The sequence below is a fragment of the Vibrio sp. OPT41 genome (genome assembly GCF_015163595.1).
GTDB classification, from domain to species: Bacteria; Pseudomonadota; Gammaproteobacteria; order Enterobacterales; family Vibrionaceae; genus Vibrio; species Vibrio alginolyticus.
The window spans coordinates 47,063-104,733 of record NZ_JADDYH010000054.1 but is presented as its reverse complement, the minus strand read 5'-3'; the positions used below and the strand labels follow the sequence as shown (position 1 = coordinate 104,733).

Here is a 57,671-nt window from a genome sequence, read left to right as displayed (position 1 = left end):
ATCATTGTGGAAGACGATCCCAAATTACAAACTATGTTGGGTGAGTATTTTGTTGAACAAGGTTTTCAGGTCAAATGTATCGACAATGGGACGGACGCACCCAATGCGATTATTGACACACAACCAGACGTGGTGCTGTTAGATTTGATGCTACCCGGGCAAGATGGTCTGAGTGTATGTCGTCAAATCCGAGAATGCTACAAAGGCAAAGTGTTGATGCTAACAGCAAGTGATGATGACTTCGATCATGTCGCCGCATTAGAAATAGGCGCAGATGACTTTGTTACTAAACCCATCAAACCTCGCGTATTACTTGCTCGTATTCGCATGCTATTAAGAAGAAAAGAGGCGGCGCCTACCGAGTCCGAAAACGGCCTACAAATTGGTGTTCTGTGTTTAAACCGATTGCGTAAATCGTGCGTAATGAACCAAGAAGAAATTGCGCTGACAGACGGCGAGTTCGATTTGTTGTGGGTTCTTGCTACGCATGCTGAAAAAACACTATCACGTGAGTGGCTGACCAAAACACTACGTGGTATTGAATACGATGGCACAGACCGCACCATTGATAATCGCATAGTGACACTGAGAAAGAAGCTAGGCGATGCTTCTTGCTCACCACAAAAAATCATTACCGTTCGCGGCAAAGGCTACCTATTTATGCCTGATGCATGGAATGAATAATGAGACGGATTTATCTGGAAAGCTTTGTTGGCCTTATCATTCTGTTTATGGCTAGCTTGTGGGGATACGAGTTCTTAGTTTATGAGATCAACACAGATTATGACTACCTATTACAAGAGCATGAGGGTCAAGCTTTTCACGATCTGATCTACCCTATCTATAAAGAACACGGATTAGAATATACTCAACAACAGTTGGAACAATTTGCCACATCAAGCCATCGTTTGTTGGTGCCTCATACGCTTGAAGAGCTTCCAACAGACATCAAAAAGGCGTTTGAAAGTGATACCTCCGTTAACGTCGCTTACGATGAAGAAAGGGATATCTGGTTCCGCCTAGATGCGAGCACGCCTATCTTTAAAATGAGCGATAATCCGAATAGCCCTGTGGTTAAAGCTGCCAACTTTGATGACAATATCGTTTGGTTGTTCTTTTTAGCTGGATTTGCTCTGTATTGCATATTGTTGATCTGGTTCTTAAGCCGTCGGATTCGAGAGCTAGAGAGAGTGACCGTTGAGTTTGCCTCAGGTAACTTCAAGGCTCGAGCTAGTACCTCAAGCGCTAAGTCTGTTGGGACGTTAAACAAAAGCTTTAACACGATGGCCGATAAAGTATCTCGCTTGATCACTAGCAATAAAATGCTAACTAACGCCGTTGCACATGAATTGCGTACCCCAATCTTCCGCTTACAATGGCAAGCAGATTTGTTATCGGATTCAACCTTAACTGAACAACAGAAAAAGTATGTTTACAGTATCGTCGAAGACATTGACGAGATGGAAGAAATGGTTGAAGAATTGCTTTACTACGCAAAGATGGAGCGTCCTGACACAGCATTACAAACTCAAGAAGAAGTCGTCCTATTCAACTTAGTCAAAGAATTACGACAGAGATGGCAAAAAGAGACTACGCTCGCTATCTCGCTTCAAGAAGTAAACTCAGAAAACGTTCTCGCGTTTGCTGACCCAAAATTGTTAAAGCGAGCCTTAGATAACTTGCTGCGCAATGCAATGCGGTACGCGGATAAGCAGATTTTAGTAGAGATAAAACACGATCAGCACCGCTGCTTCATCAATGTTCATGATGATGGCATAGGTATTGAAGAAAAGCATTGGCCTCATCTATTCGAACCATTTTACAGCGCGGATGAATCTCGCAACAAAAAGACGAGCGGGTTTGGGCTCGGTTTGGCGATTGTCAGACAGATAATGGAGCTTCAACGTGGAGAAGTTTCGATTTGCCATAGCCCACTTGGAGGAGCTTGCTTCACACTTAGCCTCAAAAAATCAGACAGTTAACTTAACCTTCCTACCCCGTTTACAGAAGACGACACTTCAATACACTCAAGCGACAGAGCCCAACAATAAAACAGTGTACATTTAATCCATAAGATTCACACACTAAATGGATAGTACTCATGTATAAATCTTTTATCCTGATTATGGCGCTTACTTCTACGCTTACAGCTTGCGCCTACAACCAAAAACCTGTCGTCGACATGACCAATGTCGACCCTAGTACATATGAACAAGACTTTCTTTACTGCCAAGGCTATGCAGAAAATGTCGACAAATCAGAGGCAGCGAAATCTGAAGCCACTAATGGGGCAGTTACAGGCGCATTGATCGGCGCAGCTGCTGGTGCGCTAGAAGACGGATTAGGTGGAGCGGCTGTCGGTGCTGCTGCCGGCGGTGCTGTAGGAGCTGGAGCTGGTGCTTTGAGTGGAACAAATGATTCAACCAAAACTCAATCTCTCGTATTGCGTAAATGTCTCCAGAACAAAGGCTATACCGTCTACGATCTTGATTAAATAAGCACTTTTCTTAAATTATCGCGCGATGGATTCTATTCACAAATGTTTCACGCTGTAACGATTAATCTCGTTACCTCTCTGGGATATGTGTTCCATCCCAATGCTTAAATAGTAAGGTCATATTTTGAAGCCAGGTAAAACAGGTATACGCCGTGTCATGGATGCGACCGGCTATTCATTTCAAGGATTGAAAGCCGCATGGACACACGAAGCCGCTTTTAGACAAGAATTGATTCTCGCCTTGGTGCTTTCCGTCTGTGCTTTTTTCCTTCCTGTCACCACATATGAAAGAGTGCTGATGATCAGTAGCCTGTTCTTGGTATTGATCGTCGAACTCATTAATTCCGCCGTAGAAGCGGTTGTCGACCGTGTTAGCGATGACTGGCACGAGCTCAGTGGTAGAGCCAAAGATATTGGCTCAGCAGCAGTATTTGTTGCGTTAACTCTTGCCCTTTTTATTTGGGCTTCGTTCTTGCTCTAATTTTTATTCAAGACACTCATTATGAAGACACATGATTTACAACAGAGAGGTATCTCTTACGTTACCTTTACTTTCCTGTTGGCGCTGTATTTCGCTCTCGTCGTAAATATCCCTATTTATAAAGAACTGATCGGCATCTTTACACACTTAGATAATGTCAAAATTGGATTTATTATCACAATACCAATTTTCTTTCTTGCCGCGCTCAATTTCCTTTTTAATTTATTTAGTTGGCCTTGGATCGGCAAGCCGTTCTTTATAATTTTAATTATTGTTTCAAGTATGGTGAGCTACGCAAGCTATAACTATGGCACACTTTTCGATTCTGGAATGATTGCCAATATTGTTGAAACCGATTCGAGCGAGGCGAGTTCTTACCTGAGTGCTCACTCTGTAATTTGGACGCTGATTATGGGAGTTATCCCAGCGATAATTGTCTTTAAGGTCAAGCTGCAATCTCAACGTCACCAATTACTGTACTTCTCTGTTACCAAATTAGTATCGATGCTGTCGTCGCTAGCTGTCATCGCCGTCATTGCCAGCGTGTACTATCAAGACTACGCATCTGTAGGGCGCAACAATAGCCACCTAAAAAAAATCATCATACCCACCCAGTTCGTTTACAGCGCGACCGGGTATGTGAAGGAGAAATATTTCACCACGCCAGAGCCATATCGAGAAATCGGCACAGATGCAAAGCAGTCAGATAGCGCCGTACAGCAAGCACAGCGCAAACCAACACTACTGGTTTTTGTCGTAGGAGAAACCGCTCGAACGCAGAACTACCAACTCAATGGCTATACACGAGAGACAAACCCTTATACTAGTAAATTGGATGTTATCTCATTTCAAGACGTCGCATCTTGTGGCACCGCGACTGCTGTATCTGTGCCTTGTATGTTTTCACAGCTCACGCGAAACGAGTTTGAACGCGCCAAAGCGGATAACCAGGACAATGCTCTCGATATAATGCAGCGCGCCGGGGTTGACCTCATTTGGAAAGAAAATGACGGTGGGGATAAAGAAGTAGCCCACAAGATCAAGAAAATCGAAGTTGATCGAAAGCAAGTAAGCCCTATGTGTAATGGCCAAACTTGTTACGACATGGCGCTATTAGATCATTTTGATCAGGAAGTCGCGGATATGCACGGTAACCGAGTGGTCGCCATGCACCTTATAGGAAGCCACGGTCCGACCTACTTTCAGCGTTACCCAAGAGACAACGCCTTCTTTAAACCAGACTGTCCACGTGCAGATATCGAAAACTGTAGCATCGAACAAATAGTGAACACATATGACAATACAATACGCTACACCGATCTTGTATTGGCAGAAACCATCAAAAAACTTAAAGCGTTAGAGTCTGAGTATAATACCGCGCTAATTTACATATCGGATCACGGTGAGTCACTAGGCGAAAACGGATTGTTCTTACATGGTATGCCTTATGGCCTTGCACCAGATTTCCAAAAACGCGTTCCTTTGATTATGTGGCTGTCTTCGGGCTTTAAACAAGCGAAGCAGATCAATACCGACTGTTTGTATAAACAAGCACAGAATGCAGGCCAATACTCACATGATAACGTGTTCCACTCTTTATTAGGCATTATGGATGTGCAAACTCAAGCCTACGATAGCAAGTTAGATATATTCAAAGCCTGCCGAGCCGTTTCCTAAATCATTCAATATAGCCTGGCTCAAAGTGTGAATCAGGCTTTTTCTAACAAGGTATTTAAACTCATCGCCGCGCCAAGCGTTATACTGACAGTCCGCGCTCCATACATCGAGATAAGGACTAGGATGAAAATTGGTATTATTGGTCTAGGGGATATCGCTCAGAAAGCATACCTTCCTGTTATCACTCAGCTTCCAAATATCGAACTTGTATTTTGTACCCGCAACCCAAACACACTTGAGAGCCTGGCTAAGCAGTATCGAATCTCAGAGATCTGCCAAGACTACCAGCAACTTCTGCACTTTGGCGTCGATGCCGTCATGATTCATGCGGCAACAAGCGTACACCCTCTAATAGCGGCATTTTTTCTGCAGCATGGAATTCCAACCTTTGTCGACAAACCATTAGCGAATAGTGCTGATGACGTAGAAAAGCTGTACGACATTGCCGAAAAAGAGAGACAGCCACTCTATGTGGGCTTTAACCGTCGTCACATTCCACTTTACAACCAACATATGCCACAAGTGCAGCAAGGCAACATATCTGACTTAAAGTCGCTACGCTGGGAAAAGAACCGTCACCAACTACCGGGGGATGTTCGTACCTTTATATTTGATGATTTTATTCACCCATTAGACAGCGTTAACGTCACAGCCAAAGCCGATCTAAAAGATGCTTATGTAACTCATCAACTTGAAGGTAGTCAGTTGGCGCGTTTAGATATTCAGTGGCAACATGGAGATACTTTGCTCCACGCCTCGATGAATCGCCACTTCGGTATCACTACAGAGCGCGTTCAAGCTTGTTATGCAAACAAGGCAGTTGAGTTCGACTCCTTCGTTGAAGGCAAACTATGGCAAGCTAACCAAGAGCAAAAAATCAATTTGAAAGACTGGACGCCAATGCTAACGAGTAAAGGTTTCCATTCGATGTTGCTCGACTGGTTTGGCGTCGTTGAGTCTGGAAATATTGCTAATGAAGTAGTAAAACGCAACATTGCCAGCCATCGATTGGCAGAGCAAATTTGTCAATATATCGAGAAAGTTGTCTCTAGATAATGCGATTCTTGGCTATATGCTTGATTGAGTATTACGCTCTATACTAAAAAGACTTGCCTTAGGGAAGGCATTCATTCTCTGTTAAGACTACAGCGATTATTCTATCAATCAGGTGAATGAGGGCACAAAAGCACACATCGACAAAACAGACGGTTTAGATTTGTTTTACGCTGCTCTCAGGTATCTGAATCATCACATTCAAGAATAAAGGAAATAGAATGAGAACACTTGGTAACATCATTTGGTTTGTATTTGGTGGCGTATTTATGGGGTTGCTATGGTGGTTTTTTGGTATTTTGGCCTTTATTAGCATCATCGGAATACCTTGGGGGCGTGCGTGTATCGTTATGGGTAATTTTTCCTTTTTCCCATTCGGTAAAGAGGCCATCTCACGCGATGAATTGACCAATGAAATGGACATTGGCACGAGTCCGCTCGGCGTTATTGGTAACGTCCTTTGGTTTGTATTTGCAGGCCTTTGGTTAGCTATCGGTCACGTACTTTCTGCAGCAGCATGCTTTGTCACCATAATCGGCATTCCGTTTGCGCTCCAACACCTCAAGCTAGCGGTTATTTCACTCGCACCAATTGGTAAAACGGTTGTATCGTCAGAAGAAGCTGCAATGGCTCGATACAACATCAATCGTTAGCAAAAAGCTAATGCGCTTTCTATCCTCTGGGCAGTCATGCTCAGAGGGTAACGCCCGTCAAAAGTAAGCCTATAATCGCTATCGCATATTCAATAATGGCTGATTGTATATTCATACCGTCACCTTTACGTTGAAGTTTATCCTAGCTCAGCACTGCTTTACTTTTATAATTAATCAATACACCCAAGTGAGTTCAAGATGCTAGACTCATAGCGTCGTCACTGATTCAAACTCCAAGAACGACGTAACGAAAAAGCGAGCTATCCTATGCTCGAAATATGGGTTCTTTCCCCCTCGAAGTAGAGTTCAACAACAAAAAAGACGAACTATAAGCATAGCCAAAATTAATGCTTTTCGACCTAAAATATCTCACATCAATCAAAGAAAGCTTCTAAGATTTTCTCTTTTTGAGTAAATATAGACAGTTACAGTAGCGAAATTCTTCTCGGTAAAAATCCCCACTCAATCTCATGATCAGTTTTTAAAAAAAACAACAAAAATTCGTTGTTATCTAGAGTAATTATTTTATTTGTCGCAGAGCAATTCCATCAATATCATTTGCGACATCGGAGTGCTAGAGCATTGAAATTTTTAGCATTTATCACAGGTATAGAACGTAAAAAACCTTTTATTACTTATTTTTCTTTTTTACATATGTTCTAACTCAACGTCTATTCAGACAGGAATATACCGTGGATAAATATCAAGCAGCTTATGCTAAACGTCTAGAGAAACTAAATGGGGATCCATCTCCTAAAACGATAGCCCGCCTTTCGGCTTGGGATGCGTTTTTTAACAAGGAGTACGAGCTCCAAGACTTGGAATACCAGCTATCGGACGCTGCGCACCAGCACTATGAACAGTCGCATGCGAAGAGCGACATTAGCTTCAAAGAATTCAAACGAGCGTTCTATAATGAATCCATCAAAATTTACAATTTAACTGATGGCGCTTCTATCCAGAAAGTATTCACCCCATTACTTTTGCTTACAACGCTCTGGATAGTGTTTGTATGCCTATTTAACAAGTGATCATCAAACTATTCCAACAACGATCAGTATGGGACTACAGGTATGGCTCTATGTAAGGGGGCTAATTGGCTCGGTCTCCTTCACTAAATTAGCGACTCAATTACCCGCAATTCCATAGGCTAAAAGTGACAAGGGCATCCGTTGATGCCCTTTTTATTCAAAGGAACGCAACCTAGACCTTTGGCCCACTTGGGTATAAAACCATTATGCGTTAAGCTGCACGCTATTATCCGATTGATAAAGAGTGGAGCGAAGTGATGGAAAAAGTAGGCTCTCGAGCATTGATTGTCGAAGGTGGAGCCATGCGAGGCGTATTTTCATGCGGCATACTCGATCATTTTCTTGCTAGCGAGTTCTCTCCATTTGATAGCTTTTGGGGAGTGTCTGCGGGTGCTAGCAACTTGGCTGCCTACTTAGCTAAAATGCCCGGACGTAACTTAAAAATCTACCTCGATTACAGCTTAAGAAAAGAATTTATCTCTCCATCTCAACTTCTACGTGGTGGTGATATGATGAACTTAGACTGGATGTGGAATGTCACCCTCGAAGAACTTGGCATCGATAAATCTGCGCTCAAAGCTGATTCACGACCTTTCTTTTTAGGCGTGACGCGTCAAGACAATGGGCAAGCGGAGTACCACCTTCCTGATATCGACAACTTGGCAGAAACAATGAAAGCCAGCAGCGCACTGCCTGTACTTTACCGAAATGGCGTATCACTGAACGGAATTCAATACGTTGATGGTGGCGTCTCAGACGCACTTCCTGTTGCAGAAGCAATAAAGCGAGGAGCCAAAAAGATTATGGTTTTACGCAGTCAGCCCGCAAGCTATCAAAAGCCAAGAGGAAAATTCAGCGCCCTAACTAGGAGGATGTTGAAAGAAACGCCCGGATTAATTGAACCTATGTTGACACGTGAAGTTCGCTACAATCAGACCTTAGCGCTGATCAACAACCCACCACCTGGTATCGAAATCATTCAAGTGTGTCCTCCTGAAACATTCAAGTTGAAACGGCTGAGTCGATCGCCAGCACCACTGCGTCATGCTTATGAGTTAGGAATTGAAGCAGGAAAGGAAGCCATCATACGATGGAGTCAGAAGTAGAAAAAAGCCACGTGGATTAAACGTGGCTAACGCAAATTCGATGGCAGTGGATTATCGTATTTGCTTCTGGTCGAGCCCAATATTCAGGCTCAAAACTGTTTTAATTTGCTCGCTAACTGAAAAAGCGAGTAGGCTGTCAAAACTAGTAAGTTTCAAATAACCCAGAGTTGTAGTCTTGGATAGCTTGTTCTATCTCTTCCATGCTATTCATGACAAAAGGGCCATAATGCACCACGGGTTCATTAATTGGCTCACCAATAAAGATCAGTGCACCACTCTCTTTTTCGGCCTGCAATTCAACCCATTCACCTTTCGATAAAATGGCCATTTCGCCTTGATTGATCTCACGACCTTTTAATTGAATACGACCTTTATAGACATAGAGCATCATGTTATTGTCTTGCTCCGTGTTCAAATTCAAAGCTTGACCACCCATCGCTCTCCAATCGGCTACCGTGGCAGCAACACCTGTCTCTGTTAGCGGCCCCTGAATTCGTTCGTTGTTTATAGTCATATGACCCGCAATCAAACGTACAACCCCCGTATTCGGAGTATCAAACTCAGTGATCGTTTCAGGTTGAAAGTCATGATATTGAGCTGGCTGCATCTTATTTTTCGCAGGCTGGTTAATCCAAATTTGGAAACCATGCAGTTCGCCTTCCTTCATAATAGGCATTTCGCTATGGATGACGCCTCTTCCTGCCGCCATCCACTGTGCACCACCGGAACGAAGCTCGCCAACATTATCCATATGATCACGATGCTGGAAATGACCTTTCAACATATAAGTAAGCGTCTCGATACCGCGGTGCGGATGCGGAGGGAAACCGCCGATATAGTCAGCGCGGTCTTCTGATTTGAGTTCATCCATCATCAAAAATGGAGAAAAGCTAGCATGATTGAAACCCGCTACACGGCGAATTTTCACTCCATCACCATCAGCAGTAGGTTGCGCAGGAATAAGCTGACGAATTTCTCTGAATGTACTCATACTAGTTCTCCTAGTTTATCTTTGTGACCGTTTGCAAATCGCATGTTCAATCTATGGCTATCGATAAGGTTCTATTTTAGGTTGATGAGCTAAAATTATGAGCCATACTATTCGTTCTACTTATTCAACTTTTTCGAACAATACAATTTATCGAGTTAATAATGAGCACATTTAATTTATCTAAAATAAATGTAGCTATTTTCTAAACAAGGTGTATAGTGTGCCTTGGCTCTTAGAAGAGAGCTGTTAATGCAACATTTAGTTTAAGTTTCCTCTCAGTAAAATCTTGAATCCCCAATTCAGACACCTGCGTACAACTTCCTCTTGATTGAACATTCAATAGCTTAGAAAAGATCCACAAAACAAATCATAATTTTAATGTTTAATTCAAAGGTATTTTTATGTCTAAAGTAACTGGTTCAGTAAAATGGTTTAACGAAACTAAAGGCTTCGGTTTTCTATCTCAAGACAACGGCGGCCAAGATGTATTCGTACACTTTAACGCTATCGTTTCTGACGGTTTCAAAACACTGACTGAAGGTCAGAAAGTAAGCTTCAATGTAGAGCAAGGTAAAAAAGGTCCTCAAGCGACTGAAGTAACTCCTCTATAAGACTGCTTTTCTTGGTGTAGCATGCCCATGCTGCACCAAACCTCTCTCCTTCAAAAATATTCTTTCATCAATCACTCAGCCTAATTTTAGGCATTGCTTTGTGCTATCTAAAATAAACTGAATAGTACTGCTTAATTTATTATTTATAGGAAAAATCATGTCCTCAAAAAGAACTGGCCGTCAAAGGCATTGGTATCAATTACTTAACAAAGAGAAAATCACTAAAAAACAGGAGAATAAATGTTAGAAATTGAATTTAATTTAGAACAACCTCAAACCTCTTGGAACGCTAAAATACATCAATTAAATGGTGATATTTTACGAAGGCACGTATTACCGAAACTTCTTTCTCATAGCTTCATGATCGATTTTGAATATTGTGAGAAAACGCAATCTGGAACTATTCTCTGTGATTCAGGTTCAAAGTTAGGAAGTTTTACTGTTAACTGATTCAGTTTTCATGCATTAATGGATAATGCAACTAATTTGGAAGGTATCCAATGGCTAGAAAAAGTAAGAAGCAGTCAGAAAAAGACAAAAAAGAGTCTGAACAAAACGCGGCGGCGGTAAAGCAGAAAACTCGACGCCGCATAGAAGACATTATGGAACAAAGAGAATTTGATAAGTTATTCGATCTATAAATGCTCTCTAGTGCTTTCTCTGCCTTTATCGTTGTGCAAGGTACCGCCACCTACCTTTGCTCAAACGAATCTCCACTCTTTTAGACTACTCTTCTAATTACACGTGCCTCTCACACACGCAAAAACAACTGGCTCCTCTATACTCAAGTGACTTGCAAATAATCGTTTCGCTCACAGGAAACCCCGTGACTAATGACAGCTAGGTTATTTGCGTATAGCCAAAGCGATATTTTTGCGTATAATCCCTCTCGTTTGCTTCGTATAACCCCAATGATATGGTTTGGGGGTCTCTACCAGTTCCCGCAAAGTGCTGATTACGAAGAGTTGAGATCATCGTGGGTCTTACTCTTTGTGATAGCGTTCGATTTATTTCTATCTATACCTATTCTTAGAGTAACTGCATCCACAATACACATAAGGTGGAATATGAACGCATTTATTCAAGGTCTTCCAAAAGTAGAGCTGCACTTACATATCGAAGGTTCACTTGAGCCGGAACTCTTATTCAAATTAGCAAAACGAAACGGCATCGAGATCCCTTACTCTTCTCCGAGTGAACTACGCAGCGCATATCAGTTCACTGACTTACAATCATTTCTCGACCTCTATTACCAAGGAGCGGGAGTTCTGCGTACGGAGCAAGATTTTTACGATCTCACTTGGGAATACTTACTGCACTGTAAAGAAGACAACGTTGTTCATACCGAAATCTTTTTTGACCCTCAAACACACACAGAACGCGGCATAGACTTTGACACTGTTATCAATGGAATCGCTCGCGCGCTAAAAGATGGTCACGAAAAACTTGGCATTACCTCACAAATTATTGCGTGTTTTCTCCGTCACCTTTCAGAAGAGAGTGCCATAGAGACCCTACAGGCTATTCTGAAACACCGTGATAAGATCATTGGTGTTGGACTAGATTCTTCAGAACAAGGTCATCCGCCAGCTAAATTCAAGCGCGTATTTAAACAAGCAGTAGAAGAAGGCTTACTTACCGTTGCTCACGCAGGTGAAGAAGGCCCCGCACAAAATATTAGCGATGCAATTGAAATGCTTTACGTGAGCCGCGTGGATCACGGTGTTCGCTGTGTTGATGATGAAGCATTAGTTGAATCCTTAATCGAAAGCCAAATGCCACTGACAGTGTGTCCGTTATCGAATCTTAAGCTATGTGTATTCGACGATATGAAAGATCACAATATTGTGGATTTACTACGAAAAGGTGTCGCCGTAACGATTAACTCAGACGATCCTGTGTACTTTGGTGGCTACATGACGGATAACTTTCTGGCCGTCAACAACGCACATCCAATGAGTAAGAGTGAACTTGCTCAATTTACAATGAACGCGATTGATGCCAGCTTTATCGATAACGAGTTAAAGGCGAAATATCGTCACCTTGTTAGCCAATACGTAAACCAACACGAAGCGTTGCAATAAAGGCATCAGTGCCACGCCTTAGGTCAAACGCGTAGGTATTAAAACCCTACAAAAACTCTGTGGTTAACCGCATTTATAAACGCTAGACTGAGAAAGCTAAACTAGCACACAAAAAGGAATATAATCATGATTCAACAAGGCCAAGCTCTACCAGTTGCAACTCTAAGTGAGTTGACTGCCGATGGTATGGTTAACCACGACGTTACAGAACTGTTTGCGAACAAGAAAGTCGTACTCTTTGCTGTACCTGGCGCATTCACCCCTACCTGTTCAGAAGCTCATCTACCAGGCTATGTGGTATTAGCTGATGAGCTAAAGGCAAAAGGTGTTGATTTAATTGCGTGCGTTTCTGTAAACGATGCATTTGTGATGCAAGCGTGGGGCGAAGCTCAAAACGCTTCTGAGATTCTGATGTTGGGTGATGGCGACGCTAGCTTTACTAAAGCATTGGGTCTTGAAATGGATACAGGCGGCTTTGGTGGTATTCGCTCACAACGTTACGCGATGATCATTGAAAACGGCACAGTGACTAAGCTTAACGTTGAAGAGCCAAAAGAGTTTGAAGCAAGCAAAGCAGAAACGATTTTAGCGGCGCTTTAAGCTTACTCCTAAATACAAAAACGGAAGCCATCGCTTCCGTTTTTTGTTGGCTAACGCATTCTCACAACACTCGTTTGTTGCTTACGCTGCATTTCCGCAAAAGTCAGCACAAACGGGGATGACTGCTTTACACGGCTTGGTAATGAAGAAAGCGCATTGTAGGCATCCTGTTTCGTTTTAAAATCACCAACAGTTACCGTATACCAACGTGTGCCTCGGCTGTTTTTCCAGTTAACCCAAACCGGATGCTTAGGATCGATATAGCGAATATAATCTTTCACATCTTTTTCTTGCTTTAGCGCGAGTACCTGCATTGTGTAATGGTTTGGGTTTAAATAACCATATGCATCCTGAGAGGTCATGACTCCAACACATTGGCCGCTATCGACCTCCTGCTGGTAAGGCATAGCGCAGCCCATGAGCGATAAAATCAATGTCAAAGATAAAATCTTGTGCACGTGTCACTCCATTCTTGTTCTAGTTTCTTTTCTCTCGCACCCAAAAACACAAAACGCTCTTGGTCAGGTAAAAACACCCCCTTACAAGAAGGCCTGCGTTTTAACGCAACGAGTATTCCAAAAACGTAAGGCGACCACGTTGGTCGCCTTAGTAAATTGATTTAATAGAACATTAACAAGATAGAGTGATATAGACAGAAGTTCGCTACTGTTTAGAACCAGCTAGCGACCAATTGCTTAAACCAGTCTAAAATTCGCTTGAATAAACTGCCTTCCTCCACGGACTCCAATGCAACGAGCTCGGCTTCATTTACGACCTTACCTTCGACTTTGTAAAGCACTTTACCAACCACTTGTTGCTCAGAAATTGGCGCAACTAAATCACCGTTGTATTCAACTTCCGCTTGCAGCTTTTTTACATCTCCTTTTGGCAAAGTGAGATAAACATCGTTAGCTACGCCAACAGTAAGCTCGTCTTTTTCGCCCATCCAAACTCGAGCTTTCGCAAGTTCCGCACCCGCCTCAGTCGGCATTACCGTATCGTAAAAGCGGAAGCCATAACTTAACAGCTGCTTGCTTTCTGATTCACGAACATTCTCGCTCTTCGCTCCCATCACCACAGCAATCAGACGCATATCACCTTGTGTTGCAGAAGTCGCTAGACTATAACCCGCACCGCTTGTATATCCAGTTTTCATGCCATCGACATTCATACTACGATCACGAAGCAAGCCATTACGGTTGTATTGAGTGATGCCATTGTAAGTAAACGAGGTTTCGCTATACAGCGGATAGATATCAGGTAAGTCACGAATAATCGCTTGGCCCAACTTGGCAATATCATAAGGTGTCGAATATAAACCGTCACTGTCTAGGCCGTGAGGGTTGGTGAATGCCGTGTTAGACAATTCAAGCTTGGCGGCCCAACTATTCATCAAACTCACAAACCCTGATTCACTTCCCGCAACATGCTCAGCAATAGCGACACTGGCATCGTTACCAGATTGAACAATCAGACCACGGTATAAGTCAGACAAAGAAACGGAAGTATTGACTTCAATAAACATTTTTGAAGAATCTGGGAAATTTTTTGCCCAAGCATTTCGGCTGATGACAACCTCATCATTCAACGTAATATTGCCTGTATTAATTTCTTGACCAGCTACATAAGCAGTCATCAACTTCGTTAAACTCGCGGGGTTTAAACGTTTGTGGGCATCACGTTCAACCAGTACTTTCCCCGTATGGAAGTCCATCAAAACATAACCACGAGAACTGAGTTCCGGCGCATTTGGCACAACTGAAGGCGCAGCATAAGCCAACGAGGATACAGCAGCGAACCCTGTAATTAACACTGTGTGTAATATAGTACTTTTTCTCATCATGACATCTTATCTTAGTCGCATTTAAGGCTTACAAACGGTACCCGAATGAATTCAAAGCGCGGGATTACCTAGTTAAAAAACGAGTATATTGAAACGGCGCTCAGTTACAGCCACCTTGTTACGATTGGTTACTTTTACTCAATGTTTGTCGAAAATAATGAGAGGTAGGTAGAGCTTTCGTCTTGAAGAATGAAACAGGAGCGAAAATAATTCCGTAACGCTATGTTTTTTGAGAGGAGAGAAAAAGCGCGCAAGTCAATTCAGGGAGTAAGTTGGTATAGGAAAAGTAGTTGAGCTTTTATCCATATCTAAATAGGAAACAACAAAAACAATCAACAATAAGCCCAGCTAATTACTTACCAAGAAAACATACTGAAAACGCATCATAAAATCGCAATTAATTATCGATAAATTTAAAAACCTCAGATTATAATTTATGTAAATTTCATTTATTATTAAATCGGAGAAAAATACAGCTTTCCTTTTTTAAAACTAAGAGACGATTTTTTCGATGTTTTTAGGTTTATCTCATCAGAGAACTTGGTATAACAGTGAGGGATAAGGCATCCGGACTTAGCGCGAAAGGATAACCCACTGTTATTTAAGTTCACACGCTGCTTTTTAATGACTAGAGACTTTAAACTGCGGTTACCTTGGGTTTGTGTAGCTATTCTTTGACGTACCCCAACCCAATACGACTCAAACGACGACATCATACATATCCTCTTTCATGATATAAGCATTAATAATTAAACATCGCTAAAAGCTAAGCTTGTCTTAAATAAAAGTACTAGAAATTAATTTTATTTCTTCAAAACAAATCAACCCGCATATTCCACATAAATTTAGTGGTTATGTCAAATATTAATTATCATTAATTTCATTTATAATGGATATAAAATCGGTTTATAATTTTTAAATAATTTAATTATTAGAAAGCAGTATAACCAGTCCATATTTAACATGGAAATATGAGCTTTGTTTTGCATCATAACATATAAATACATTAAAGATTCATCTACGAACTAAATGCTCTTCAATAGGTGATATAAATTAGAATTTCGAGACTAAATGAGAATAAAAATAGCGCACCGTATATGGTGCGCTATAGATTTGATTAAGGTCACTGTATAAGCATAAATAAAACTAAACTCATTTGACGTAGCTAGGCCAAGATTGCTTATGGTTTAAGTTTCAATACTTTATCAATATCTTCTGCGCTGTGGCGCTCAGGTAACTGCTCCCATTCTTCACCCCATGAACGGTTCACAATTCGACCACGTTTTACCGCTTCACGCTCATCAATTACTTTTGCCCAACGCACAACGTTTTTGTAGCTTTCTACGTCTAAGAATTCAGCCGCATCGTAAGCACGACCCAACACAAGGTTGCCGTACCATGGCCATGTTGCGATATCAGCGATGCTGTACTCATCGCCACCTAGGAATTCATTGTTCGCAAGACGCTTGTCTAATACATCTAACTGACGTTTTGCTTCCATTGTAAAGCGGTTGATTGGGTACTCGAACTTCTCTGGTGCGTACGCGTAGAAGTGACCAAAACCACCGCCTAGATATGGCGCAGAACCTTGCAGCCAGAATAACCAGTTCATTACCTCAGCACGCTTAGCGCCTTCTTTTGGTAAGAAATGATCAAACTTCTCTGCTAGATAAAACAAGATGTTGCCAGATTCAAACACGTTCACTGGCTCAGAACCCGAACGGTCAACCAATGCCGGAATTTTAGAGTTTGGGTTAACAGCCACAAAGCCAGAGCCAAACTGGTCACCATCGCCAATCTTAATCAGGTACGCATCGTATTCTGCTGCCGTTACGCCTGCCGCTAAAAGCTCTTCAAACATGATCGTCACTTTCTGACCGTTTGGGGTACCCATTGAGTAAAGTTGGAATGGGTGCTCACCAATTGGAAGCTCTTGCTCATGACGTGCGCCAGAATCCGGACGGTTGATGCTCGCCCACTGACCGCCGTTTTCATTATCGTTTGTCCAAACTTTTGGTGGAATGTATTCGTTAGCCATTGTTTTCCCTTATTGTGTTTGAATGCATCTTCAAACTGACGGGTCTTACGCGCCAGCAAGCATTATTAACATCACCTCTTCGCCAACTGCGATTAGGCATACTCAAGATATTAGGTCGAATTCGCTAAATAAAAGTCCTGCAATCTCTTTTAGTTAGAACCTTTGGTTATGGGATTTTCTTTCACGCTATAAGTAAAAACGTCGCGATAATGTGAACTAGGTTCGAGATGCCAACGATGAGTAAGCTACACTCGGCGGCGCACCTCTATTTGGGGATTTAGAACAACCGCTAAACTTCAAAGTCACCAAGAATGAAGTTGTTCTGGATACCTTAGTTCAAACAACTTACGTGCGTGATAGGTAGTTAAGTTAGATAGTTAGAAAGAAAAACGCCCTTCACTAAATCAATGAAGGGCGTTTTAATGTATTCAAAACCGTTACTTAGCTGATTCAAACAAACCAGAAATACCTTTCAAAGGGAAAAGCCTTGCTTGCTCCAACCCTCTCAACGTTACCGTATTCAGGTCATCAATAAAGAAACGACTGGTCATCGTGTGTTTGCCACCATTAATGAAAATCTCGATGACAGAATTGTCGATATATATATCAATCGTCTGCTTAGCGTCCAATCTTGGTGCTTTTCGAATGCTACCAAATTCTTCCGCGTACAAATGAGACATGTGACGACGGTCCAGCATAAACTCGTGCTTTGTCGCACTAAAGACGATGTTGTCACCTTTGAGGTTACTCAGCTCAAGTTCAAAGCCATCGCCCTCAAGGTCTAATTGGATCAAACAACTTGTGCTTTCCAGTGTATGGGACTGTGCAAAGACTACCTCTTCTTTTCTTAAACTCTCCAATTCAGGGAGTGGAGTTTGAACAAGAAAACCATCTTTCAACGTTAGTTCTCTAGGAAGAGACAACATTCCTGCCCACTGGTGTGTGACCGATGGCGTGTCGATTTCTGGCAACCCTATCCATGCAATAAGAATGCGACGCCCATTCTCATCTAAATAGGTTTGTGGGGCGTAGAAATCAAACCCATAATCTGGCTGTAAAATATCTTGGTGGTTTTCTAAAGTCATCGACTCTAGGTTCAACTGATCACCCACGATATACGCGACAGAATAGATGTTTTTGAAATCATAAGGATTACTACTGCTCACGCCCTGTGGAGAAAACAGCATCACCGATTGACCATTAATCTCAAATAAATCAGGACACTCCCACATGTACCCAAGGTCAGAGAACTTGGTCTTGATAGGACCTTTATGCTGCCACGTTTTCAAATCTTTGCTTTGATAGAGCGCCATAGAACCATGCTCGGTTTTGGTTTGAGCACCCACCACCATCAAATAGTCGTCGCCTTTCTTCCAAACTTTTGGGTCACGAAAGTGCTCCGTGTAATGTTCGTTCTCAATGACTACACCGTGCTTTTCAATGCTGCCGTCTGAATCCATGGTGGCAAAACACTGTGTTGGGATTCGATTCCAGTTTTGGTCACGCTTGTTGCCAGTAAAAAACAGCAAAGCCTTGTTGTTTTCCACCAAAGCGCCGCCCGAATAGACACCATGTGAATCGTAGTCTTGGTCGGGATGAAGACCCACGCCATGATCAGTAAAATGGATGAAGTCTTTAGTAGAAAGGTGATACCAATACTTCATTCCATGGACTGGTCCCACAGGCGTCCACTGGTAAAAGATGTGGTGCTCACCATTGAAATAGCACAACCCATTTGGGTCATTTAACAGCCCAAATCTAGGGGCGATATGAAAACTAGGAAAGCCTTTATCTTGCTGACGTGAAAGTGTCATTTCTTCGATATCACACTGAGGGATTTGCTCAAGTCGACGATATCTTTGCTCTACAGTCCAACGGTTGTTTAAGCTCATAATTTTTCTCAACTGAAATTGGATCTGAAGATCATTGCCCAATAAATTGCAGCAACTCTGTCTGGGTCGGAAGCGCGGTCATTGCGCCTTTTTGCGTCGTCGCTAATGCACCACAGCCATTTGCCCATTGAATCGCAGAGCTAACAACAGGATGATTTTTCCAATCGTCATGCCGAGACAGGCATGCCAGTAGCCCTCCGACAAAAGCATCACCCGCACCTGTGGTGTCAATCGGACTAACGACTTGACCTGTGATCAGTTCACTCTGACTTTCAAAGACGCGCCAAACACCTTTCGCACCTTGTGTCACCAAGACCAAAGCAATATTCAAAGAGGCTATTTGTTGTAAACCTTGCGCCATCGACGTTGAGTCAGTTAAGAACAAAAGCTCTTCTTCAGAGAACTTAACCACATCGGCCATCGCTACAGCCTTCATCACGACAGCTTGGATTTCTGATTGATCTTGCCACACTTCATCACGCAAGTTAGGGTCAAAGCTAATGAAACCACCAGCGGCTTTTGCTCTTTTGATCGCCTCAAATGTGCTGCTTCGACTTGGCTCATTTGCCAGTGAAATTGAGCAAACGTGTAGCCAATCACCTTGCTTAAAGTTAGGGATGTCTTCAACAGACATAAACTGATCAGCGCTCGGTTTTACCATAAACGTAAAGCTGCGCTCACCTTGCTCGTCTAAATCCACCACCACTGTTGATGTTCTTTGCTCAGGATCTTTAACGAGAAACTCCGTGCTCACGCCCTCTTGATCGAGCGTTGATTGCATGAAGCGACCAAATGGGTCATCACCTACACGTCCAAAAAACGCACTCTTACCAGATAGACGAGCAATAGCTACGGCGACATTCGCTGGTGCACCACCGGGACATTTGAGTAAAGAAGTCTCAGATTCCGGTATTAGATCGACAACAGCATCACCAGTTACCCACACTTGATTCATCTTGCTTACCTTGAAATTAAAGCCCTGATAGTCCAACGTGTTGAACACCTTCACTACCAAGTAAAAATTGAAAAAGGCTAGCCAAGCCATTAGTGCTTGGCTAGCACCCCAAACATTTAGGAAAAGAAGTGGATTTTGGGGGACTCCACCCCTAAGGAGTTCAGATTAAGCCGCTGCTTTTCTACCGACTTTAGCGCGGTCACGCATACCAAGAACAATGGTGAGAACAAATGCGGTCAAGAACGCGATCACCATACCCGCGATGTAGTACCCAATCTTCTCTGGCGTAATGGAAATGATGCCTGGAAGACCAGCTGCGCCCAATGCCTGAGCTTTCACATTAAACATTGTGATGAACGCACTTGATAACGCCGCAGCGCAAACTGCCGCAATAAATGGGTAACGTAGTTTTAAGTTAACACCAAACATAGCCGGTTCTGTAATACCCAGCAAACCCGTAACACCAGATGGAATCGCAATACCTTTCATCTTCTTATCTTTGCTCATCACGCCCACCGCCAACGCTGCCGCTCCTTGAGAAACGTTAGACATCGCCGCAATAGGAAAGATAAAGGTGCCGCCCGTCATCGCAATATCCGCAAGAAGTTGAGTTTCAATCGCAATGAAGCTGTGATGCATACCAGTAATAACAAACGGAGCATAAATAAGACCAAATACCGCACCACCAACAAAGCCAGCAGTGTTGTATAGCCAGTTCAGACCATCACCCAATAGGAAACCGATATCACGCGTGAACGGACCGACGACAGTAAACGTCAGCAAACCCGCTATGAAAATCGCCAGTAATGGCGTTAAAAGGTTGTCTAAAACAGAAGGTATGACTTTACGTAAGCCTAGCTCAACCTTCGCAAGAATGAATGCCGATACCAAAACCGGTAACACCGAACCTTGGTAACCCACTTTTTGGATTTCAAAGCCAAGAATATTCCAAACCGGAATGTTGCCAGACACAGATGCGCCGCCGAATCCCCAACCATTCAGCAAGTCAGGGTGAACCATCAACATACCTAGCGCCGCCCCTAAATATGGGTTACCGCCAAACTTCTTACTGGCTGAAAATGCCAGCAGAATAGGCAGGTAAACAAACGGCGCGTTTGCAAACGTGTTGATCATGTTCGCCAAGTCTGTCAGTCCTGGGTTGGCATCAATCAAAGATTTGCCATCAATGAACAAGCCTTGAGCAGTCAATAGGTTATAGATACCCATCAACAAACCACCAGCGACGATTGCGGGAATGATTGGGACGAAAATATCAGACAGCCCTTTCACCGCGCGCTGAACAATGTTTTGTTTCTCTGCGCCAGCAGACGCAACGTCGTTGGTGGACATTTCACTCATCCCCGTCAACTTCGCCATTTCTGCATAAACTTGGTTTACGATGCCAGATCCAAAAATGATTTGGTACTGACCCGCAACTTTGAACTGCCCTTTTACTCCTTCAAGGCTATCAATCGCTTGTTCATCTATTTTTTGCTCATCTGCAACGGCAAGGCGTAAGCGTGTCGCACAATGCGCAAGTGCGGTGATGTTGCTTTTACCACCTAATAGAGTTAACAACTCTTTTGCTACTGCCGGATAATTCATTTCATACCCCATTGGATTATTATCTGAGCTTGCGAAATTTTCGGGAACGTTTGCAAAACAGATTTTTGCTCAATAAAACCAAATGATCAAAGATAAAGCAGAGAGAATGTGAGAATGATCGTCAAATTCTCTCCCTAAGAGCAGTATAGGAGGTTAGAATCGCTACTTATCAAAGAGCTTTTCATCTTCTCTTTGCAAACAATCCCAAAAACGAAAAACAGAATGGATAGGAACAATGGCGAGTCTGCATGATGTCGCCCGTCTGGCTGGCGTATCAAAATCAACAGTGTCACGGGTTATAAACGATGAATATGGCGTAAAAGAAGCGACAAAACTGAAAGTCCGCCAAGCAGTAGCGGAGTGTGGCTATGTGCCAAACCAAGTCGCTAAAGATCTAAAATCTCAAAAGACCAATCTGGTTGGTGTCATTGTTCCTCGGGTTTCCTCTCATGCCACATCCCAAGGTGTCGATGGATTAACCGATGTCCTTGAAAAAGCAGGGAAACATGTCTTACTTGCTAGCACTCACCAAGCCCACGAAAAAGAACTGGAATACATTCAGATCTTTAACCAAAAACGGGTTGAAGGGATCATTCTTTACGCCACCCACCTCGATTCCAAGCTGGTAAAAGCAATTCAAAACTCAGCCGTTCCAGTTGTGCTCGTCGGTCAAGATGGTTCCATGTTTAATATTCCAAGCATCATTCATGATGACGCACGAGTAGGGTTTGAAGCGGGAAATAGACTGGTTGCAAAAGGTTGCCAAACCATGGGTTTTATTGGCGTGCAAGGTGACGATATCGCGGTAGATAAGCAACGCTCTGAAGGATTTGTTCAAGCGCTGCAACACCATGGTTTTGAGATCGCCTTCCATGCTCGTGGTGACTTTACCATCGATTCTGGCTATTCATTGGCAAAACAACACTTAACAAAGAACCCTAAGCTAGATGGCTTGTTCTGTGCGACAGACCGTATTGCTATCGGTGCGATGAGAGCGATTCAAGAGCTCGGGTTAACACCGGGTAAAGACGTTTTAGTGCTAGGAGTTGGTGATGATGAGCTCGCATCAGTGTGTACCCCAACCTTATCAACATTTAACTATGCATTTGATAAAGCGGGTGAAAATGGTGCGAAACTGCTACTAGATAGAATTGCCAACAGAAGTTTTGAAATGAGTAAAATGGTACTAACCTTCAAAACAATTGAGCGTCAGTCCTGTTAATGAAAAAGCGCCAACTGAAATCAGTTGGCGCTTTTCTTATTACTCTTTGTCGGTTAGATCCCTTTAGAACCAAGTTTCCATTTGCAGTGCAAACAGAACTTCACCACCATCACCCATCGTTGCAGCACCCGCATCCTGGCTAATCGAGTAGCCATTCAAGTCTTCGCTCCAATCAACGTAGCTAACTGCAAAACGTAGCTCCGGACGGTCAAAGAAACCTGCAGCGGTAGACATCTTAAGCGTTGGTGCGATTGTCGCTTTGTAAAAACTGCCACTTGCTTTATCAATCGCATTGTCTAGGTCCATGTATTGGTATGAGCCTTCATAAACCATCTCAAAGTTCTGCGTAAACTCTTGCGCTAAGCGGATGTTGAACGATGCCCACGTAAATTCATCATTTTTAGCAAAGCGATCTTGGCTGTGTTCTGCTAGCAACGCAGGTGCTACACGCCAGTTGTCGCCGATGCGTGTTACACCATAGCTGAACAAGCGTACGGCTTTTGCGTCTTCTAACAAATCTCCGTTTGAACCGATGCCTTTAAGTTCCGCACCCAGTCCATCACCCATCAAAATACCGGTTTTAGAGAAGCCTTCACTCATGCCAAAGAAGGTATCGCCATGGTAAGCAAACATCGCATGTAAACCTTTGTCCGCTGCTCCTTCTACGCGATCATTGTTATCAGCTGACGTCATGCCGCTCAGCATCAATTGCCAATTACCGAAGCGGTTGTTCATTGTCGCGATATAGTTTTCAACATCCGTTGACGAGCTATCAATCTCACCAAAATCACGACCATAGATCGAGAAGTTTGCTTTCCATGATTCGCTCATTTGGACGTCATACACACCAGCACCAGTGCCAGATAAGAAAACAATATCCGAGTCAAAGAAGTGAATGTCAAAGTTATCACGATCAAATCGTTTACCAGCCCAAAACGTCGCGTCAGCAAAAGCTCTTGATTCAGAGAACATACTCAACTTGTTTAGCTCAGCATATACCTGACGAACGTTTAATTGACTCTCGCTCGCCGTCCATTCGTTATTGGTTTCCGTACTATCTGCCAACATGATTCGGAACAATGCGCTGGAACCATCATCTGCAAAACGTTTGTGAATAAGGTTTGCTTCCACATAGTGATCATCCTCTACCCCTAATCGCCCAACTGGAGCGCCAATAGCACCAGCTGCCGTCATGTAAGGACCAGTACCCACTGCACCATTCAGATCGTCATTAATCAGTAGCCCGGAACGAGCGTAGCCGTGAAACTCAAAGCTTGAGGCTTTCTCATTTGCTTCTGTGGATGCTTTTTCTGTCTGTTCAAGTCTCTGTTCTAATTCATTAATTCGCTTTTCAAGAGCGTCAACATCTGTTGCTGCGAATACAGGTGCAGTAACCAGTCCAAGCGCTACTGCCATCGTCAAAGTGTGTAGTTTCATTTCCATAGTCTCACGTAAATTTATACTTAGGCATATTGCAAACGTTCCCAAGAAAAATCGCAAACTTATGGTGACTTTAAATGTCCATCTAAAGCCTGAATTTCAGAGCGCTCGTACTCAGAGCGTCTCTACTACTTATATCAATGAGGGCGATAATATATAAACTTTTCGGGAACGTTACCGTTAAGAGGCCATTTTGTTACTTCTATCACGTTCAATTGTGTTACTTACAGAAAAATCATTAACCAGCGCACATTTGAATTAATTGTTAGCGCTAGAGGAAGTAGTTTGAAGGTGACAGGCTACAAAGAAGGGGTTTAGTGTTCATTTGAGAGAATAGTGCTCACTCGCTTCCCTATGCTACTTGATGGTAACTCATCTCTATTTGTTGATGAAAAGTAGCAGCTAAGGTTGAACGTAACTAAGAGCGAAGCGGATCTCGATACCTCATTTCAAACAACTTGAAAGGCTGTTAAGACGAGATAAACGACCTTCATTTTCTGTGAAGAGCGCTTTGTTGTTCTAATTCAAGCTAACGAAACACTTTTTTGGACAGAAGTACGTTAGAATACATACCCTAAAGTAGTCATAGATTTATTCAACCACTGCCTGAAAATGGGCCAGCCGCTCCCATTAATCAGAATGATAAAATGCCCAATAGAGATACATGAAAAAGCCAACTGTAATCACAGTTGGCTCAGTATTTCCCCTTGAACTTTTAAGCCTTATATTGACTAGAGCGTTAGTTCGGAAAGTGTTTATTTAAGAAGTCCAAAACATGAGTAACGTACTTCTCGGTATCAAAGACAGGTGCACTGTGTCCTACACCTTCTTCAATGAAAAGTTGGTTGGTAACTCCATGCTCATCAAGCTTAGCCTTAAGTATCTCACTTTGAGATAGAGGCACTCGCTTATCCAAGGTGCCGTGTAACTGTATATATGGTGGAGTATTTTCATTCACATAACTCGTCGTTGATGCTTTCTTGGCAAGCTTTGGAATATTGTTTGGAATATCTCCTAAGAAACGAGATACAGACGATTTTTTGCTGGTTTTCTTGCCACCTTTATTACTTAACTCAAGTAAATCGGTAGGGCCAAAAAAGCTTACTACGGCTGAGACCTTGTACTTTGGTGGCTCATAGAAATCTACTTGGTTGTATGCCGAGTTAGTCGCACCAATAAAGCCAGCGAGGTGCCCGCCAGCAGAGCGTCCCATTATCACAACATTGTCCGGTTTAATACCGAGCTTTTCAGCATTGTCGTACAAATAGTTCAGTGCATCATTAATGTCTTGTACTGGTTGAGGAAAGATCGCTTCTCCACTTAAACGATAATCAACTGAAGCTAGCGCATAACCTTCATTCAACACAGACTGAAGTAATAATGGGTTCTTTTCTGGGATGGCGTCTTTGCTCCCACGTTTCCATGCACCACCATGTACCCAGACTAATAACGGGTACTGAGTATTTGATTCAACCGAAGGAGTATAAAGATCGAGTTTAATCTCTCTTTCACCTACAGTTTTGAACAAGATATCCTTCTCTACATTGAACTCCCCAGCCAAACAGACAAAGGGCATAAGTAGCAGAGAGGTCATCGCAGACTTAATTTTCGTATTCATTGTTTTGTTATTCGCTTAAAAAAGTAAGTAGATTAGAAAGTCGCTTCAGCAGCTAACCAGTAGCGTCGGCCATCTTCAATGTAGCCAAACTCTTCCTCTGTGATTTGCTCATCGAACAAGTTATAAACCGCTGCCATTAACTTCACATTCTTAGTTACACGCCAGTTCACACCGAGATCCACGTAAGTAATAGAAGGTGCCAACGTTCTTGTGCTATCACTAGTGATGTTGTTTTTCTCTTTGCCTTGATAGTTCATGCGGGCCCATGAAGCAACATCATCACGCACTGCCCAATCACCATTAAGTGAGAAGATATGTTCAGGTGCTTGTACAAGAGGCAAGCCATCATCATCGTCATTAGTGTTCTTTTCACTACGAGTATACGAGTAGGTTGCACTTAGTGTAATTGACTCTGTAATACCCTTAGATACGGAACTTTCTGCACCATAGCTGTTCGCATCATCAATGTTGACGTAAGTGCGGTCGCAACTTCTGCTATCAGTACACGTCGGATCGACAAACTCACTTTCGATCTTGTCTTTGAAGTCGCTGTAAAACAAAGTAATGTTTGCAGAAAGGTCTCGCTCATTAACGTAATACAGTCCCATCTCTGTATTGATGGAGGTTTCTGCTGTTAAGTCTGGATTACCGTAAATAGAACAACGCCCTCTACAGCTCTCTTGAACCCACTCTTCGTCCATTTGTGTCAAACTAGGTGCTCGATAACCCGTAGACACACCACCTTTTAGCGTCCAACTAGGGTCAATAGACCAGACCCCGTAAGCTCTTGGGCTAAATTGCCCGTCAAAGATCTCATTGTCGTCGTAACGTAAACCAAGGGTGAGAGCGAATGTATCCGTGAGATACCACTCGTCCTCAGCAAATACTGCCCATTGCTTGTTTTTAGAGGTCAATGACAGTTTATTATCAGTCAGATCCTTTTGCTCGAAAGATGCGCCCAGTGTTAAGTAGTGAGCATTAAGAGGCAGACCCCATTGCGTATTAATTTGACTATTCTCGACTTCTTTATCTGCACCGATATTTTTTACTGTTTCATTACTGATAAATGAAGAACTTGTACCCCAAGAGTAGTTTCCGTCGTGGCTAAAACCAATAGATTGGCGTTCATATTCTCGTACTGCAACTTGAGACTCTCGCTCCACTGATTTACCTAGAGTGGTCTCTCGCTCTTGGTTATGATTGGTGAACTCCAGAGTAAAAGTGTCATCCGAGGTAGGTGTGAGGTACAAAGAAGCTCGATAGTTGTCGAGTGTCTTACCTGCATAACCACCTTCAATTTCATCTTCTTTTCTTTCCTGATACAGTCCAGTCAAAGAAGTACTCAACAGACCATCAATGACAGGGCCAGCAAGGTAAAGCTGCCCTTGATAGCTATTTCCAGATTTTGAATTTTCTTGAAGCGTCGTTTCTGCACGCAAGCTTCCGTGCCACTCTTGATAATTTTTACGCGTAATAATATTAATCACACCCCCCAAAGCATCAGACCCATAAAGGGTTGACATAGGGCCACGTACAACTTCAATACGTTCAATTGCACTCAACGGGGGAAGCCAGTCTTGTTCAGTAAACGTACTACCATTAGTTTGAGTTTCTCGACCAGACTGCTTCCTGCCATCAACAAGAATGGCCGTATATTGAGCAGGCATACCTCGAATTGAGATATCTTGGCCATCACCACCTCCTGTAACGGTTACCCCAGGTATATCACTTAAAGCATCAGTCAAATCTTTATATGAGCGATTTTCAAGTTGCTCTCGGGTGAGAACACTTATTGTTGCTGGCGCTTCTGTGACATTCTGTTCGTAACCAGAGGCTGTAACCACTACGGTTTCCATTGCTGTTGTATTGATACCAGTCTCAGGTAACTGGTCATTTGCAACAACGACCATAGGTACAGTAATACAAGCAGAAACAACTGATGTAGAAAATAGAGAGTATGTGAAAAGAGGCTTCATATTGAATAGGCTTAAAATGTAATTGCATTTAATAATTATTATCAATTAAACCTGATTATCATAATCACTGACAAGTTAATCACTATCGAGAAAAGAGAATATCACTATCCAATATACGAATAGTTAACCACGAATTACCCGATATAAGCATTTAAGCTAAAGTATCGGTTCCAACATAGAGCTGTTTAAAGATCTCTCGTACCCATTCACACATAGGATCATCGTTAAAGCGTTTGTGCCAATATAGGAAGACTTCTTGAAAGTCCAACTGTAGCTCGGCAGGTACTTCTCGAACGATCAAGCGAGGGTCTTGACAAGCTGCCTCTGCAAAAGGTGTCGGTAGATGAAATATAATCTCAGTCTCCGCAGCGATACTTGGAGCAGAACTAAAGTTATTCAGTTGCACTGGCGCTGATAAACGCTTTTTTTTGTTCGCTAACCCTAGCTCTTGGTATTTATGCTCAAACGACAATCGCTTCTCACCCTGCAAAGAGACTTGTCCAAAGTCAAATTCGGCCAAACGCTCTGGAGTTAGCTCTAAATCGGCCAGTGGATGATAGCGGCTCATAAGCAAACGGAAAGTACGCTTAGCAACAACCATTCGATAGATATTTTGCTCAGAGCTTGGCGGTTGATGAGAGGAAAGTGCGAAATGAACATCTCCAGCCACCAACGCATCAAAATGACGTTTTGGTGCTGAGTCCAAACTGACCTTAAGGTTTGGAGCCTCTTGCCGAATCTTAGCGATAACCTTAGGCATTAAGGTATTAATCTGAGGAAGAAGGCCGTAAACCTTAACGGTGCTTGATACAGTGCTCGGATCAAACGAGTCTCTATGGGCAAGTTTTTCTAAACTGGTAATCACATTATTGATGTCTTGCCTTACTGACTCTGCTTTTGGAGTCAGTTCATAGCCGTATTTCTTGCGCACCAGTAATTCGTCATTAAAGAAAACTCTCATTTTTTGCAGTGCTCGACTTACCGCAGACTGGCTCATATTTAAAGCCATAGCGGTGTTAGATACATGCTTCTCTTCGAGCAAGTGCTTTAAAACAAAGAGCAAATTCAGATCAATTTGAGATAAGTTCACGTCAATACCACCCATCAAGCTTCCAGTAGGTGGTATAGTACATAAATCTCTAGAGTTTGTGGTAAGTGTTTTCGATACTACAAGGCACTATTGAAACACAAGTCTGGTAGCAGGACAGTTTCCGTGCTAACACGAAAAGGGGCAAAAGTGTGTTTCAGTTCTTAAATGGGGAAGTGTTTTCCTCATATACCTCAACCAATACAGCTAGCCTTTCAAGTTTACAAATTAGTCTTATATTTGCTTTATCGAAAGGCATTGAGGTTACTTACCTTGGCGAGATTTTTTAAAGTACTCAATACTGTGTTGTATACGACATTCAACACTTGTACTGTTTCCCTAACGCCAGAGCTATTCATTGACATATCAACAGTTTTTTCTTTTACATCTGGCTTGCGGGCTTCGTAAACGTAATCGAGTTAAAGCTCTTTCGACACTCGATACATCTGGAGCGAGGAGAGCCAGAATGCCCTTTTCCATGTTCACGAACGGGCTCTGTTTTATTACAGAAACGATATTGAGCTTGGATAGTAACCATGAGTTAAAAACATCAGAAATCAGGTGGCTATATTAACATCTATCAACCGATTTGAGTTATGACCAATAAAAGGATAGTTAGGTTTTTATTGCGTAAATTATCGGTAAGATGAAGTCATATAACAGGCAATATTTCAGGTGTGTAGAATTATTCTATTTTAGGGATTTTGCTCTAAGTCTAAATGAATCTTTGCATTTCAATTTCAATAAAGCTTGGTTATTGATCATGTTTCTGAGTATGCGAATTATTATCAGTTATGCATATGATTGCTCATTGTCTAGTTTGACTTGTGTAACGTCACTTCAGCACGCACTACGCTGATTGTCTGTGTTTTCGTGTTGACAGTTTGGTACTAGGTAAAAATCAACAAGACTATGATTTCGAGGAACATTTTATGTTAAAGAAACTACTAAGTTGTTGTATCACCTCCGCACTCTGTTTTCATTCTTCTCTCGCTTTTTCGCAACCCAATGAGATTGCGGACAGTGCAGAGTTACAACAAGCTCCGGACATATTACCAGCCACATTAATGCTCGCACCGGACGAGATCGCCATTGCAGATCGCTACATAGTGGTATTTCAACAACCGCAAATGATGGCGAGCAACTCAACGGAATTCGAGCAATTCACGCAACAATCCGTAGACCGCATGTCTGGTTTGTATTCGGTAAAAGTGGAGTCGGTTTTTGACCACTCGATAAGTGGATTTGTCGCTAACTTGAGTCCTGAGCAACTAAAAGATCTGCGTTCTGATCCTCGTGTGGACTACATTGAGCAAGACAGAATCCTATCGCTTGACCCAATAGTCTCGGCAGACGCAAATCAAACCAATGCCATTTGGGGACTAGACCGAATCGACCAACGAAACTTGCCACTCGATAACAACTACAGTGCCAACTTTGATGGGACTGGGGTAACGGCTTATGTCATCGATACTGGTGTGAATAACGCGCATGTTGAGTTCGGTGGTCGCTCAGTTTCAGGGTATGACTTTGTCGATAACGATGCAGATGCAAGTGACTGTAATGGACACGGCACACACGTAGCGGGCACCATTGGCGGCAGCTTGTATGGTGTTGCGAAAAACGTCAACCTTGTCGGCGTGAGAGTATTGAGCTGTACCGGATCGGGTTCTACTTCTGGTGTTATTGCCGGTGTGGACTGGGTGGCTGCGAACGCTTCCGGACCTTCAGTCGCCAACATGAGTTTAGGCGGCGGTCAATCCGTCGCTCTGGATAGTGCGGTGCAAAGTGCGGTTCAGTCAGGTGTCAGCTTTATGCTAGCAGCAGGTAACTCCAACGCCGATGCGTGTAACTATTCTCCAGCACGCGTTGCTTCCGGAGTAACTGTCGGATCGACCACTAGCACGGATGCACGTTCGAGTTTTTCAAACTGGGGCAGTTGTGTGGATGTATTTGCGCCAGGTTCACAAATCAAATCTGCATGGTATGACGGTGGCTACAAAACCATTAGTGGCACTTCGATGGCGACGCCACATGTGGCGGGTGTAGCAGCATTGTATCTTCAAGAAAACAGTTCACTGTCTCCAAGCCAAGTAGAGGCCTTGATCGTTAGCCGCGCAACTAGCGGAAAAGTGACGGACACAAGAGGCAGCGTGAACAAGCTACTTTATAGCTTAACGGATGCAGATTGTGGCCAAGACTGCGGTGGCCCAGACCCAACACCGGACCCAGAAGGCAAATTAACCTCGGGCGTGCCAGTAAGTGGTTTAAGTGGTTCAACTGGTCAAGTAGCGTATTACTATGTTGATGTAGAAGCTGGGCAGCGTTTAACCGTACAAATGTATGGTGGAAATGGTGATGCGGATTTGTATCTCCGTTTTGGAGCAAAACCAGCACTGAATGCATGGGACTGCCGACCTTTCAAATACGGTAACAATGAAACATGTACGGTCAGTGCGACACAAAGTGGACGTTATCACGTCATGATTCAAGGTTACTCAAACTATAGCGGTGTCAGCATTCAAGCGAGCTACTAGTTATTCTTCTCGTTACTAAAAGAGAGCAAAGCCCGCTTTTCGGTGGGCTTTTCTTTTGGGAATACTGTGCTTTAGGGAATGCAGTGTTTAAGAGGAGACGCCCGACGCTATTCAAACGTATTGGCCTTTTGCTTCAAAAACTCAACTCGAAGCGAAATCGAAGCTTTCTATTAGTAGTACTCACATAAGTCGGGTTCCTCAAACAAAAACGCCCTTCATATAAGTAAAAGGCGTTTTTATTTTGGGTTTTGATTAACGAGCTATAATACCAACCCACCGTCAATCTTGAGCACTTGGCCTGTGATGTAGGCGCTCTTGTCTGAGGTTAGGAAAGAGACGCCATTGGCAATATCTTGAACTGAGCCCATGCGCCCTAATGGGGTTTTGCCTTTCATCATTTGAATGACTTTCTCTGGCAGGTTCTTGGTCATGTCGGTGGCGATAAAGCCTGGCGCGACACAGTTGACGCGTATCTGTGCACCCTTTCTTGAAAGTTCTTTCGCCCAGCCTTTGCTCATTGAGATGACGCCGCCTTTACTTGCGCCGTAGTTGCTCTGGCCGATATTACCATCCGTTCCCACTATAGAAGAAATGCTAACAATACTGCCTGTGCCCTGCTCTAGCATGACAGGAGCAACACGTTGGGTGAGTAAGAACACCGCTTTTAGGTTCACGTCGATCACGCTGTCCCAGTCTTGCTCTAACATGTCTGGCAACAGTGCATCTCGAGTGATGCCCGCGTTGTTAACCAGAGCATCGATTCTTCCGTGCTGCTCTACAACACTTTCTACCACTTCACTGACAGCTTCGGCATCACACAAGTTGACTTGATAACTGCTTAGCTGCGCCGACTGGCTCCATTCCACGGGCGATATGTCTAGCCCGATTACGTGGAATCCATCCTCCAGTAATTGCTCACAAATCGCTTGGCCAATACCACGAGCCGCACCAGTGACTACTGCTACTTTTTCCGGTTTCATCTTGGTCTTCCTTAAATGTTGAGATTACAAATTCGCTTGTATCCCTAGCGTTTTTTGTTTTTATGCCTAGTCGCGTTACAGCTGCGCTTCTCATACGCAGGGTCTTTTATATCTTATAAAAACTATAGAAACAGTCTGGGAGTCGAATGTGAACTAATCAAGGCAACTTGATGACTATGGCAAGATCAACGTAAGAAAGTGTGTTGGAAGGCGCAAAGTTACACGATTGGAGGACTTGGATAGAAAAGTATTGGTCTGATTAATCAAATACTACTTCATCAGACCAATATTACTTGTCTCTTAATCTCTTACAAAAGCTGGTTTTGTTATTTTCACCAGAAAAGGCTGAAGCAAGAGATTAAACAACATGCCAGCAATAAACAGGGTGATCACAATACTCGCACCACTCGGTAAGTCATAGCGAGCCGATGCGGCAATACCCGATAAGATCCCAACAATACCAATGCTGATACTAGCGACAAAGAATCGAGTTCCCTTCAATGCTGCCGCACATAAAGCTGGAATAACCAACAAAGCAAATTCTAAATAAATGCCGGTTAACTTGACCGTAATGGGCATCAGGATTGCAAAGATCAGATAAAAACCACTACCGCGCATAAACGCAGGTTTTAACCAAACCAATAGCAACATCGCAGCGGTAATGAGTGCCAGAGGCCAAACGTCTGCCCAAGTCGCCCATAACAATTGCCCATTAAGAATGCCTTGAATAAAGTCTCCGCCGTGTGGGTCTTTACTCACCAGCAGGATCGCCAGCGATGCAGACACGACAAACAAGCTGCCAATCATGGGCTCTAAATGTTGCTGGTATCGTTTCTCCATTAAGGCAATCAAACCGCAAAGCATCAAAGACATCACCCAAGGGCCAATCATTTCGCCAAAGAATGAGCCTGAGAACAGCGCGTATTGGCTCAACCAGTAGTGGCTTAGTGCTGCCCCCAATGCCGCAACTTGCGCCACCGCCAAATCTATAAAGATGATCTGACGATTAAGAACTTGTTGCCCCAGAACGATGTTGCCAACCAACGCAATTAAACCACACAAAACCGCAGGTAAAAGCCATGCATAATCCGCCATACTTAGATCCTCACAGGAACGGGCGGCACTAACACATCCAGTAAATCATCAATGACCTGATCGTACATCTCATCCAAGCTTTCACCCTCAGAAACGGTCAATGGCAGTTGAATCACAGGTTTGTCAGTATGATCTTGCAACCAGTTCGCTGGACGCTGATCCTGATGAGAGGAGTAAACAATCGCATCAAAACTGTCGGCATTTAACTTGGTGAGTGATTGCAGGTGAGATGTGGTCGGTGAAATGCCCGGTTTAGGTTCGAGATCGGCAATCTGCTTCATTCCGAGCCAATCGTACAAATAACGATACGTCGCGTGATAACCGACAACTTGCTTACCCTTTAAAGCAGCCCCTTTCTCATTCCATTCTTTAAGCTTTTTACGCCAATGAGCACGAAACTTCATACCATTCACTTGGTAACTTTGTGCGTTGTCGGGATCAATCGCTTTTAGGCGCTCCGTGACTTTACGAGATAATGGAATCATGTCATTTGCCGCAAATTGAACATGTGGGTTACCGTGAGCGTGTATATCTCCCATGCTACGGTCAACGTGAGCATGAGTATCTAACATGCGCACGAAGTCCGTCGCGTAGATCATGCTCGGCGCACCATTTTGCACCGCCGCATTGCTGCTACGAACTTGCAGCATAGGTAACCACCCCACCTCTAGCTCTGCGCCCGAACACATTGCCATGTCCGCTTGGCGCATCTTCGCAATCAAAGAAGGACGAGCTTGTACGTAATGTGGGTCTTGCTTAGCCGTTGTCGCTGAATAAATACTGGCATCTGGCGCGTGGCTTTCAAGAAAGGCTTTCCATTCTGGCTCACAAACGAAAATGTTTAGAGCCGAAGCAGGCGAAGCAATGATGGCAGCTCCTGCCGCCATCATCACCAAACTGCATTTATTTAATGTCAGCTTAGAACGCATGAGCACCGTGCGCTCCAAATGTCATCACGTATTGCAGAGTGAACACGTTGTCTGTCTCACTGTCTTGGTTATCAATGCGAGTGTATTGCGCACGGATAGTACCGAAGTGAGAAGAATCCCATGCGATCATCGCATCCATTTCTTTATCATTCAGCTCAGTAAAATGCATGTGGTCGCCATGTGCATGACCATCGTAGCTTTCTGCTTCGCCGTAACGTAGACCTGCTGACCAGCTTGGGTTGAAGCGATAAACACCCGAAACATAGTAAGCGCTTAAGTTGTCTGGTGACTCTGCATCGTTTTTATATTTGCTATCTACCACACCGTCTAACAGCATGTATTCAGCCGATAGCGTGAAGTTGCTGTATTTGTAATTACCGTCTGGTGCCCATTTCCAAACAAAATCAGCACCGTAAAGGTTCGCACCTGTCACTGCTGCGCCATGATGGTGATCGTGCTCATGCTCTTCTTCATGACCGTGGTCGTGATCTTCGAATTCTTTAACCTTGCCGTTTTCGTTACGCAGGTAACTTAAACCAAACTGCCAACTTGAAGATTCGGAGAAGTCACTACCAAGCTTCAGCGTCGTGGTGTACACGCCAACTTCAGAACCATCTTCGACAGAAGACATTTTGCTACCACTGAGCGCTTCTACACCAAGTTTTACATAAAGGTCGGTTGGCAACACGATGTTTGCACGTACACCATCATCGTAGTAGTGCGAGCCAAGGAAAGTACGATAAGCAATTGGACGCTCAACAAAGCTATCGGTGTGCATGTGTTGGTTGTTCAGGTAACCAAAGTCAGATAGGAATCGGCCAGCGCGCACGTTTACACCATATGGCAATGCCAAAGTTTCGATGAATGCCTCTTCAAGCTCTAATTCTGTCTCATCACCATGACTTTCAAGAACCGCGGTCAATGCGCCGTAAAACTTGTCGTCGATATTTGATGAGAAGTTTAATTCCGTATGGCCTAGACCAAAGCCTTCTTCGCGCTCAGAATTATGACGTTGGCCATCTTGGTAGTAGCCATCAACAACAACACCAATCTGTGGGTTCGATAGTGTGTCGGCAAAAACAGGGGATGCAAAAATGCTACCGATCACGAGAGACACCAATTTCTTATTCACTACTATTTCCTTTTTGTTATGTTATAACATTTAATTTTGCGATGTTATAATATAACAATTCTCATTACACAAGCAGAAATTTAAATTAGGCTCCGATTTCATGTTCGTACTCAATCCATGAATTGGGCTATCAACAAATGAATCAATTGATGTTTTTTATACGTATACTAATGAGAATTAGTAATTAAATAAGTAACGGAATTTCAATATGTTGAATATGGATTTTTCAAAAAGAATCGTGATAGATACTGCTCAACAGGAGTGGATCGCCAGCCCTTCCAAAGGTGTGTGGCGCAAACCTTTGGAACGAGAAGCCAAAGAATCAGGGCATACCACCAGCGTCGTTAAGTACGAGCCAAATTCGCAGTTTTCGATTCATCCTCACCCTCAAGGAGAAGAAATATTGGTGCTCGAGGGGGTATTCTCTGACGAATACGGTGACTATCCTGCCGGCACTTACCTTCGTAACCCTCCAGGAAGTCAACACGCACCATTTAGCAAAGAAGGCTGTGTGATTTTAGTTAAACTAAATCAGTTCGAATCTGAGGATCTTGAAACAGTTCGCATTAATACAAACCAAGCGAGCTGGCAGAGTGGTGTCGGTGGGTTGCAAGTCATGCCGCTGCATAATTTTGAGCACGAACATGTCGCATTGGTTAAATGGCCAAAAGGTAAGAAGTTTCAACCACACCGTCACTTTGGTGGTGAAGAAATTTTCGTATTGTCAGGAGAGTTTAGAGACGAGCTAGGTACCTATCCCGCTCTCTCTTGGATTCGAAGCCCACATATGAGTGAGCATTTTCCTTTTGTAGAGCAAGAAACGATCATTTGGGTAAAAACTGGTCACCTGCCGCTCCAAGCTCCTGCTCAGCACTCCTAGTGTTTGCACACTTGGCATCGTCCATTGGAACTAAAATCGGCCCGCAATTTACGAGCCGATGATCATTTCGTCACTAAGAACCCATTATTCGCGAGTGGAGCCAGTCTTTGAGCTCAGCCCGGTTATGTTTTAACACGTTCATTTCGTGATCATCAATCGGGCTTCCTTGAAGTTCTAGTACGCGGATTTCTTTATCTAAAGCATTGTAGTTTTTAACGGTTTCAGCAAATGATGCATCGTTTTCGGTAAGCTGAGTAATGGTATCCAAATGTTCTGGGAATTCATGAGTTAATGAGTGATTTTCACCTAACATAGAGACCTCTTGGCTATTATTTGAGTACAAAATAGTGCCTAATTTTTGAGCACCACATGTATAACCGTAGCATCTAATGAGACGTTAATTCGTCGCACCGTCCACAAAAAGAACAACAAAGTTATTTTCAATTTTTCCTAGAAAGTGTTTTCTTTTTAGTCTCAATAGTCGAATGCAAAAGATGCCACTATGATCGTTCTATATTAACCTTCAACAATGAGAGCGATCATGCGAAAGACAATTCTAGTTACTGGATCTACTGACGGTATTGGTTTAGAAACCGCGAAAATGTTAATTAACCGTGAACAACACGTAATAATCCATGGCCGGAATATAGAGAAAGTTCAACAAGTTGAGCAAAGTTTGAGGGAGATGAAAAGTGGTAAAGTTGAAAGCCTTGTTGCTGATTTATCCTCTCCCAATGCGGTAAAACAGATAGTGATGGAGATAACAGAACGGTTCAATCATTTAGACGTCATCATTAACAATGCTGGTGTGTACGCAACACCAAATCCAAGAACTAAAGAGGGTCTTGATGTACGCTTCGCAGTCAACACCATTGCTCCCTACTTACTCACTAGAGAGCTATTGCCGTTGCTCGGAGATACGGGTCGTGTGGTTAATTTGTCTTCAGCTGCACAAACAACAGTAAACACTAGCGCTTTACTCGGTAACAAACCATTGTCAGATGGCGAAGCATATGCCCAAAGCAAATTGGCATTAACGATGTGGTCACGAGCAATCGGACTAAAGCTTAAGAACACTGGCCCTATGTTGGTATCAGTAAACCCAAAATCATTCCTAGGTAGTAAGATGGTTAAAGATGCTTATGGGGTTGCTGGTGGTGATATCCGCTTAGGAGCAGATATTCTAACTCGCGCTGCGCTATCAGAAGAGTTTGCTCAAGCGCATGGTATGTACTTCGATAATGACATTGAAGCATTCGCGCCCCCACACCCTGATGCATTAGATCAAAGCAAAACACAGCAGATAATTGATACTATTGAATTAATCTTAAGCAAACTCTATTAATAACAATTAAGAATTATCTTGAGGTTCGTTTTTATTCGGACCTTAAAAACAATGTATTCGATAAGTGAAACTTGTTATCACTTTTCCGCAAACTCCCAATAAGGTGGCGTACCATAGTATTCAGCAAAGTAATCAATAAAGGCACGCACCTTAGGCGCAATTAAACGAGAGCTTGGGTACACAGCCCAAATCCCAGCATCCATCGCTAAAGGGTGATCTTCGAGTACTTCCACTAGCTGACCACTTTGTAATTCTTGATAAACACTCCAAACCGAGTTGATAGAAATACCTAACCCGTTTACCGTCGCGTCTCTCATCGCATCACCATTATCAGTTTTAAAACGACCAGAAGTTCTTACATTGACCATTCCATCTTTTGTATTGAATGACCAATTATTCATTCCAACTAAGTTAATACATTGATGATTCGTCAAGTCTTGGGGCTTGTTAGGTCTCCCAAATTGTTCAATATAATCTGGTGATGCAACGATAATACGACGATCTGGCGCAAGCTTTCTTGCGACCAATGAAGAATCTTTCAACTCAGCGACACGAATGGCGACATCGAAACCTCCCTCAACCAGATCAATAATGGAATCAGAAAATCGGCAGTCCACGGTTAACCCTGGGTAACGCGCCATAAAACCTTTTAATGCGGGCACAATATGCAAGCGACCAAAAGTTGCAGAGGCGGTTATACGTAATACTCCCGTTGGCGCACTCTGCCCTGAGCCAACAGCTCCCCTTGCTGCCTCCACTGTTGCAAGGACCTCCTCCGCGTGAGGTAAAAAAGCCTGCCCTTCTTCAGTTAAGGAAACTTTGCGTGTGGTGCGATGAACTAAACGAACTCCTAAGCTGTCCTCAAGTTTGTTGATGTGCGCACTAGCGACAGCAGGAGAAAGTCCAAGCTCCTGACCAGCCATGCTGATGTTGTGTGTCGAAGCCAAACGGACAAATAGCTTTACATGATCGATGTTCATTTAATTTTCAATTATTTGTAAAAAATCACCATATAGAGCTTAGCATTTTCTTCCTTACGGATAGTAAATAAATACTCCAGTTAGAAAAAACTGATGGGCAGATAGAAGTCCAGCTCAAACGCCTCATCATGGCTAAGGAAATGGTTTTTATGATAGTGAACATAAGCGGGAGTAGAACGCTGCTTAAAGCCTGAATTCGGCAACCACTTTTCTAACACCATACTCAATTGAGGAAGAAGCTCTCCATATACCCCTGTTAAGCGAAAAACAGCATGCAAACCACCCGGAATCGTCATTTGATTCACGACACCGCGTACTTTAAGCGGCTTATCAATCGCCATACAAGCCACATAGCGACACTTATCGAGCTCGACCCAAGCGGGGTTGGAGTGATGCAAACCGTATTGAACCGAAAAGTCCCGATTCTCAGAGCTTGCCCACGCCTTCAAAATCAGCCACGCATTGCGAATGGAACGGCTATAACCCTCATGCCGCACATAAGCCGCAAAGCGTTGTGGAACCTCCATAATTTTAGGTTCTGGCAACTCGCGTTTCGCAACCCGATGATAACCCGCAGCCACTTCCGGATCTTTTAGATACGGCTTTTCTGCGACTTGTAAATCATGCTTTCGCCACGCACCAGGAGACATAGCGAACGTTGCTTTAAACGCTCGGCTAAAAGAAGATACCGAGCTAAAGCCGCACTTGTTAGCAATGTCTAACACCGATGAGCTGGTATCAAACATCAGTTGATTGGCGGCGTATTCCATTCTTGTGCGACGGATATATTGATGGACAGACTCCCCTACCACATCTTTAAAAATACGATGGAAGTGCTGTTCAGAATAGGCTGCTACATCTGCTAGCTCTTTAGCCGATAAATCTCTGCTAATGTCCTGGTGAATGTAAAACAGCACGTCATTGATTCTGGAAACTTGTTGATGGCTCACGGAGTAAACTTTCGCTTAAATAGCATAAATGGACATATTTAACAGCATAAATGGACACACCAAGCTTGGCAATTTACCTATACTATTTCTGACATAAAAAAAGACAATTACGAGAAGCACAGCACATGGAAATCGCACAGTCATTACAACAAACTAAGTCATCCTACATCCGAGAGATCCTCGCAGCAGCAAGCGATAAGAACGTCATTTCTCTTGCAGGTGGCTTACCGGACGAAAAAACCTTCCCGATCGACTTAATGAAACCGACGCTAGAAAACCTCGCGAATATGCCAGAGGTGTTTCAATATGGCGCAACAGCAGGCTACGCACCGCTACTTAATTTTTTGACCGATTATTACCAGCTGCCAGAATCTCATTTGGCGATGATCACAACGGGCTCTCAGCAAGGGCTAGATTTGATTGCGCGTGCGTACGTGAATCCGGGCGATAAAGTGGTGATGGAAGCACCGAGCTACCTTGGTGCTATGCAAGTATTCGGTCTAGTGCAAGCCAACATCGTGACCGTTTCACAAACCGAGTGTGGCCCAAACCTTGAAGAACTCGAACAATGCTTTGCCACGCAGCAACCAAAAATGTTCTACGCCGTACCCGATTTTCACAACCCAACGGGCGTATGCTGGGCGCTAGAGACTCGCCAAAAAGTTGCCGAGCTTTGTATCCAATACGACGTTGCATTCATTGAAGACGCACCATACCGTGAGCTGCGTTTTTCTGGTGAAGCACTACCGCTAGTTTCAGATTTCTGCCCGCAACACTCAATCGTATTGCGATCTTTCTCCAAAATAGCTTCACCAGGCTTGCGTATTGGTGTAGTTACGGGCAAAAGCAGCTACCTTGAGCCACTTATCAAAATTAAACAAGGTGCCGATCTGCACTCTAGTATTCCTATGCAAGCTTTGCTGCATGGTCTACTGCAACATGACAACTTCGAAACGCACATTTCAACCATCTGTGCTCTTTACAAATCACGTTACGATGTCATGTTTGCTGAACTGCAAAAACAGCTGCCAGAAAGTTGCGTACTCAAACCCGTCGATGGTGGTATGTTCGTTTGGGTCGAGATTCCAGAATGCGACACCTTCGAACTGGCGAAAAACCTTCTCGCAAACTGGGTTGCTGTAGTGCCGAGCCCGGTCTTTTATCCAGAAGGTTCAAAGGTAAAAGCCGCTCTGCGTCTTAACTTTACCAATGCTACACCAGAAGAACTGACGACAGCTGTCTCTCGACTCGCGGATGTCCTCAACACGTTGTAATTGAACGCGAGTGTAAGAACCTGCCTTTGAGATTCAAAAAAAGTCTCAAAGGCAGCATCAAAAAAGTTCCCCAAAAAAATTTATATTTTTCCTTCAAATCAACTCTCTACAGTAAGTGCCTGTTTTCTCTTGAACCTCTCACTCATATAAAAATGAGAACTCAATCACGTATTTGATGGTTAGAAAAGTTACGTCTATCTTTCAGTCAAAGACATCAACTTCGCAGCGTTAATGCTCTCAATTTCAGACACTTTATCAATCGTGGCTTAGCGGTTGATAAACGACTAAAAAAGCATCTGTGGGCATACCCACTACGAAGGGTTGACCAGAACCATTCTGAATGTCGCGAGCCAATCTTTTGATTGGCAATTACGTCAGTGAATCGCACCAAATGACAGAGGGGTTATCAGGATGAATACTCGAACCACGACTGGACTCGTCACCATCGGCTGGTCCGTTACACTTTCACTTTTTACCGCATTCGCCGTGTATGCCAATACGTCGCCAAACTGTAGTGACGTATTAGCGGGCAACACAACCGCCGCATCGCAAAAAATGATAGTTTTATTAGGCGAAGACATCACCAAATCTAACCGTATCACTACGGTGATTCCTGCCGAAAACAATCCATTTGTGACCGAAGAACTGGTTTCGGTTTCTAACGACGTATCGCCAAACGGTCGTCTTTCACAAAAGAGTTTGGAAGAGATTCGGAAAGTCCGCTCAAATCTAGAGAAAGCAGCACAGGAAGTAAGCCGATTACAGGGCACTTTTGAAGTGGCTTTAATCAGTTTGATTGATGGTTACTGCCAATTTTCTAATCATAAACGTACTCAACATGCCAAAATCGACTTTGACCATTTGGAAGGCCTCACTTTGTATTCAATCCCCGCTTTAATAGCAATGGTCGATCAGTCGTACTACATGGCAAAGAATCGAATCGCTAATGAGCAGAAACAGTTAAGCGACATTGAAAAAGAGAAACAGAGGCAGAAACAGCAAGCAACTGCGGCTGTAGCCGCTCGTTACCAAGACAGTAACGTACTTGTAAGAGTCGAGAACTTTGATGGCGCTAATGTGACATTTTCCGTTACTAACATTGGTTCACAAGGATCATTGCAACCAAATTTCAACTCGTTTAATGCATATCGCACAGAAAGTGGAGAATTAATCTACAAGTCAGAATCTTTATTACACCTGGCGGATACTGCAGGTAACACACTTGAAACAATGGGTATCGCTGAGCTCTCATCACAAGGTGGAAGTGACATATCGATCTCTCCTGGAGAAACCCGAAAATTCGTTACTAGCATTGCTTCAGAAGTCGCGCCACATACGCAGTTGAGCTTAGAGTTTCCAGCCAAAGTGCTTAATACTGAGCGAGACTTTACATTGTCGTTTTCTGATACATCAGCGGTGGCGACAGCAAACGTTAATTAACGCAAAGTAGCCAGTATTTGTAGAACGCATCAAAGACAGGCGAGCAGCGCCTGTCTTTCAATTATGATCAAGCCAATAGCTACTGTTTGCACTTGTAAGCATTTGCAAACATCGTCACTGACGTAGAAAAGCTCAACGGTTGATACAAGTACAAGGTATCTGCGCCTAAATCCGCCGCCTTGATGCGCATTTGGTTTAGCGTCCCCCAAACCATGTCTTTATCTGCATGAAGCCAGTAGTCGTAAAAGTGTCCTTCTGAGCCGATCACGGTACCCATTAGTTCACAGTTTTCAATCGCATTCACATTGTCCCAAAGCACCTGTACTTGCTCAGATTCTTGCGTTGGGAAAGTCACACATCCCGTTAATGATGCCGCTAACGCGAGAGTCATCACTCGCTTTTTCATACTTATATCGCCAAAATTTTTCATAGATGGCAGATTTTATGAATGGCTGATGTGATGACTAGCAAAAACTTTTTATCGCGTGTTCAAGCAAACTTAATGGACAACGGAAAAGATCCAAAAGGTGATCATGCAGCTAGCGAGCAAAAACCTAATAATCACAGACCTAGCAATAAAGCTGTATCTGAGATACAACAGTAATGATTAAATAGCCGCGAGGGATAGAGTTTGGTTGCTAAAAATAAGCTAATTCGCTACACAGCTACGGAAGTCGCTGATGCATTTGACAAAGAAGATGAGCTCATTAAACAAGTTCAGTCCAACCAACTCTCGCAAGTGCTATTGCTTTGGCAAGTAAAAAGTCCAACGCTCGTGCTTCCCGCGGGTAAGAAATGGCCAGTGTCTAATGAGTTAGAACATGCGTTAAATACGTCTGGCTGGAAGCTCTTTTCTCGTAAAACCGGTGGTGCCCCAGTCCCTCAGGTGCCAGGTATTATCAATCTATCCCACATTTACCACTGGCCAGAAGGCGAGCCTTACAATATCAAAAAAGCGTATCTCGATTTATGTGCGATATTAACGGTTTTCTTTAAACAGCTCGGCGTGAAAGTGGATGTTCATGCTACGCCTTATTCCTACTGCGATGGCGAGTACAACCTCAACATTGGCGGGCAAAAAGTCGTGGGAACCGCGCAGCGTGTTTTACTTAAAAAAGGCGGCGGACAAGTGGTATTGTCACAAGCATGCATTCTGATTGATGCCGACGTCGAGAAGATTGTCGAACCAGTACGAATGTGTAATCAGCTTTGCGGTCACAGCGATGATATTCGTGGTGATGTCCACACACCGCTCTTCCATCATGTATCCGACCGCCCATCGGGAGATTCGCTCTTTCAGCAATTGACGAGTGCGTTTTTAATGCATGCAAAAGCGGAGTAATGAAAGGAGCAAGCCTCCCCCACACTCCGAACAGCATTTGATAAACTAAAACTGCATGCCGTGATAACGATGTAAGAATGGGCATCGCCAACGTAAAACCATTCAATCGATCGACCAAACCAGTTATCAGTTTTGCCTGCCAAAAAGAAATGAGATCCAGTTCAAATATTTATCCATGACGGAATTAGTTGAAGCCTGCGCGTAAAAGCCTCAGAATGTCGCACTTTTCGCACCGATTTGTTTTCGGCGCGTTGTTATCTAACTCTACAATTGAGAATCATACATATGGGTTTTACCTCGTTAGGTCTATCTGCTCCAATCCTTAAAGCTATTCAAGAGAAAGGCTACGACACCCCTTCGCCAATTCAGGCAAAAGCAATTCCTGCTATTTTGGAAGGGAAAGACGTAATGGCAGCAGCGCAGACTGGTACAGGTAAAACTGCAGGCTTTACGCTACCGATTCTTGAGCGTTTATCGAACGGCCCTCGCGTTCGTGCTAGCCAAGTTCGTGCACTTATCCTGACGCCAACACGTGAGCTTGCAGCTCAGGTGCAAGAAAACGTATTTATGTACGGCCGTCATCTTCCACTAAGCAGTGCGGTTGTTTTTGGTGGTGTGAAGATCAACCCGCAAATGCAGCGTCTTCGCAAAGGTGCGGATGTGTTGGTCGCGACACCAGGCCGCCTGATGGATTTGTACAACCAAAATGCAGTGAAGTTCGACCAACTGGAAGTGCTAGTACTGGACGAAGCAGACCGCATGCTAGATATGGGCTTTATCCGTGACATTCGTAAGATCCTAGCTCTGCTACCTAAACAGCGTCAGAACCTACTTTTCTCTGCAACTTTCTCGGATGAAATCCGCGACCTTGCGAAAGGCTTGGTGAACAACCCGGTTGAGATTTCCGTTAACCCGGCAAACTCGACGGCGAGAACGGTTGAGCAAAGCATCTACCCAGCAGACGTGAAGAAGAAAGCACCGATGTTGGTTAAATTGATCAAAGACGGCGATTGGAAGCAAGTGCTGGTGTTTACGAAAACGAAACACGGCGCAAACCGTCTGGCGAAGTTCCTGATCGAACAAAATCTACCGGCTGCTGCCATCCACGGCAACAAGAGCCAAGGCGCGCGTACCAAAGCACTGGCGGATTTTAAATCGGGTGAAATTCGTGTGTTGGTCGCGACGGACATTGCTGCGCGCGGTATCGATATTCCGCAATTACCGCAAGTGGTGAACTTTGAGCTACCGAAAGTGGCAGAAGACTACGTTCACCGTATTGGTCGTACTGGCCGCGCGGGCGAAGTAGGTAAAGCGATTTCACTCGTGTGTGCGCTAGAAGCATCTGAATTGTTTGCGATTGAACGTTTGATTCAAGAAGTACTACCACGTAAAAAGTTGGAAGGTTTTGCGCCAACCAATGTGGTGCCAGAATCTAAACTGGATACGCGCCCAATCAAACCGAAAAAACCTAAGAAGCCGAAAAAACCAAAAGCGCCAAATGCTGCAAGTGAAAATGCCCCAGCAGCCGAAAAGAAAGCAGGCAATGGTGCAAACAAACCCAAACGTCGCTTCAACGGTGGTAGCAACGGCAACAAAAACAGCACCAACCAAGGCGGTGCAGGCAAGCCTAAAGGCAACCGTGAAGGCCAAAGTCGTGCAAACAGTAAACCAGATGACCGCAAGCCAAACAATGCTAAGCCTGCAGGAAACAAACCGTCAGGTCAGCGCCGTAAGCCTCGTCCGCAAGCTGCAAACTAACCTGTAAACGGCCACCGATAGCAAATACAACAAAGCCGCTGATAATCTCAGCGGCTTTTTTTCTTAAAACACAGTTTTTTTAGAATACAGCTTTGTTAAAACAGTCTACATTAAAGGTGTGATTCGAATATCTGCGATTTGCGCTTCGTTCTTTTCACCCTCAATACCACCAGCGTAAATGTAGGTTTCATTCGATTTGAGGTAACTCATATTGAAGTGGTCCTTCAGCGCGATCTGATAGGTTTTTCCCTGCTCCAACGCTACTTCAATTGGCGTTGAGTAACGCATACCTTGGTTTTCACCAATATGGCCCATCTGCAAGTAACCTTGGCCAACCACCTTACCTGCATCATCCAATACCTCTAACAATTTCACGGTGTTCGTGATGCCAGTATTAAGTTGCCCTAGGTTATTGTTGTACCAAGCATCGAACTGGTAAGTGCTCGTTACAGGCGCTGTAAACGACTCTGTACCTTTTACGATGCCACTGTCTTTACTCACCGTAACCACTGAGACATTGTCTTTGAGTGGCTGATATTCGCCATCGAGTTTGATGCGGATCTCTTCACCGACACAAACAGGTTGGCTTGGGTTAGAACGGAAGCCTTTATCGTTAATGCTTTCAGCCAAATAACAAGCAAAACCTATTGGCGTATCGGAATAAGATTGAGCAATCACGTTCTTTTGAATCAGCTCGCCATTGCGATACAAGTTCACGTTGTACTTACTTGTCACGTCAATCGAAACCGAATTATCAACGCTTTTTACCACCAATGTTGGCTCTTGCGGAGAATAAACGCGACTATCTTCACTTGCGTACGGTTTCACACCAGAAACTAAAGTAATGCTGCTATCTACATTCACAAGCGCGCCCAATGTCACGTGGAAATGCCCCTCATCGTCCATCGTGACATTTTCAACTGGGTAGTAACCTGTGTCATCTTTGCTTACTTCAGGCAAGTCAATCGTTACCGAGTAGTTCTTTCCTTTGAAGGCAAAGTTTTCCAAAGTGATTTGTTCAGACTGAGCCAACAAGTTATTGCGCACCCAACTTGTGATAAATGGCTGCACTTCCAACTTACCCGTTTCGGTATGAACGCCGAATAGGGTCTCTACCACCATGTTCAAGTAGCCACCCACAGACCAAAGCTGACGCTGAGAGTTAATCACTGGGCCATCCATGCTTGGATCTTCACCATGATCACTATGGATGATGAATGACTTACCAGAAAGCCACTCTAAGTTTTCCATGTTGGATAAATTAGTTGCCGTGCCACGAACCAACGATTGAATCGCATTGTTCGCCGCAGCCACGTTCTGTGTTTGATGCGCGGCGCGCAAGCTGTACGCGGTAACAAATGGCCAAATTGCGCGGTTATGGTACACAGGCACATCCGGTTGTTGAGGGAAGTAAACCGGCACGCCAAACTCACTGTGTGGATAATTGGCCATGATTTGTTTCGCCTGCGCATCACTTGCCACGCCACTGATGATCGCAAGTGCTTCGCCCAACATGTCGTATTTGTCGACCGCGATGTCTTTGCCATTGTCAAACAAATAGCTTACGTACATACCGCGTTCGGCATTCCAAAACTGCTCGTTGATAGCGGTTTTTAACTGCTCAGCCCACTCGGTGTATTTGACCGCGTTGGTTGAATCGTACTTCTCTGCCAACTTAGCCGCGAGCTGAGTCGCGCGGTAGTGAACCACGTTTGTCGATAACGCTTTGCTGCTACCAATCGCATTGACATCGTTTGGCGTCCACGTTGAGTAAGTTTGCTCACGCCAATCGAGGAATGATTGCTCACCAGTGTATAAACCGGATTTCGCATCAAAAGCCGCCAGGCGATCGGCTTCAAGTGTATTACTGATAGCGTTATATGCGCGCTCGGCAAACTGGTTGTACTCTTCCCCATTCAATGCCGAAAGTAAGCGTTCTGCACCAAGCGCCCAAGTCGTGCGGTCGGTACTGATTGGCCAGCTGCCGCCAGTGCCCGTATCTTGCACAATCTGCTCGCCATCATATTGCTGATCGGTCGTGTCGCGAAAAGCGGACAATTTGAAATTCAAACCATTTTGCACGCGAGTTGGATTCATCAATGCAAGCGAAAGGTCTGCTGCGTACGCCAAATCACGCGTCCATACGTAATGCCACTTCGCGCCCGTTTCAAAAACTTCCGCTTTGATTGGGTTGTTGTAGTTGTAATTGCCGTCTTTGATTTCAGAAACAGCAAGCTGGCCTAGCTCTTTCATCGTCAATGCAAACAACGCGTCAAACGCGACATCACCCGACACCACTCGCGGCCCTGTTTGCTCATTAATCACTAAGCCTTGGTCGAGCGCATCACGCAATTCTGTCGTCGTTGAAATACCAAATTCACGCAGTTCAGCTTTAGGATCTTTCACCGAGAAAATCACGGTATCACTCGAGTCATCGTAATTGGCGAACAGTTTCACTTCTTTGCTCTGATGCCCTTCATGCACCATTGCAGGGTCGAGAATCGCATCAGAGTAGTATTTTTCCGCTTCTTCTTGCGTTGCTTTCGTCACAGTCATTGTCGCGCGACTTTCATCGGCAAAGCTCACAGAAAACTTGTAATACCCTTTGTCTTCAAACGTGATCTCAGAGTTGCAATCATCGTTCATACACGCTTCATTCGTGTCTGGTTTTGGCAGGTACTCCTGAGCTTTATCGAACGCCGCGGGCTCCTCAAAGTAGGTGTATTGGATCTGCCAACCCGGATCAGCAATCTTGAACTGATTGCTACCTCGAGCGACGCGCAGTACGGTTTCGTACTCGTTATTACCCAAATAGTTTAGCTTGGCATGCTCTGCCGTGCCCCAATCCCCATTTAAACCACGTAAATATAAGTCGGCTGAAATAATTGGTTTGTCGACTGACACTGGCGCATCAGAGGAATCTGACCCACATCCAGCAAGACCAATACAAGACGCGACAGCAAGCGCAATAAAACTCGGTTTCATGTTCATCCCTTAGATTGTTATTTTGGCGACAGTCTAAAGAACACCTTTTTGAGGGGAAAATAGGAAGTCAGGAGCGAGCTATAGATAACATCTATACGTCAGACCCCAACAGTGATGTAGATCTATGAAATGCGCATAATTTCAATCAAATGAGATTACAGATTTGTGATTTATAAATGAAATTGTGCAAAATACCCCTCGTTCTTAGAGGGGAAAGAAAATGGACAAATCTCTGCAGCAATTTTTACTGGTTGCACGCTGCCAAAGCATCAGCGCTGCGGCAAGAATGGCAGGGTTAAGCCAGCCAACGGTAACAAGCAATTTAAAGAAGCTGGAAGAGAATCTCGGCGTAACGCTGTTTGAACGTCACCCTAATGGCATGGTGTTGACCGAATACGGGCGCATCCTCTATCGCCATAGCAACGCGATGCAGCATGAATACAACCAAATGATGCAAAGCATTGATGAGCGGAAACAGTACCAAGTCGGAAAAATTAAAATGGGTACTGGCGATGCGTGGTGGCCGCTGTTCGTCAAACAAGCACTCAATGACCATCTGACCAAGCAGCCATCGGCATCTACGCACGTCGAATTTGGCAACCACTTAGGCTTGATGGATTCATTAATCAACGAACAGATTGAATTCTTCATCGGCCACGAGATTGTCGGCTTGTCGTCTAAATGTGATGTTACGTTTATTCCGCTATTTCAAACGGTTGATGCCTATTTTGTTTCCCCAAACCACCCACTTCTAGGGAAAACCGTCACCGAAGATATGCTGCACGAATACCCCGCTCTTTCGGTCACTTATGACGCTAAGAAATTCGCTCACGTCATCGATAACCCAATCCCGAAACAAAATGAACGCGAAAGGCAGCAACTGGATGACAGACCGACTTACGAAGTGGATTCTCTGCTCGCCAGTATTGATGTACTGAAAGAAAGCGTCGCGGTGATGTCTTATACCCGCCATCTGCAATCGTATTTGGAATCCTTTGGCTTACGATGCTTAACCATGGAAAACGAACCAAACCCTGGCACCGTCGGGATTTATCGCCACCGCCGAGAAACCTCGGAATCGCATCTAGATCTGATTGCGGGCATCACTCAGCGCGCTAAATTGCTCAACTAGAAAGTCCAAAAACAGGCGAACTCTTTTCGGTTGATATTGACGGCTTTGATAAATGACATGCAGATCCGCTTCAGCGCCTTGCGAGAAGGCGCTGAAGTTTTTCATATACCCATCCAAAACCGTTACTAAACGTTGTTGTTTGAGGTCTTGCTGAATATCTAAAATCGATTTCAACGCAATCCCCGCACCGTCCAACGCCCATTGTCGAATTACTTCACCATCATCAGAAAATCGCTTTGGCGTGACCGTGATCGTTTGGTGAGACTCTTCATCTTTAAAGTGCCACGTTTTTAATTCTTCATTGCTGCGCACCATCGCTAAGCAGCGATGATCCGCGAGATCTTGTGGGCAGTTTGGGACACCTTGCTTCGACAAATAATCAGGTGACACACACAGCACACGTTGACTCGACGCCAGCTTGCGCGAAATGAGATTGCTGTCCGCTAACTCACCGTAACGAATCACTAAATCGAGCCCCGATTCAGCCAAGTTCGATAAATTGTCATTAAGATAAAGATAAGGCGTCACATCCGGATATTGCTCAGAAAAAGCCGACACCATCGGCGAAATAATTTGTTTGCCAATATCTCGTGGAGCTGAAATTTTCAACGTTCCGCGCACTTCCGAAATACCCGTTTGCAGTAAGTTTTCCGTCTCTTTCACGCTATCAATGATGTTCAGACAAGCTTGATGGTACATTGCCCCTGCGTCCGTGAGTGATACGTGGCGTGTGCTTCGGTTGAGCAGCTTTACGCCATAGCGTTCTTCTATCGCTTGCAGCCTTGCCGTTACCGTCGCCGGAGACAAACCTAACTCCCTTCCCGCCGCTGCCAGACCTTGATGTTTAACGATGCTGACAAACAACGTCATATCCGAAAACTTATCCATCTTCGCGCCCTTATTATTTGAAAAAACTGAATAATCAATTCAGATATTACCCAATTATCAAATTAAATCGAATCCATATACTGACCCTATCGACATTGTTTAGACCCAGAACGTTATGTGACAGGGCAAAGTTAAACGCCGTAACGCTGTTCAACGCACAACAACACGCCCTGCCCAGCCAAGAGATAGGAAACAAAAATGAAACTGTACATTTATGAACATTGCCCCTTTAGCGCCCGCGTCCGTTTTGTTGCAGGCATGCTGAATATTCAGCTCGACGTCATCAACATTGCTTATGACGACGAGAGCACCACCACAAACCTCATCGGCGCAAAACAAGTTCCTCTTTTGATCAAAGACGATGGTGAAGCCATGGCGGAAAGCTTAGACATCATCAACTACTTCCTTGAATTGGCATCTTCCAGCGAAAACAGCCAACCCTCAACACCGGTTTTAGACTGGCAAAAACAAGCATTTTTACCGCTACAAAAAGTCGGGTATCCGCGTTGGTCAAACATGACGTTACCGGAATTTGTAACAGAAACCGCTAAACAAGCATGGCGTGCAAAAAAAGAAACCGAAGCGTTAAATTTTGAAGCTTTGATTAACGATACACCTGCGATTGCGAAAGAAGTCGCCGCTTTGATAGAACAAACTAAACCCTTGCTCAACCTAAGTTCAGAAAAGCAAACGTCACTGGTTGATCAAGCCATTATGTTTTCCATTCTACGCGGCTTTTTCAGTGCGCCCGAAGTGCAATGGGATCCAGCCGTACTTCACTGGATGGCAACCGCTCGTAAAGCGACCAACGTGCCAGTACTTATCTAAGGAGCGCATCATGAAACAAAGAACAAATAAGCTGTTTGAACCAGCTCAACTGAAAGCGTTGTCACTACAAAACCGCATTGTCATGGCACCAATGACTCGCGCACGCACCACTCAGCCGGGCAACATCCCGAATGAGATGATGGCAACGTATTATCAACAGCGCGCTTCTGCCGGGCTGATCATTTCCGAAGCCACACAAATTTCGGACGATTCTCAAGGCTATTCGTTCACCCCTGGCGTTTACACCGATGCGCAAGTGGCGGGCTGGCAGGGTGTGACCCAAGCGGTCAAGTCACAAGGCGCAGCGATGTTTTGTCAGCTATGGCATGTGGGCAGAGTGTCTCACCCAACATTCCAAAATGGTGAACAGCCTATCGCGCCATCTGCGCTCGCTCCGGTAGAGACGCAAGTTTGGATTGCAGATGAACAAGGCAACGGCAATATGGTCGATTGTGTTGAGCCACGCGCCATGACACAAGCGGATATCAACCGAGTTGTCGGTGATTTCGCGAACGCAGCCAAACGCGCTATTGAATCGGGTTTTGATGGTGTAGAAATCCACGGCGGGAATGGGTATCTGATCGATCAGTTCTTAAGAACCAACTCAAACCATCGAACAGACAACTACGGCGGTCCACGAGAAAATCGTATCCGTTTTCTTATCGAAGTAGTGGATGCAGTTATCGCCGCTGTTGGTGCGCATCGAGTTGGAGTGAGATTGGCACCATTCATTACGTTTAAAGATATGGACTGCCCGGATATCGTGCCAACAATCTTGGAAGCATCAAAGCAACTACAGGAGCGCGACATTGCCTACTTGCACTTGTCCGAGGCCGATTGGGCCGATGCACCAACGATTCCTGAGACGTTTCGAATCGAACTTAGAAAGCGCTTTCGCAACGCTATTATTGTTGCAGGTCGCTACGTTCCTCAACGAGCAAACGAAGTGTTAGAGAAAGGTTACGCGGATCTTGTAGCATTCGGACGGCCATTCGTAGCAAACCCAGACTTAGTCTCTCGCTTGCAACATCACCATCCGTTGGCAGAACTCGATGGCTCAACGTTGTTTGGCGGAAACGAACGAGGCTACACCGATTACCCTGCTCTGCAACATGAATGCGCAGAACAGGCCTAACAAAAAAGCCCCAACCTAGCAGCTACGGTTGGGGCTGTCACCAAACTAAAATTGGTTTTAGCTAGCTTAATCTGGCTAAGAGTTAAATCACTTCTAACGCGCCGCAGCGCCAAGGTTCGATAACGACTTTGATGTGGTCATTTGGCGTCATTAACTGTCTAAACGCGTCTTCGACACCGTCGATTCCCACTTTGGCGGTGAGCATTTTCTGCCAAGGCAACTTGTGTTCGGCAATCGCTTGTAGGCATTGCTCAAACTCGTGCGGTTGGTAGTAGTAAGAGAATCTCAAGTCGAGCTCTTTTACCGTCGCGTAAGCGTAGTTAATGATTGCGGGTGTCGTATGGATACCCGAGATGACGATTCGCGCTCGGGCAGGGGCGCGGCGCATAAAATCGTCAATTAATGTATGCTTGCCCACACACTCATAAATGACCAGACGTGAATTCATCGCGTACTGCTCACCAACGGCGATCTCGTCTTCCTTGGTCGGGTTGATCAATCGATTTGCGCCAAACTCACTAGCAAGTAGCAACTTCTCTTCCTGAAGATCGACCGCAAGAATATTGCTGACGCCACGTTGTTTCAGTGCAGCAATCACAGCCAGCCCTATAGGACCGCAACCGACAACCAGCGCGGTTTCTTCCGTTTCGATTTCACTGCGATTGACCGCGTGCAAACCGACCGCTAGTGGCTCAGTCAGTGCCGCCGCCTCAGATGGCATTCCGTCTGGGACAGGTAGCAATAACGCTTCATCAAGCAGGAAGTACTCAGAGTAAGCGCCATAAGTACCCGGAGTAACACCAACGCCCGCGCCATTTTGGCTGAGCAACATCGGTACTGAGGTGACTCGGCTACCAACGGACAACGTTTGCTGCGTATCGGCACCGTATTCGATAATTTCCGCGCAGAACTCATGCCCCAACATCACTTGAGCGTGCTCACCGGCTTCATCAGGCATCAACCCGAGCTGGTGGAATACATCAAATACCTCATCCGCGTGTCGAGTAATGTGAAGGTCGGAGCCACAAATGCCACAGGCGAGACTGCGAACCAACACTTGTCCCGAAGCGGGTTTGGGGATTTCGACTTGCTTCAGGCGGACACTACCATCCTGCATTATGATACTGTTCATCTGTTGCATGGGGTTACTCCGCAAGATCATCACTCAGGCCAGCAATCGCACCCGGTTTGATGTAGCGCGCGGTGAAGCCTTGTGCTTTCGCTGTTGCAATAACAACTTGCTCAATCCAACCTGCATCCATAATGTTGATGAAGTTACCCTCTTCGTCAAAGTTAATGTTCGCACCTTGGATCACCATAAAGCCATCTGCACCACCCGACTCTTCTGGACAGTGAAAGGTATGAATCGAACCACCTGGCTCATATAAGTAGCTACCAGCGGTTTGGACTTGATCTGGGTACTCAATGTAGTGCCAAGCGCCACTCAGCGTATAGAAATGCACCACGCCAGTGTGGAATTGCTTAGGCAGAGTGATACCCGGTTTGAACTTGGCGCGAATCACCCACGTACCATTTTCTGGGTCAAGAAACAGCGGGTAAACATCAACACCCGGTAGCGCGTCTTTAATGATCGACTCTTCATTAGTATTAAGAGTTAATAGGAAATCTTGATGCTGAATAACTTCTGGTAATGACATAACTTACATCCTCACTATTGCTGTAATTTGGCGTGCTCGCCTATTCCATCTATCCCATGAGCGGGTACTTAAAATTCTCGAAACCGTCAGATGCGCTAATGGTGCAGCCGTTGATACAGTTGGCTTTCTCGCTGACAAGAAACGCTACCACGTTGGCAATCTCTTCTGGTTGCGTGAAGTTTTGGCGCATCTGTTCTTTGCGGATGTGGTTCCACAAGCCGATCTCTTCGTATTGCCTTAACATCGGAGTATCGACACGTCCCGGAGCGACGGCACACACACGAATATCCAGAGGCGCTAACTCTAAAGCGGCGCATTTGGTCATCATATCGACTGCGGCTTTACTGACGTTGTAGGTAAACGTCATCTCGGAGGCCATTTGGGCGTAAATGGAAGAGGTATTGAGGATCACGCCCGGTGTCCCTTGCGCTTGGAATTGTCTTCCAGAGGCGAGAATACCGTAGTAGACACCGTTTTGATTGACCTTTGAGATCGGCTCAAAATCGGCAACTGGATCGTGGTCAAGCAGAGGTTTCGGTGCACCGATGCCCGCGTTGTTGACCATGATGTCAAGTGAGCCAAATAGTTCGACCGCGTACTTCACCATGGCTTCGACTTGTTGGTAATCGGTGACGTCCGCAACAAAGGTTTCCAACTGCTTAGGGGCAAAACTTGCGTACATTTGCAGTGATTGCTCTGAAATATCGACAGCAAGCACTTTGGCTCCTTGCTCTCTTAGCTTTGCAATAATAGCTTGCCCAATTCCACCCGCAGCGCCAGTCACGATGGCAGTTTTATTGATAAGTTCCATACAGCTTCTCATCCATGCGTTGTTGTTATCGAAATGTAACTTAGATCAACTCACTGGCACTCACTTGACCTTTTACGAAGTAAATTTGATATATTGCGATTTACAACCTGTTAACATTTTAAAATCGAGACATGTATATCGTACGAAGTGGCGCTGCTGATAAATTTGATAGCTTGGTTTCAGAATTAGGTCAGAATCCGCAAGAGATAATGGCCGCTGTTGGCCTGTCTGCCGCGCAGTTTCGCGATCCCGATACCTATCTCGCCTACCCTAGGTTGGCTGAATTACTGGAAGAAGCGGCTGCTCGTTGTCAGCAACCGTTGTTTGGTGCGTTACTCGCTGAGCGTAAAAACCTACAAAGCTTGGGGGACTTACCAATGCTGGTTTCTCGCGCGGAAACGGTTGGTGATGCCTTGGCGCGGGTGAATGATTTTCTCTATCTACATTCGTCAGGGGTAACTCTCAACATGACGCCACAAGATGATTGGGTACGGTTGTCGCTCAATATTGATGTGCACAGCGAACGAGGTATCGCGCAGTTGATGCAGCTCAGTGTGTCGCATCTGGCGATGTTTGTTGCGAGCTTACTTGATATTGAAGCAAGTCACTTCGCGCTACATTTGACTCAACACGCAACATTGGAAGTAGAAAAAAGCAAGTTTGCCCAGCAGAACAAACTGCGTTTCGGTGATAAGTTTGACGGTATCCTACTTAAAGCGACTCTGCTTAACGCTAAGAACCACCAAGATGAAGACGCACTAGAGCGCCATTTTCAACAGCACCTCAAAGAGCTGCAAACCCGTTACCCCAACAATCTCAGTGACCAAGCAGCAAACATGATTGGCCGTCTGCTCTCAACCGGAGAATGCAGCGTTGAGCGCGTTGCAAGAGCGTTGGACCTGCATCCGAGAATGCTGCAAAACAAGCTGAAACAACGGGCACAAATTATCGGCAGCTTTTACAACAAGTGCGTCAGGATTTCGCCGAACAGCGATTGCATGAGAATATTCAGAGTATTACCGATATCGCGTTGCAACTGGGCTATGCAGAAACTGCGGTCTTCAGCCGCCACTTTCGTCGCTGGACGGGAAAATCGCCAAGGCAATGGCGACAAGAAAAAACTCAGTTACAAACGTTTAAGCCCATCAGTTAAAAGCATAAATAACCTATCGTTCAAACCAAAAAGTGTGAGGTGGGAGGGTTGGTATCGAGAATTTCAGCAATCACAGATAACCCGTGTTTGATGTAGCCTCGGTTTGTTTCTGCTCCCAAGCTGATTCGCACGTAAGGCATTGGCTGATTAGTATCGAGAACAAACGGTTTATATCCAGTGATCTGCACCCCTGAACGCTTAGCCGAAGCAACCAGATCATCGCTATTCCACTGCTCGGGTAGTCTCAACCAAATGTGCTGTCCATTCGGGTGCGAGCTATAAACATGCCCTTCTAAAGCGGCTTTTGCTATTCGCTGCCGCTTGGCAAACTCATTGACTTGAAAGCGAATAAGTCGATTTAACGTACCGTTTTCGATCCACAAATGAGCAACTTCAAATGGTAATGGAGTCGCAGACCAACTCGTTGCCGCTAAACGACCAATCGCGTGCTGCAAAAAATGACGTGGGACCGTCAGATAGCCAGTGCGCATGCCTGGCGCTACAACTTTGGTTAAACTGGTGACATAGAAAGCTTGTTCGGGTAACAATGTGGCAAGGGGTGGGACACGGTTAGGTTCTAGTGCTCCATACACGTCATCTTCAATTACATAGATGTCGTATTGCTGCGCAATATTCGCTATCGCCTCTCGGCGTTCAACATCCATATGCGCACTAGTCGGGTTAGCCATGCTCGGTGTGCAACACAATACCTTGATTGGTTTGTGTTTACATGCCCATTCAAATGCATCCGGCGTTATACCAAACTCATCCATTTCAAGTGGTTGCAACTTAAATCCAAGCATTCTCGAGCGAGAGATCAAGCCATGATCAACCAAGTGACCACAAGCAACTAAATCGCCGTGTTCAACAACTGTGCTTAAAGCCAACGTTAAACCATGGCATGCGCCATTTGTGAGTAATATTTGATCGGCACCCACATCCAACCCTTGGCTACTTAGAAATCGTGCTCCTGACTCAATATGATGAGGCTGACCTGTTACCGGCTTTGCTTTACTGATCAAACCACGATTGTTTGTTTGCCCAGCAATCTCCATTAACGCCTGATTAAAAAGCGTAATGTGGCGATCGGTCACCACTGGATGTGCAATCGACATATCAATTTCATCCGGCGTTTCTTTCATCTCTTGTGTCAGCATGAACTCCGTGTCCGTACTTTCATCCACAAAACCTGATTTGACAAAAGTACCATTCCCAACCCAAGACTCGATCGCCCCTTTTTTCTCTGCATAACCATATGCATGGCTCACCGTTTGTACGCTGACGCCAATTTGCTCTGCAAACTCACGATGTGTGGGTAATCGAGTCCCCGGTTTTAGATAACCACTGCGGACACATTCGACAAGATAGTTACCAATGGAGATGTATTTAGCGGTGCCTGGCCGAATGATCGGGTTCAAAGAAATTGTCATGACACAATATTTTAATTGATTCATTTTTAACGCTCATTGTAACTTCCGTTTAACAAATGGCGAACTTTAACTCACAAAACGAGGTGAAATGCACAAAAATAAACCACAATTGTAATGATTGACATGAAATGTATGGGTTAAACAAACATGTTAAACAGCATCGTTCAATCCAAATACAACCCCAGAGGTAAATTGCAATCATTTTTAACGCAGATCTGGCTAGCTGGTAGAAGGTAGAAATACCTCAGCGTCTCCGAAGGCCCATAAGGCGTCGGATTTCTAACAAGGAGAAAATATGAGAGGCGTTGCTTTGCATTTTACACTGGATGAGTTCCAGGATCGGTTAACGAAAGTTCGGCAATCGATGGAAGAAAGAGAATTGGATGTCCTTATCATTCATGACCCTTCTAACATGGCGTGGCTGACAGGCTATGATGGGTGGTCTTTTTACGTGCCACAATGTGTCGTTGTTGGTCCATCTGATGAACCTGTTTGGTTTGGACGCTGCCAAGATGCCAACGGAGCATACAGGACTGCGTATATGTCGGC

At 44.4% G+C, this 57,671-nt stretch carries 51 protein-coding genes, 3 pseudogenes and 1 riboswitch (1 of these 55 cut by a window edge); of the genes and pseudogenes, 28 read left to right on the top strand and 26 right to left on the bottom strand.

Annotated elements, in window-relative coordinates:
- The 9 genes from IQP38_RS19345 to IQP38_RS19305 all read left to right on the top strand — a co-directional run.
- Positions 1 to 684, top strand: the 3' portion of a protein-coding gene (locus tag IQP38_RS19345) for a response regulator (protein WP_005373673.1). It extends 30 nt beyond the left edge of the window; 684 of the gene's 714 nt are visible here — the last part of the coding sequence; its start codon lies off the left edge, out of view; the stop codon is at positions 682 to 684.
- Complete coding sequence (locus IQP38_RS19340) at positions 684 to 1,982, top strand: ATP-binding protein (protein ID WP_005373675.1); 1,299 nt, start codon at positions 684 to 686, stop codon at positions 1,980 to 1,982. Before IQP38_RS19345 ends, IQP38_RS19340 begins: the two co-directional genes overlap by 1 nt.
- A 119-nt stretch (positions 1,983 to 2,101) precedes the next feature.
- Entirely contained in the window at positions 2,102 to 2,494 is a 393-nt protein-coding gene (locus IQP38_RS19335) for a glycine zipper family protein (RefSeq protein ID WP_005373677.1), read from the top strand.
- A 127-nt stretch (positions 2,495 to 2,621) separates the two neighbouring features.
- Complete coding sequence (locus tag IQP38_RS19330; RefSeq protein WP_017635149.1) at positions 2,622 to 2,978, top strand: diacylglycerol kinase; 357 nt, start codon at positions 2,622 to 2,624, stop codon at positions 2,976 to 2,978.
- Positions 2,979 to 2,999: 21 nt separating this feature from the next.
- Positions 3,000 to 4,655: a phosphoethanolamine transferase gene (locus IQP38_RS19325; protein WP_130546394.1), complete on the top strand. Its 1,656-nt coding sequence runs from the start codon at positions 3,000 to 3,002 to the stop codon at positions 4,653 to 4,655.
- A gap of 123 nt (positions 4,656 to 4,778) precedes the next feature.
- On the top strand, positions 4,779 to 5,711 hold the full coding sequence (locus IQP38_RS19320; RefSeq protein WP_193837918.1) for a Gfo/Idh/MocA family protein: 933 nt from the start codon (positions 4,779 to 4,781) through the stop codon (positions 5,709 to 5,711).
- A 218-nt stretch (positions 5,712 to 5,929) separates the two neighbouring features.
- Positions 5,930 to 6,361: a YccF domain-containing protein gene (locus IQP38_RS19315; protein WP_005373685.1), complete on the top strand. Its 432-nt coding sequence runs from the start codon at positions 5,930 to 5,932 to the stop codon at positions 6,359 to 6,361.
- A 692-nt stretch (positions 6,362 to 7,053) separates the two neighbouring features.
- The gene (locus IQP38_RS19310) at positions 7,054 to 7,392 is read left to right on the top strand and encodes a hypothetical protein (RefSeq protein ID WP_017635147.1); all 339 of its coding nucleotides are present in this window, start codon (positions 7,054 to 7,056) and stop codon (positions 7,390 to 7,392) included.
- A gap of 257 nt (positions 7,393 to 7,649) precedes the next feature.
- Positions 7,650 to 8,498 carry a patatin-like phospholipase family protein gene (locus IQP38_RS19305; protein ID WP_053349290.1) on the top strand — a complete coding sequence of 283 codons (849 nt, stop codon included), beginning with the start codon at positions 7,650 to 7,652 and terminating at the stop codon, positions 8,496 to 8,498.
- A gap of 142 nt (positions 8,499 to 8,640) precedes the next feature.
- Here IQP38_RS19305 and IQP38_RS19300 read toward each other — a convergent pair whose 3' ends face one another.
- Positions 8,641 to 9,489, bottom strand: a complete 849-nt coding sequence (locus IQP38_RS19300; protein ID WP_064369375.1) for a pirin family protein — start codon at positions 9,487 to 9,489, stop codon at positions 8,641 to 8,643.
- Between the two features lie 401 nt (positions 9,490 to 9,890).
- Between IQP38_RS19300 and IQP38_RS19295 the strand changes: the two genes are divergently transcribed.
- The 5 genes from IQP38_RS19295 to IQP38_RS19275 all read left to right on the top strand — a co-directional run bounded on the left by IQP38_RS19295 (position 9,891) and on the right by IQP38_RS19275 (position 12,784).
- Positions 9,891 to 10,100, top strand: coding sequence for a cold-shock protein (locus tag IQP38_RS19295; RefSeq protein ID WP_005373691.1), 210 nt, complete (start codon positions 9,891 to 9,893; stop codon positions 10,098 to 10,100).
- 240 nt (positions 10,101 to 10,340) lie between these two features.
- The gene (locus tag IQP38_RS19290; protein WP_005373692.1) at positions 10,341 to 10,550 is read left to right on the top strand and encodes a hypothetical protein; all 210 of its coding nucleotides are present in this window, start codon (positions 10,341 to 10,343) and stop codon (positions 10,548 to 10,550) included.
- Positions 10,551 to 10,600: 50 nt separating this feature from the next.
- Positions 10,601 to 10,741, top strand: a complete 141-nt coding sequence (locus IQP38_RS19285) for a PA3496 family putative envelope integrity protein (RefSeq protein WP_017633782.1) — start codon at positions 10,601 to 10,603, stop codon at positions 10,739 to 10,741.
- Between the two features lie 237 nt (positions 10,742 to 10,978).
- Positions 10,979 to 11,078: riboswitch (purine riboswitch) on the top strand.
- Positions 11,079 to 11,167: 89 nt separating this feature from the next.
- Positions 11,168 to 12,184: an adenosine deaminase gene (locus tag IQP38_RS19280; RefSeq protein WP_005373696.1), complete on the top strand. Its 1,017-nt coding sequence runs from the start codon at positions 11,168 to 11,170 to the stop codon at positions 12,182 to 12,184.
- Between the two features lie 126 nt (positions 12,185 to 12,310).
- A complete protein-coding gene (locus IQP38_RS19275; protein ID WP_005373699.1) occupies positions 12,311 to 12,784 on the top strand; it encodes a peroxiredoxin in 474 nt (157 codons plus the stop codon).
- Positions 12,785 to 12,834: 50 nt separating this feature from the next.
- Here IQP38_RS19275 and IQP38_RS19270 read toward each other — a convergent pair whose 3' ends face one another.
- From IQP38_RS19270 to yghU, 3 genes are all read right to left on the bottom strand, one after another.
- Positions 12,835 to 13,242 (bottom strand): SPOR domain-containing protein, encoded by a 408-nt coding sequence (locus IQP38_RS19270; RefSeq protein ID WP_005373701.1) that lies wholly within the window; start codon positions 13,240 to 13,242, stop codon positions 12,835 to 12,837.
- Positions 13,243 to 13,454: 212 nt separating this feature from the next.
- A complete protein-coding gene (locus IQP38_RS19265) occupies positions 13,455 to 14,624 on the bottom strand; it encodes a D-alanyl-D-alanine carboxypeptidase family protein (protein WP_137283143.1) in 1,170 nt (389 codons plus the stop codon).
- 1,183 nt (positions 14,625 to 15,807) lie between these two features.
- Complete coding sequence (gene yghU, locus IQP38_RS19260; RefSeq protein ID WP_053349291.1) at positions 15,808 to 16,665, bottom strand: glutathione-dependent disulfide-bond oxidoreductase; 858 nt, start codon at positions 16,663 to 16,665, stop codon at positions 15,808 to 15,810.
- Between the two features lie 253 nt (positions 16,666 to 16,918).
- Here yghU and IQP38_RS26970 point away from each other — a divergent pair.
- Positions 16,919 to 17,029, top strand: a pseudogene (locus IQP38_RS26970) (dihydrofolate reductase); the annotation flags it as partial.
- 73 nt (positions 17,030 to 17,102) lie between these two features.
- Here IQP38_RS26970 and IQP38_RS19255 read toward each other — a convergent pair.
- From IQP38_RS19255 to IQP38_RS19245, 3 genes are all read right to left on the bottom strand, one after another.
- Positions 17,103 to 18,557 (bottom strand): sucrose-6-phosphate hydrolase, encoded by a 1,455-nt coding sequence (locus IQP38_RS19255; RefSeq protein WP_042523221.1) that lies wholly within the window; start codon positions 18,555 to 18,557, stop codon positions 17,103 to 17,105.
- A gap of 31 nt (positions 18,558 to 18,588) precedes the next feature.
- The gene (locus tag IQP38_RS19250; protein WP_017819849.1) at positions 18,589 to 19,512 is read right to left on the bottom strand and encodes an aminoimidazole riboside kinase; all 924 of its coding nucleotides are present in this window, start codon (positions 19,510 to 19,512) and stop codon (positions 18,589 to 18,591) included.
- Positions 19,513 to 19,677: 165 nt separating this feature from the next.
- Positions 19,678 to 21,117 carry a sucrose-specific PTS transporter subunit IIBC gene (locus IQP38_RS19245; protein WP_042523224.1) on the bottom strand — a complete coding sequence of 480 codons (1,440 nt, stop codon included), beginning with the start codon at positions 21,115 to 21,117 and terminating at the stop codon, positions 19,678 to 19,680.
- 235 nt (positions 21,118 to 21,352) lie between these two features.
- Between IQP38_RS19245 and IQP38_RS19240 the strand changes: the two genes are divergently transcribed.
- Entirely contained in the window at positions 21,353 to 22,339 is a 987-nt protein-coding gene (locus IQP38_RS19240) for a LacI family DNA-binding transcriptional regulator (protein WP_005373712.1), read from the top strand.
- Positions 22,340 to 22,402: 63 nt separating this feature from the next.
- On the opposite strand, the gene IQP38_RS19235 is transcribed toward IQP38_RS19240, so the two are convergent.
- The 5 genes and pseudogenes from IQP38_RS19235 to IQP38_RS26620 all read right to left on the bottom strand — a co-directional run.
- Complete coding sequence (locus tag IQP38_RS19235) at positions 22,403 to 23,776, bottom strand: carbohydrate porin (RefSeq protein WP_042523226.1); 1,374 nt, start codon at positions 23,774 to 23,776, stop codon at positions 22,403 to 22,405.
- Positions 23,777 to 24,518: 742 nt separating this feature from the next.
- Positions 24,519 to 25,397 (bottom strand): alpha/beta hydrolase, encoded by an 879-nt coding sequence (locus IQP38_RS19230; protein ID WP_042523228.1) that lies wholly within the window; start codon positions 25,395 to 25,397, stop codon positions 24,519 to 24,521.
- A gap of 32 nt (positions 25,398 to 25,429) precedes the next feature.
- Positions 25,430 to 27,373, bottom strand: coding sequence for a TonB-dependent receptor domain-containing protein (locus IQP38_RS19225; protein ID WP_033906196.1), 1,944 nt, complete (start codon positions 27,371 to 27,373; stop codon positions 25,430 to 25,432).
- A gap of 151 nt (positions 27,374 to 27,524) precedes the next feature.
- The gene (locus IQP38_RS19220; RefSeq protein ID WP_017819843.1) at positions 27,525 to 28,478 is read right to left on the bottom strand and encodes a LysR family transcriptional regulator; all 954 of its coding nucleotides are present in this window, start codon (positions 28,476 to 28,478) and stop codon (positions 27,525 to 27,527) included.
- Between the two features lie 196 nt (positions 28,479 to 28,674).
- Positions 28,675 to 28,998 (bottom strand): annotated as a pseudogene (locus IQP38_RS26620) (IS1-like element transposase); the annotation flags it as partial.
- A gap of 394 nt (positions 28,999 to 29,392) precedes the next feature.
- Between IQP38_RS26620 and IQP38_RS19210 the strand changes: the two are divergent.
- Positions 29,393 to 30,997 (top strand): S8 family peptidase, encoded by a 1,605-nt coding sequence (locus IQP38_RS19210; RefSeq protein WP_042523230.1) that lies wholly within the window; start codon positions 29,393 to 29,395, stop codon positions 30,995 to 30,997.
- A 260-nt stretch (positions 30,998 to 31,257) separates the two neighbouring features.
- Here the strand turns inward: IQP38_RS19210 and fabG are convergent, their stop codons facing one another.
- From fabG to IQP38_RS19190, 4 genes are all read right to left on the bottom strand, one after another.
- A complete protein-coding gene (gene fabG / locus IQP38_RS19205) occupies positions 31,258 to 31,977 on the bottom strand; it encodes a 3-oxoacyl-ACP reductase FabG (protein WP_042523233.1) in 720 nt (239 codons plus the stop codon).
- Positions 31,978 to 32,277: 300 nt separating this feature from the next.
- Entirely contained in the window at positions 32,278 to 33,072 is a 795-nt protein-coding gene (locus IQP38_RS19200) for a metal ABC transporter permease (RefSeq protein ID WP_005373725.1), read from the bottom strand.
- A gap of 2 nt (positions 33,073 to 33,074) precedes the next feature.
- Complete coding sequence (locus IQP38_RS19195; protein ID WP_025767961.1) at positions 33,075 to 34,001, bottom strand: metal ABC transporter solute-binding protein, Zn/Mn family; 927 nt, start codon at positions 33,999 to 34,001, stop codon at positions 33,075 to 33,077.
- On the bottom strand, positions 33,991 to 35,133 hold the full coding sequence (locus IQP38_RS19190) for a hypothetical protein (protein WP_017633595.1): 1,143 nt from the start codon (positions 35,131 to 35,133) through the stop codon (positions 33,991 to 33,993). The genes IQP38_RS19195 and IQP38_RS19190 overlap by 11 nt, the downstream gene beginning before the upstream one ends.
- Before the next feature lie 208 nt (positions 35,134 to 35,341).
- Here IQP38_RS19190 and IQP38_RS19185 point away from each other — a divergent pair, with 208 nt between their 5' ends.
- A complete protein-coding gene (locus tag IQP38_RS19185) occupies positions 35,342 to 36,013 on the top strand; it encodes a cupin domain-containing protein (RefSeq protein ID WP_193837917.1) in 672 nt (223 codons plus the stop codon).
- 73 nt (positions 36,014 to 36,086) lie between these two features.
- Here the strand turns inward: IQP38_RS19185 and IQP38_RS19180 are convergent, their stop codons facing one another.
- Entirely contained in the window at positions 36,087 to 36,326 is a 240-nt protein-coding gene (locus IQP38_RS19180) for a YdcH family protein (protein ID WP_005373737.1), read from the bottom strand.
- Between the two features lie 228 nt (positions 36,327 to 36,554).
- Here IQP38_RS19180 and IQP38_RS19175 point away from each other — a divergent pair, with 228 nt between their 5' ends.
- Positions 36,555 to 37,358, top strand: a complete 804-nt coding sequence (locus IQP38_RS19175; RefSeq protein WP_025767963.1) for an SDR family NAD(P)-dependent oxidoreductase — start codon at positions 36,555 to 36,557, stop codon at positions 37,356 to 37,358.
- A 77-nt stretch (positions 37,359 to 37,435) separates the two neighbouring features.
- On the opposite strand, the gene IQP38_RS19170 is transcribed toward IQP38_RS19175, so the two are convergent.
- Entirely contained in the window at positions 37,436 to 38,338 is a 903-nt protein-coding gene (locus tag IQP38_RS19170; RefSeq protein WP_017633593.1) for a LysR family transcriptional regulator, read from the bottom strand.
- An 80-nt stretch (positions 38,339 to 38,418) separates the two neighbouring features.
- Positions 38,419 to 39,288, bottom strand: a complete 870-nt coding sequence (locus tag IQP38_RS19165; protein WP_005387011.1) for an AraC family transcriptional regulator — start codon at positions 39,286 to 39,288, stop codon at positions 38,419 to 38,421.
- A gap of 125 nt (positions 39,289 to 39,413) precedes the next feature.
- On the opposite strand from IQP38_RS19165, the gene IQP38_RS19160 reads away from it, so the two are divergent.
- Complete coding sequence (locus IQP38_RS19160) at positions 39,414 to 40,562, top strand: PLP-dependent aminotransferase family protein (RefSeq protein WP_017819834.1); 1,149 nt, start codon at positions 39,414 to 39,416, stop codon at positions 40,560 to 40,562.
- Between the two features lie 411 nt (positions 40,563 to 40,973).
- Positions 40,974 to 42,002 (top strand): hypothetical protein, encoded by a 1,029-nt coding sequence (locus IQP38_RS19155; protein WP_025767965.1) that lies wholly within the window; start codon positions 40,974 to 40,976, stop codon positions 42,000 to 42,002.
- Positions 42,003 to 42,081: 79 nt separating this feature from the next.
- On the opposite strand, the gene IQP38_RS19150 is transcribed toward IQP38_RS19155, so the two are convergent.
- Positions 42,082 to 42,408 carry a DUF4156 domain-containing protein gene (locus IQP38_RS19150; RefSeq protein ID WP_025767966.1) on the bottom strand — a complete coding sequence of 109 codons (327 nt, stop codon included), beginning with the start codon at positions 42,406 to 42,408 and terminating at the stop codon, positions 42,082 to 42,084.
- A 225-nt stretch (positions 42,409 to 42,633) separates the two neighbouring features.
- On the opposite strand from IQP38_RS19150, the gene IQP38_RS19145 reads away from it, so the two are divergent.
- Both IQP38_RS19145 and IQP38_RS19140 read left to right on the top strand, forming a co-directional pair.
- Entirely contained in the window at positions 42,634 to 43,344 is a 711-nt protein-coding gene (locus IQP38_RS19145; RefSeq protein WP_193837916.1) for a lipoate--protein ligase family protein, read from the top strand.
- A 285-nt stretch (positions 43,345 to 43,629) separates the two neighbouring features.
- On the top strand, positions 43,630 to 45,102 hold the full coding sequence (locus tag IQP38_RS19140) for a DEAD/DEAH box helicase (protein WP_193837915.1): 1,473 nt from the start codon (positions 43,630 to 43,632) through the stop codon (positions 45,100 to 45,102).
- Positions 45,103 to 45,207: 105 nt separating this feature from the next.
- Here the strand turns inward: IQP38_RS19140 and IQP38_RS19135 are convergent, their stop codons facing one another.
- Entirely contained in the window at positions 45,208 to 48,087 is a 2,880-nt protein-coding gene (locus IQP38_RS19135) for an MGH1-like glycoside hydrolase domain-containing protein (RefSeq protein ID WP_193837914.1), read from the bottom strand.
- A 220-nt stretch (positions 48,088 to 48,307) separates the two neighbouring features.
- Here IQP38_RS19135 and IQP38_RS19130 point away from each other — a divergent pair, with 220 nt between their 5' ends.
- Positions 48,308 to 49,219, top strand: coding sequence for a LysR family transcriptional regulator (locus tag IQP38_RS19130; protein WP_053349304.1), 912 nt, complete (start codon positions 48,308 to 48,310; stop codon positions 49,217 to 49,219).
- Here IQP38_RS19130 and IQP38_RS19125 read toward each other — a convergent pair.
- A complete protein-coding gene (locus tag IQP38_RS19125) occupies positions 49,172 to 50,107 on the bottom strand; it encodes a LysR family transcriptional regulator (protein ID WP_054574558.1) in 936 nt (311 codons plus the stop codon). The two genes, IQP38_RS19130 and IQP38_RS19125, sit on opposite strands and share 48 nt — an antisense overlap.
- Positions 50,108 to 50,305: 198 nt before the next feature.
- On the opposite strand from IQP38_RS19125, the gene grxB reads away from it, so the two are divergent.
- Together grxB and IQP38_RS19115 are read left to right on the top strand one after the other, a co-directional pair.
- On the top strand, positions 50,306 to 50,935 hold the full coding sequence (gene grxB, locus IQP38_RS19120) for a glutaredoxin 2 (protein WP_193837913.1): 630 nt from the start codon (positions 50,306 to 50,308) through the stop codon (positions 50,933 to 50,935).
- A gap of 10 nt (positions 50,936 to 50,945) precedes the next feature.
- Entirely contained in the window at positions 50,946 to 52,070 is a 1,125-nt protein-coding gene (locus IQP38_RS19115; RefSeq protein WP_053304586.1) for an alkene reductase, read from the top strand.
- Between the two features lie 82 nt (positions 52,071 to 52,152).
- On the opposite strand, the gene IQP38_RS19110 is transcribed toward IQP38_RS19115, so the two are convergent.
- From IQP38_RS19110 to IQP38_RS19100, 3 genes are read right to left on the bottom strand one after another with little or no spacing between them, the layout of a single operon-like run.
- Positions 52,153 to 53,211, bottom strand: coding sequence for a zinc-binding dehydrogenase (locus IQP38_RS19110; RefSeq protein WP_186585483.1), 1,059 nt, complete (start codon positions 53,209 to 53,211; stop codon positions 52,153 to 52,155).
- A 4-nt stretch (positions 53,212 to 53,215) separates the two neighbouring features.
- A complete protein-coding gene (locus IQP38_RS19105; protein WP_193837912.1) occupies positions 53,216 to 53,728 on the bottom strand; it encodes a 2,4'-dihydroxyacetophenone dioxygenase family protein in 513 nt (170 codons plus the stop codon).
- Positions 53,729 to 53,777: 49 nt separating this feature from the next.
- Positions 53,778 to 54,539, bottom strand: coding sequence for an SDR family NAD(P)-dependent oxidoreductase (locus IQP38_RS19100; RefSeq protein ID WP_193837911.1), 762 nt, complete (start codon positions 54,537 to 54,539; stop codon positions 53,778 to 53,780).
- 131 nt (positions 54,540 to 54,670) lie between these two features.
- On the opposite strand from IQP38_RS19100, the pseudogene IQP38_RS19095 reads away from it, so the two are divergent.
- A pseudogene (locus tag IQP38_RS19095) lies at positions 54,671 to 55,692 on the top strand (helix-turn-helix domain-containing protein).
- Positions 55,693 to 55,712: 20 nt separating this feature from the next.
- On the opposite strand, the gene IQP38_RS19090 reads toward IQP38_RS19095, so the two are convergent.
- Positions 55,713 to 57,146, bottom strand: a complete 1,434-nt coding sequence (locus IQP38_RS19090) for a PLP-dependent aminotransferase family protein (protein WP_080996739.1) — start codon at positions 57,144 to 57,146, stop codon at positions 55,713 to 55,715.
- A gap of 271 nt (positions 57,147 to 57,417) precedes the next feature.
- Here IQP38_RS19090 and IQP38_RS26615 point away from each other — a divergent pair.
- The coding region (locus IQP38_RS26615) for an aminopeptidase P family N-terminal domain-containing protein (RefSeq protein WP_228010125.1) at positions 57,418 to 57,671 on the top strand (254 nt) is incomplete at its 3' end.

What these genes read in the sequence shown, in the direction of transcription:
- IQP38_RS19180 (WP_005373737.1), bottom strand. Translation starts at nt 36,326, where the DNA reads ATGTTAGGTGAAAATCACTCATTAACTCATGAATTCCCAGAACATTTG.
- IQP38_RS19235 (WP_042523226.1), bottom strand. Translation starts at nt 23,776, where the DNA reads ATGAAACTACACACTTTGACGATGGCAGTAGCGCTTGGACTGGTTACT.
- IQP38_RS19105 (WP_193837912.1), bottom strand. Translation starts at nt 53,728, where the DNA reads ATGTCATTACCAGAAGTTATTCAGCATCAAGATTTCCTATTAACTCTT.
- IQP38_RS19295 (WP_005373691.1), top strand. Translation starts at nt 9,891, where the DNA reads ATGTCTAAAGTAACTGGTTCAGTAAAATGGTTTAACGAAACTAAAGGC.
- IQP38_RS19185 (WP_193837917.1), top strand. Translation starts at nt 35,342, where the DNA reads ATGTTGAATATGGATTTTTCAAAAAGAATCGTGATAGATACTGCTCAA.
- IQP38_RS19195 (WP_025767961.1), bottom strand. Translation starts at nt 34,001, where the DNA reads ATGCGTTCTAAGCTGACATTAAATAAATGCAGTTTGGTGATGATGGCG.
- IQP38_RS19175 (WP_025767963.1), top strand. Translation starts at nt 36,555, where the DNA reads ATGCGAAAGACAATTCTAGTTACTGGATCTACTGACGGTATTGGTTTA.
- IQP38_RS19140 (WP_193837915.1), top strand. Translation starts at nt 43,630, where the DNA reads ATGGGTTTTACCTCGTTAGGTCTATCTGCTCCAATCCTTAAAGCTATT.
- IQP38_RS19100 (WP_193837911.1), bottom strand. Translation starts at nt 54,539, where the DNA reads ATGGAACTTATCAATAAAACTGCCATCGTGACTGGCGCTGCGGGTGGA.
- IQP38_RS19135 (WP_193837914.1), bottom strand. Translation starts at nt 48,087, where the DNA reads ATGAAACCGAGTTTTATTGCGCTTGCTGTCGCGTCTTGTATTGGTCTT.
- IQP38_RS19115 (WP_053304586.1), top strand. Translation starts at nt 50,946, where the DNA reads ATGAAACAAAGAACAAATAAGCTGTTTGAACCAGCTCAACTGAAAGCG.
- grxB (WP_193837913.1), top strand. Translation starts at nt 50,306, where the DNA reads ATGAAACTGTACATTTATGAACATTGCCCCTTTAGCGCCCGCGTCCGT.
- IQP38_RS19275 (WP_005373699.1), top strand. Translation starts at nt 12,311, where the DNA reads ATGATTCAACAAGGCCAAGCTCTACCAGTTGCAACTCTAAGTGAGTTG.
- IQP38_RS19130 (WP_053349304.1), top strand. Translation starts at nt 48,308, where the DNA reads ATGGACAAATCTCTGCAGCAATTTTTACTGGTTGCACGCTGCCAAAGC.
- IQP38_RS19250 (WP_017819849.1), bottom strand. Translation starts at nt 19,512, where the DNA reads ATGAATCAAGTGTGGGTAACTGGTGATGCTGTTGTCGATCTAATACCG.
- fabG (WP_042523233.1), bottom strand. Translation starts at nt 31,977, where the DNA reads ATGAAACCGGAAAAAGTAGCAGTAGTCACTGGTGCGGCTCGTGGTATT.
- IQP38_RS19265 (WP_137283143.1), bottom strand. Translation starts at nt 14,624, where the DNA reads ATGAGAAAAAGTACTATATTACACACAGTGTTAATTACAGGGTTCGCT.
- IQP38_RS19090 (WP_080996739.1), bottom strand. Translation starts at nt 57,146, where the DNA reads ATGAATCAATTAAAATATTGTGTCATGACAATTTCTTTGAACCCGATC.
- IQP38_RS19230 (WP_042523228.1), bottom strand. Translation starts at nt 25,397, where the DNA reads ATGAATACGAAAATTAAGTCTGCGATGACCTCTCTGCTACTTATGCCC.
- IQP38_RS19240 (WP_005373712.1), top strand. Translation starts at nt 21,353, where the DNA reads ATGGCGAGTCTGCATGATGTCGCCCGTCTGGCTGGCGTATCAAAATCA.
- IQP38_RS19110 (WP_186585483.1), bottom strand. Translation starts at nt 53,211, where the DNA reads ATGCAACAGATGAACAGTATCATAATGCAGGATGGTAGTGTCCGCCTG.
- IQP38_RS19300 (WP_064369375.1), bottom strand. Translation starts at nt 9,489, where the DNA reads ATGAGTACATTCAGAGAAATTCGTCAGCTTATTCCTGCGCAACCTACT.
- IQP38_RS19325 (WP_130546394.1), top strand. Translation starts at nt 3,000, where the DNA reads ATGAAGACACATGATTTACAACAGAGAGGTATCTCTTACGTTACCTTT.
- IQP38_RS19210 (WP_042523230.1), top strand. Translation starts at nt 29,393, where the DNA reads ATGTTAAAGAAACTACTAAGTTGTTGTATCACCTCCGCACTCTGTTTT.
- IQP38_RS19290 (WP_005373692.1), top strand. Translation starts at nt 10,341, where the DNA reads ATGTTAGAAATTGAATTTAATTTAGAACAACCTCAAACCTCTTGGAAC.
- IQP38_RS19245 (WP_042523224.1), bottom strand. Translation starts at nt 21,117, where the DNA reads ATGAATTATCCGGCAGTAGCAAAAGAGTTGTTAACTCTATTAGGTGGT.
- IQP38_RS19340 (WP_005373675.1), top strand. Translation starts at nt 684, where the DNA reads ATGAGACGGATTTATCTGGAAAGCTTTGTTGGCCTTATCATTCTGTTT.
- IQP38_RS19155 (WP_025767965.1), top strand. Translation starts at nt 40,974, where the DNA reads ATGAATACTCGAACCACGACTGGACTCGTCACCATCGGCTGGTCCGTT.
- IQP38_RS19200 (WP_005373725.1), bottom strand. Translation starts at nt 33,072, where the DNA reads ATGGCGGATTATGCATGGCTTTTACCTGCGGTTTTGTGTGGTTTAATT.
- IQP38_RS19170 (WP_017633593.1), bottom strand. Translation starts at nt 38,338, where the DNA reads ATGAACATCGATCATGTAAAGCTATTTGTCCGTTTGGCTTCGACACAC.
- IQP38_RS19220 (WP_017819843.1), bottom strand. Translation starts at nt 28,478, where the DNA reads ATGGGTGGTATTGACGTGAACTTATCTCAAATTGATCTGAATTTGCTC.
- IQP38_RS19315 (WP_005373685.1), top strand. Translation starts at nt 5,930, where the DNA reads ATGAGAACACTTGGTAACATCATTTGGTTTGTATTTGGTGGCGTATTT.
- yghU (WP_053349291.1), bottom strand. Translation starts at nt 16,665, where the DNA reads ATGGCTAACGAATACATTCCACCAAAAGTTTGGACAAACGATAATGAA.
- IQP38_RS19285 (WP_017633782.1), top strand. Translation starts at nt 10,601, where the DNA reads ATGGCTAGAAAAAGTAAGAAGCAGTCAGAAAAAGACAAAAAAGAGTCT.
- IQP38_RS19320 (WP_193837918.1), top strand. Translation starts at nt 4,779, where the DNA reads ATGAAAATTGGTATTATTGGTCTAGGGGATATCGCTCAGAAAGCATAC.
- IQP38_RS19335 (WP_005373677.1), top strand. Translation starts at nt 2,102, where the DNA reads ATGTATAAATCTTTTATCCTGATTATGGCGCTTACTTCTACGCTTACA.
- IQP38_RS19225 (WP_033906196.1), bottom strand. Translation starts at nt 27,373, where the DNA reads ATGAAGCCTCTTTTCACATACTCTCTATTTTCTACATCAGTTGTTTCT.
- IQP38_RS19160 (WP_017819834.1), top strand. Translation starts at nt 39,414, where the DNA reads ATGGAAATCGCACAGTCATTACAACAAACTAAGTCATCCTACATCCGA.
- IQP38_RS19255 (WP_042523221.1), bottom strand. Translation starts at nt 18,557, where the DNA reads ATGAGCTTAAACAACCGTTGGACTGTAGAGCAAAGATATCGTCGACTT.
- IQP38_RS19305 (WP_053349290.1), top strand. Translation starts at nt 7,650, where the DNA reads ATGGAAAAAGTAGGCTCTCGAGCATTGATTGTCGAAGGTGGAGCCATG.
- IQP38_RS19280 (WP_005373696.1), top strand. Translation starts at nt 11,168, where the DNA reads ATGAACGCATTTATTCAAGGTCTTCCAAAAGTAGAGCTGCACTTACAT.
- IQP38_RS19150 (WP_025767966.1), bottom strand. Translation starts at nt 42,408, where the DNA reads ATGAAAAAGCGAGTGATGACTCTCGCGTTAGCGGCATCATTAACGGGA.
- IQP38_RS19125 (WP_054574558.1), bottom strand. Translation starts at nt 50,107, where the DNA reads ATGGATAAGTTTTCGGATATGACGTTGTTTGTCAGCATCGTTAAACAT.